We start from the raw sequence: 54,250 nt of genomic DNA, 5'->3' as shown, positions 1-54,250 counted from the left end.
CAGGCGATCAAGCTGCTGGCGCTGTCGAACCTCGAAATCGAAACCTTCATCGGCGAAGCGCTCGACGCCAACCCCCTGCTCGACGTCGGCGCGCCGGCGCCCGGCGACGCGGTCGAGGTACCCGGCGACCAGATTCCCGACGAGCGCCGCACCACCCTCGAAGGCTCGTCGGTCGACCAGCTGATCGGCGAGGGGCGCGGCGCCGACGACCGCCCGCTCGACATCGACGCCACTGCGCTCGACCGTGATCGCGACACCGGCGACGGGCAGGCGGGCGACGATTCGAGCTGGGGATCCGAACTGCGTTCGGGCATTGGCGAGGACGGCCCCGGGATCGACGAGCGCGCGGCCTCGGGCACCACGCTGGCGGAGCACCTCTCGGCGCAGGTGGGCGCCGCCGCGCGCGATCCGCTGACCGCAGGTGTCGCGCACTACATCATCGGCCAGCTCGACGAAGCGGGCTACCTGCCGTTCAGCCTGCCCGAACTGGCAGCCGACCTGGGCATCGGCATCGATGAGGCGGGGGAGGGCCTGGCGGTGGTTCAGGCGCTCGATCCCACCGGCGTCGGCGCGCGCACGCTTTCGGAATGCATCGCGCTGCAGGCCCGGGAGGCCGACCGTTACGATCCGATCATGGCCAGGCTCATCGACAACCTCGACCTGCTGGCACGCGGCGAACTGGCGCGGCTCAAGCGGATGTGTGGGGTGGACGACGAAGACTTCGCCGACATGCTCGCCGAGCTGCGCAGCTACGATCCCAAGCCCGGGCAGCGTTTCGGCGGCGAGCCCGGCGGCGCGGTGACGCCCGACGTGCTGATCACCCCACGCGCCGACGGCGGCTGGGACATCGCGCTCAACCAGGCGACGCTGCCGCGCCTGATCGTCAACCGCGGTTACTACGTGGAACTGAAGGGCGGCTGCGCCGACAAGTCCTCGCGCGCGTGGCTGTCGGACAAGCTGGCCGATGCCAACTGGCTGATCAAGGCGCTCGACCAGCGGCAGAAAACTATCCTCAAGGTCGCGGCCGAGCTGGTGAAGCAGCAGGACGGCTTCTTCCGCCACGGCGTCTCGCACCTGAAGCCGCTGACGCTGCGCACCGTCGCCGAGGCGATCGGCATGCACGAATCGACCGTCAGCCGGGTGACCTCGAACAAGTTCCTCAACTGCCCGCGCGGGACCTATGAACTGAAGTACTTCTTCAGTTCCGGCGTCGCCTCCGCGGACGGCGAGGGCGGGGCGTCCGCCGAGGCGGTCAAGGCGGCCATCCGCCAGCTGATCGAGGCGGAGGACCCCAAAGCGATCCTCTCGGACGATGCGCTGGTGGACCTGCTCAAGGGCAAGGGTTTCGAACTGGCCCGACGCACCGTGGCCAAGTACCGCGAGGCGATCGGGCTGGGCAGTTCGGTGCAGCGCCGCCGCCAGAAGACGCTCGCCGGAGTGCGGTAATTCGATGCGCGTGTTGCGATGCAATAAGCGCTAAGCTTGTTTATAGTGTCCAAGCATAATTAAACGCTTGGCATCCTTAGTAAAAAACAGTTCCCAAGTAAATTGGCCGTGATACTCTTCTGCCCATGAACGGTGCCGGGCCTGCGGTGAACTGTAGGAACATGGGCCGCATAGGAGAGAGGATGCCCATGTCTTATACCGACGGGAATTCCGGCAATCGCAACAAGAAAGCCCTGACCGGCGGCGTGGTCGCGCTGATCCAGGGTGGGCTCGCGATTGCCCTGGTCAACGGCTTCGCGGTCTCCATGTTCGCGCCCGATCCGCCCCGGCACCTGCCCACCCAGATCTATCCGACCACGCCGATCACGCCCATCCCGGCCGACCCGCCCAAGATCGACGACAAGCCGATGCTGGACCCAACCCGGATCACGACGGTCACGCCGAGGATCGCCCTGGTGCCGGACGACCACTTCACCGAGGTCGTCATCGACCCGGTGCTGCCGACCGGCGGCGCCACGGGCGATCCCACGCCCTTCGTCACGCCGAAAGCCACCGAACCGCCGGCCCGCTTCGCCCCGAAGACCGCCCGCCCGCGCGGCGACCAGGCCGGCTGGGTCACCACCGACGACTATCCCACCGCCGACATCCGTGCCGGTCACACGGGAACCGTGCGCTTCCGTGTCGCCATCGACGCTTCGGGCCGGGTCACGGACTGCACGGTCACGCAGTCGAGCGGTTACGCCGGGCTCGATGCGGCGACCTGCAGGAACGTCGCCCGGCGCGCCCGCTTCGATGCGGCGAGCGACGCCATGGGCGACAAGGTCACGGGAACGTACGATGGCACCATTCGCTGGGTGATACCCCAGGACTGAGCCCCCCGGCAGCCTTCGGGCTGCCCGGCCGGAGCGCGGCGGTTCCGCAAGCCAGGCCCGCTCCGGCCGAAAGCATCGCCGTCCGTGCCACCCTGGCGCGGCTGACACCTGTCCTTCCCGGCCCCCGGCCCCCCGCTCCAGGCCGGGAAGGACCCTTCGGCTTTCCCTTAGGCGCGCTTCGGCGGCGATTTACCATGTCGTCCTAGCATCCGGCCCGACGCCCAGCCGGAGGCCCCGCGAGCATGATACCCAAGACCTTCCATTTCATCTGGGTGGGCGACGAGAGCCGGCGCCCCGACAACTGCATCCAGACCTGGCGCGCCGCGCACCCGGACTGGACCTTCCACCTCTGGGGCAATGCCGAGTTCGAAGCGCGGGGCTGGATCAACGCCGCTCACATGGCCGAGATGGCCAAGCGCGAGTGGAACGGCGTCGCCGACATGATGCGCTGGGAAATCCTCCACGAACACGGCGGCATTGTCTTCGACGCCGATTCCATCTGCGCGGCGCCGCTCGACGAGTGGCTGCTCAATTGCGAGGCCTTCGCCTGCTGGGAAAGTGAGATCGCACGGCCCGGCCTGATCGCGGCGGGCTATTTCGGCTGCACGCCGGGCAATGCCTTCGTCAAGCAGATCATCGACGACATCGCCGCCGCGCCGACCGTGACGGACGCGATGGCATGGCAGACGGTCGGCCCGCAGCGCCTTACCGACGCTTACCGCGCGCACCGCTACACCCCCTTGCGCATCTACCCGAGCCACTACTTCATCCCGCGCCACTTCACCGGAGTGACTTACGAAGGCGCGGACAAGGTTTACGCGCATCAGCTCTGGGGCTCCACTCTCAGGAGCTACGAGCGGATGCACGAGGCGGACGTTTCCACGATGGCCGCGCAGCCGCAGGAACCGGTGCCCCAGCCGGAGGAACCCGCCGAATCCCCGCTTGAGCAGATGCACGCACCCTACTTCCTCCAGCGTGTGCCGGTCAGCGCGGAGCTGGCCGACCTCGGACGACTCGACGTGCTGCGCGGGCTCTGCGCCGGGCAGCGGGTGCTCCATGTCGGCTGCGCGGACTGGCCGATCACCGACCCGGCCACCTCGCTCCACATCGCGCTGGAGCCGCACTGTGCGAGGCTCGACGGCCTCGATCCCCATGCCGAGGCGCTGGAGGGGCTGCGCCCCCATGTCTTCGGCGAGCTGTTCACCGACTTTGCGCAGGTGTCGGACAGCTACGACCTCGTGCTGGTGCCCGAAGTGATGGAGCACGTCCCCGACGTCGCCGGCTTCCTCGCGCAGGTCGAGGCGGTGGACGCGCCGCTGTTCCTGATCTCGGTGCCCGATGCCTTCCAGTGCCGGAACCGCCACTTCGACTACGTGGCACAGACCGGCACGTTCCTGGAAGCCGTCCACCCCGACCACAACCACTGGTACACGCCCTATACGTTCGCCAACACGCTGGCGAAGTACAGCGGGCTGGAACTCCAGCGGCTGTGGTTCTTCAACCGGATCTCGCTGCTCGCCCTGCTGAGCAAGCCGGAACCAAATGCGGGCGGTTAGGTTATAGTCGTGTGTCCCGGTCAAAGGGCGGTCCAGAACGGGCCGCCCTTTCGCCATTCCGGCCCCTTGCGTCGTGAGGCTGACGACGCCAGATGTCGCTTATGCTGGATCCGACCTACTCCCTGTTTCAACGGACGATGCCCTCTCCGGTGGGCGAACTCACGCTGGTGGGCGGCGATGCGGGCCTCGCGGCGGTGCTGTGGGAGGACGACCGGCCGGGCCGCGTCGTGCTCGGCCCGGCGGACCCGGGCAGCCATCCGGTGCTGGACGCTGCCGTTGACCAGCTCGAGGCGTATTTCCGGGGCCAGCGGCAGGTGTTCGACCTCCCGCTCGATTTCCGCGGCACCGACTTCCAGCGCAGCGTCTGGCAGGCGCTCCTCGAGATCCCCTTCGGTGAGACGCGCTGCTACGGCGCAATCGCCCGCGCCCTCGGACGCCCCGGCGCCAGCCGGGCGGTCGGCGCTGCGAACGGCCGCAACCCGGTCTCGATCATCGCGCCGTGCCACCGGGTGATCGGCGGCAGCGGCGGCTTGACCGGGTTTGCTGGCGGGCTCGAGGCGAAGGCCTGGCTGCTCCGGCTGGAAGGCCACCCGCTGCTTCTGTGACGGGCTACACCACCTCGAAATGCTCCGGCGCCAGGCCCGACTGCGCCCGGCGGTGCATTTCGGCCAGCGCGTGCTCGACCCGGCGCGTATAACCCGACGTATCGAACAGCGGACAATGCGCGCGGTTTTGCGCCAGCCGCGCGCGCAGGGCCGCCATCCGCTCCGGATCACGCGCCAGCGCCAGGGCCAGAGCCGCATAGTCAGCGACGTTCTCCACCGCCAGCTCGGGAAGCCCCGCCGCATGGACGAGGCTCGCGGCGACGCGCGCGGCGAGCTGGCGTCCGGCAAGCGTCAGCACCGGCAGGCCCGCCCACAGCGCGTCGCTCGCGGTGGTGTGGGCGTTGACCGCAAAGGTATCGAGGAACAGGTCGGCATGGACCAGCCTGCCGAGATGCTGCGAATGCGCGATCGGCTTGGCAAACACCAGCCGCTCCGGATCGACGCCGCGCGCCCCCGCCTCGCGGTGCAGGTTGGCCTGCACCGGCGCTCCGGTGTCCAGCAGCCACAGCACGCTCCCCGGCACGGCGCTCAGCAGGTCCATCCAGATGTCCCATTCGGCGGGCGAAATCTTGTAACTCTGGTTGAAGCTGGCGAAGACGAACCCGGTTTCCGGCAGTCCCCACCCGGCGCGCCCGCGCGCGTCCGGCACGATGGCGCGCCGGTCGTCGTTCGCCTGGTAGCAGTGGGCGAGGCGCACGATCTTCTCGGTGAAGAACACTTCCGCGCCCGGCGGCATGGTCACATGGTCGGCGATGAAATAGTCGATGGCGGCGTGGCCGAGCGTGCCGGGATAGCCCATCCAGCTCACCTGCACGGGCGCGAGGCGCTGGCCGAACACGCGGGTGCGGGTGCCCAGCGTATAGCCCTTGAGGTCCACCGCCATGTCCAGCCCGTCCGCGCGGGCGAGCGCCACCACGTCCTCGTCGCGCATCCCCCCGATCTCGGTGAAGGCGTCGACCTGCCTGCGCAAAGCCACGCGCGCGGCGTCGCCCTCGCGCTGCGGGCCGTAGCTGTAAAGGCGCACCTCGAAGCGGCGGCGGTCGGCCATGCGGAAGAAGCCGGCCATCAGGTGCATTGTCGCATGGTCATGGAAGTCGGCCGAGAAGTAGCCCACGCGGATGCGGCCATCCGCCGAGGGCGCGGGGCCCGGCAGGCTGGCGGGTGCATCGGGGAACAGCTTCGCCGCGCAGGCCAGCGAGCGGCGGTACTGGTGCGCTGGGTTGTCCACGAAGGGTAGTGAGGCGAAGGGCTGCACCGCCGCCGCCTCCGGCCCGTCGGTCAGCGCATAGTCGCCGCGCGCGTGCCAGTCGCACAAGTGCGCTTCCTCGAACAATGTCTGCAGCAACGCGGACTTGTCGGCCGGGTTCAGCGCCAGCGCGGCGCGGAAGGCGGCGACGGCGGCCACGCGGTCCCCCTTGAGCACCAGCGCCTTGCCGCGGTTGACCATGGCCTGCGTATTGGCGGGATCGGCGACAAGCGCGCGGTCGAACGCGGCGAGCGCCTCGTCCCCTCGCTGGGCAGTCAGCAGCTGCGCGCCCATGTTGTTGTGCGCGTCGCTGTGGTCGGCCCTGAGCGTGGCGGCGGCCGCGAAGCAGGCAATCGCCTCGTCGCGCCAGCCCTGCCGCGCGCGCAGGTTGCCGAGGTTGTAGTGCGCATCGACATGGCCGGGGTCGATCGTGATCGCCGTTTCCAGCCACTGCGCCGCCTCGTCCAGCCGCTCGGCCTGTTCGAGCAGGCCGGCGAGGTTGTAGGGGGCATCGGCATAGCGGGGCGCGCGGGCGATCACGTCGCGGTAGGTCGCCTCGGCGTCTTCCACGCGGCCCTGACGGCGCAGCGCTATGGCTAGATTGTTGTAGGCGGCGGGCGCGTCCGGATCGGCGGCGATGGCGCGGCGGAAGGCCATCTCGGCGCCGCCGTCGTTGCCGAGGTCGAGCAGCGCGGCGCCCAGCAGGTTGTGGACGCCGTGGGCGTGGGGATTGGCTCGCGAGAGCGACTGGCCCAGCCGCGCCGCCTCGTCCATGCGCCCGTCCCGGAAAGCGGCGACCATGGCGTCGAACTCGATCTGGGCGGGGGTGTCGCCGTTCGCTTCCAGTGCATCAAGCGCCGCGAGGGCGCGGGCATTGCGCGGATGGCGATCGAGGACGGTGCGGTAGATCGCGCGCGCCGCATCGGTCTCGCCGCGCCGGGCCGCGCCCTTGGCCTTGATCAGGAGGCTTTCCAGTCCGCTCATCGGCACTCCTCCGGCTCGGGGATCGAGCGGGGACGATAGGCGGACATGGTGCAGGGGACGTGACCGGGGGGCTGGGGGAATTTGCGTAGGGCCGTCCCTCAAAACCGTCATCCCCGCGAAGGGGCGACGAGGCCTGTTTGCTCAGTTGATCAGACAGGCCTCGCGGTAATGCGTTCAGGCGCGACCCTTCCCGAAGGCGACGATCTGCAGCAGGCCGCCGGCCATCGCCACGTTCTTGAAGAAGTGGATGAACTGGTTCTGGTCACCCAGCGCGCTATGGAAGAACACGGCGGTGGCGAGGCTGAACGCGGCGAGCACGGCAGCGACGGTGCGCACGCGGTACCCCGAGATCAGCAGCAGGCCGCCGGCGATCTCGACCGCGATCGCCCCGACCAGCGCCAGCGATGGCAGGGGCAGGCCGACCGAGGCGATGTAGGCGATCGAACCGGCGGGGTCGGCGATCTTGGAGGCGCCGCTCAGCAGGAAGATCGCGGCGATCAGCACGCGCCCGATGACGGGCAGCAAGCGTTCTAGGGCGGAGGTGGCGGTACTACGGGTCGCGGGCGAAAGGGTATCGACGATGGTGGTCATGTCCGGTTTCCTTGGTGACGGGCGGGCGGTTCGCATTCGGAACCGGAGGCCTGTGTATCTTGCGGTGCGTTCTGCATCGCTTGAGGCCTTTATGGGCGCGCCAGTTGGTCCGGATAATTGCGATAAATCACGTCGACATGTTCGTGTATTTCGAAAAGCGCGTCAGATGCCATAGCGACGCTTGATCGAGCGGTAGCGTTCGGCGAGCATGGCCTGCCGTTCCTCGGGCGTGACCATGGCGGTGTCGACCGGCAGATGCTCCATCAGGTCCGCGCGGTCGACCAGCCGGGTGCGGAAGCTGGCGGGGTCCTGCGTCAGGAGGTTGCGGTAGGTCAGATTGCCGCCCGTGAAGCCCTGCGTGTCGAGCCAGTTGTGAACGCCCGGATCGTCGTGCGAGAGCACCAGCCGCACGGCGCCGTCGCCGTCCACGCGGGTGCGCGCCGGGGTGTAGCTGACCGGGCGGTGGAGGAAGTCCATCGAGCCCGCGAAGGCCCCGCCCATGCCGAAGATCCAGAAGCCGGGGTGCATGTCCATCTCGACGATCAGCGCCTGGTGCGGCTCGAGTCGCCAGACCATATGCGCGGCCATGCGCCCGCGCTTGGCGTCGGAGTTGTCGTTGGCGGTCCGGTCGGCGGGGAACTGGTTGCGCAGGCCGGGATCGCAGACCCCGCGCGAGGTCATCCACGAGTGCTCGGGCCAGTCGCGCATCAGGCCGGTGACGAAAGCGCCCGCCCAGTCCATCGCCTCGATCATGCGGGCGGGGCTGGGGAGCGGGCGGGGCGCATTCATGCCGATGCGCTCGATGGTGAGCGTGGTCGGCGTCTCGTCCCAGCCGTCGAAGGCCTCGCGGATGAACAGCTTGCGGCTGCCGGGCGTCGTGGGGAGCCAGTTGCGTTCGCGCGGCTCGCCGCCGATGAACAGTTCGAAGTTGCCGCCCGCGTCGGCCTCGATCTGGCTGCCGAGCAGGTTACATTCGGGAATGTCGCCGAAGGGTTCGTGGAGCGAGGGCCAGTCGGTGCCGGGGATCGTCGCGGGGCGCGGGCCCTGCACGGTGACGTTGAGCCAGCGCGCGGTGCCCTTGCGGCCGGTGATGCGATAGGCGTGGGCGCCGTCGATCCAGGCCTGGCGGTAGGTGAAGTCCGCGACGTCGCCGCCCAGCTTCATCGTCGGCGTGGTGAAGGCGTGGATCTGCGGGAAGGCGGGGTCCTTCGTCTCCAACGCGAGATCGAAGGCCTGGCCGAGGTTCTGCGTCAGGAACCGGAAGGCGTCGGCGCGCTGGAGCGGGTTGGCGGGATTCGCGTCCTTGAACGCGTTAGCCCCGGCGGTCTTGAGGTGCTCGCAGAACTGCTCCCACGCGGAAGCGAGCGGGGCATCGTCGGGTGCGTCGCCAAAGGCCATCGTCAGGCTCCCAGTCGGTCGAGAACGTCGGAAAGGTACCGTGCGGCGCGGGTGCAGGCCAGTACCGCGCCCTCGGCTTCGATGCGCGGGCCGACCAGTTCGAGGTCGAACAGCCCTGTGTACCCCAGGTCGAGAACGTCGCGAAGGATCGCCTCCAGCGGGATCACGCCGTCGCCGGGCACCGCGCGGCAGGGGCTGGTGCGGTCGCCGAGCACGTAGTCGCTCACCTGCACGAGCCCGGTGATCGGCATGGCGGCGGTGAGGTTTTCGCGCAAGGCGGCCTCGGGCCAGCAGGCGTGGAGTTCGATGCACACGCCGATGCCCGCCAGCTTTGCGAGGCGCGTGGCATCGGGCAAGGTATGGGCGATATGGATGTCGGCGTTGAAAGCCGAGGCGTTCTCGACCAGCAGCGCCACGCCCGCCGCTTGCGCAGCATCGCGGGCCGGGGCGATCAGGTCGGCGAAGCGCTCTGCGGCCTGTTCCCACGACAGTGCGCCCCGTCCGCCGGTGAGGAGGTAGATGTATGGCGCGCGGAGTTCGGCGGCGATGGCGATCGCGTCGAGCAGGTGCTCGGTCGCCGCGCCGTTGTCGCGCTGGAGGTCGGGGTGGACCGCGAAGGGATGGTTGACGCAGCCGACCCTGATGGCGCTCCGACGCGCCGCCTCTCGCTCGCTTTCGGTCCGGAGCAGCGGCGTGGTGAGGGTGCAATGCTGCACCCCGATGTCGCAGCAGAAGTCGACGAATCCCGCGGTCGGCTCGGCCACGAAGGCAACCTGGTGGAGGCTGACACGCGGGTGCATCAATTCCTCCCCCGCCGGGGGAGGGGGACCATGCGCAGCATGGCGGAGGGGCGCTCTCGGTTTCCGTGAGGTCCGGACATGGGGCGCGTGCCCCTCCACCCCGCTTCGCGCGGTCCCCCTCCCCGTGCCGGGAAGGACTTCACCTGCGCACCTCGATCGGTACGCCAAAGCGTTCGCGGAAGGGAGCGAACTCGGCGTTGAGTGCGTCGATGCCGTAACCGGCGTCGACGAGGACCTGCGTCGAATAATGGAACTTGCCGTGCCGGTCGCCCCGGTTCTCGGCGAGGTACCGGCGCATCGCACGCTCCTGCCGCTCGCCGAAATCGCGTCCTGCGAAGGCGTAGTAGCCGCGCACGGTGGCGACCGGGTCGGCGACGAAATCGCTGTAGAGGACGTGGTGGATGCGCCGGTCGTCCGTCAGCGGGCTTGCCATGGTGTTGCCGATCGACCAGCGCACCCGCTCGAGGTGCATTTTCGCCTCCTTCACGAGGTCGATCTGGCCGACGATGCCCTCCATGATGTCGGACATCATCATCGTCGAACTGGCCGCGACCATCACCGGATCGCGATGCAGCCAGACCAGCGTGGCGTCGGGATAGGTGTCGAAGAAGGCCTCCAGCCGCGTGGTGTGAAAGCCCTTGAGCACCCAGTACTTCGCCTCGCGCCCGTACTGGAACGCCTGCAGCATGGCCTTGTGGATGCGATACTGCGCGACAGGGTCGGTGGGCAGGCCCATCGACAGGTTCTGCATCGGCACGCGCCACCAGGCGGTGGGGGTCATGACGCGGAAATCGAAGGCCCAGGTGCGCTCGTCCTCGGGCAGGCCGTCGCCCAGCATGTCGTTGTAGGGGTGGCAGTGCAGCCATTTTGACATCTTCGTGTTGATCTCGCGCCATTCTGCGTCGGCCTGCGCATAGCGCGGATCCTCGCCCGAAACCGCGCCGGGCGGGGGCGAGGGGTGCATGACTTCGGCGAAGCGCAGCGCCCGCGCATCGGGATCGACGGCCATCAACGCATGCATCAGCGTGGTGCCCGAACGCGGCTCGCCGCTGGCGAACATCGGGCGTTCGATCACCTCCTCGGCGAGGGGATAGTCCTTGCGGTCCTGGAAGAAGCGCAGCCGGTCGGTGAGCAGCCAGTGGATGTTGTCCGCCGCGGCCTGCCGTCCGCATGCTTCCATCGGGATCGTATTGACGTGCGCCACGGCGAGCGCGAAACGATCGGCGAAGCCCTCGTCCGCCCAGTCCGACAGCCCGGTCTCGGCCATGGCACGCTGCAGCAATTGCTGCGCGTCCAGTTCGACGAGAGCAAGGCTCATGCCGCCACCAGCTGCTGGATCGCGTCCTCGGTCGCGCGCACTTTGGCGGCGGAGGTGGCGGAGAACTTCATGCCGCCCATCGCACCGTATTCCATGATCTTGTAGACGCGCATCCCGGCGTCGGCGAAGCCTTTGATCTTGCGCGCGACTTCGGCCGGGGTGCCCACGGGGAGGATGTCGCGGATCGCCTGCGGGTCCATCTCGTCGCAGAAGCGCAGCATCGCCTCGCGGCTGAGCTTGACCGGGTCGAAGTCCATGATGCCGCGCCAGTCGGGGCCCATCGGGTGCGCGTAGCCGAACTGCGCGAGGTCCTTGGCGGTAATCATCAGGATGATCGACTTGACCATCGGCGCGCGCAGCATTTCGTCGACTTCGTCGGGTTCGCCGATCAGGCAGATCTGGGTGAGCGCGGGGGTGAAGTGGCTCATGTCGCGCCCCGCCGCGTCGCCCGCATCGAGGATGACCTTGAGCTTGGCGGCGTAGTCCTCGGGCGTCCACGAACCGGCGGGCCACCATCCGTCCGCCTCGCGCCCGGTGATGCCGAGCATCCTCGGTCCCGCCGCGCCGAGCCAGATCGGCGGCGCCTTGCCGTCATAGAACTCGGTATCGAGGCGCGCGTGTTCGAGGTGGAAGAACTCGCCCGCGAAATCGACCGGGCCGTCGGCGTGCCACAGCAGCTTGATGACCTTGATCGCCTCCTCCAGTCGGCCGACGGGTTTGGCGAAATCGAAGCCGTAGGGCACCGTGTTCTCCAGTTCGCCCGAGCCGAGGCCGAGGATGAAGCGGCCTTTCGAGAGGTGGCTGATCGTGAGCGCGCTCTGCGCGAGCAGCGAGGGGTGGCGGCGCACGGTGTCGACCACGGTGGTGGCGAGCGGGGTGTTCTTCGTCAGCACCGCCGCCGCCGCGCTCACCGCCATGCCGTCGAGGTGGCGGTGCGGGCTGGGCGAGGCTTTCGCGAGGTCGGTGAACTCGGGCGTCCAGATCGAATCCGGCCAGAAGCTGACCATGTGGTCGGGCAGCCAGATCGAATGGTAGCGCCCCGAATCGTACTCGCCCACCATGTCGATGCCGAGCGGCAGGGTCGTGCGCAGGAAGGCGGCGGGCTGCACTTGCATGGATCATCCTCTCGCGGGCGCATCGCTACTCCATCGCCGGAGCGGTGCGCGCCTCGTTGTTCGTGCCCTTCTGGTGGTCTACCGATCGGCCAAAGCAAATTCCCATTTGGGGATGAGAGAGATGTTGGGAGACAACTTCGGCGCACTCGTCGCGTCGCTGATCGAAGGCCTGGTGGAGGACCCGCCGTGGCGGCGCTTCCTCGATGCCTTGCGCGTGGCCGTGGACGGCGATTACGCCAGCCTCGTGTTCCGCCCGCTGCCGCTCGGTACGCCCGAGGCGCGAGTGATCCACCTCTATTCCGGCAGCGCCTCGCCCCCGCCGGTGACGCGCCATTACCGCGAGAACCTCTACCTGCGCGATCCCATGCCCTATCACGAGATGGTCGAGGGCCGGGCCTATCGCCTTGACGAACTGCTGCAGTTCGGCGAGCCCGCGCATGACGCCTACCTGTCGCAGCTCCTCGTACCATCGGGCATGAACCACCTGCGCATGATCCGCTTCGCCGAGCCCGGCGGGCACAGCGGCTGGATCACCGTGACCCGGCGCGACAGCGAGTTCGCAGCAGAAGTGGACGCGCTGCTGGAAAGCCTCGCGCCGTTCATGCGGCCCGCGCTCGGCAGCTTCGTGGCGCTGGAGCGTGAGCGCATGACCGCCGCCGTCGCGCGCGAGGCGGTGCGGCGGCTGAACTTCGGCTGGCTCACGCTCGACGGTGAGGGGAAGGTGCTCGACGCCGACCATCTCGGCGGGCAGATGCTCGCCGACGGGGCGCGGATCGCGCGGGCCAAGGACGGGCGGCTGACCGCGAAGGACCCGGCGCTGCGGCGGCAATTGCTCGCCGCGATCCGCGAACTGGCGATCGATCCGCAGGCCCGCCCGCGCGCCATCGTGCTCAGCCGCGAGCCGTGGCTCGACCTGCTGCTGGTGCCCTCGGGCCAGCGCATGGGGACCACCCAGGCCGCGCCCGCGATCGTCTGCTACCTCCACGCCGACAACTGGTCCTCCGCTGACCGCTGCGAGCAACTGGCGCAATTGTTCGACCTCGCGCCGAGCGAGGCGCGGCTGGCGCTGGCACTCAGCCGGGGCATGTCGATCAGCGAGGCAGCGCCGGAACTCGGCCTGACGGTGGAGTCGGCGCGGACCTACTCCAAGCGCATCTACGCCAAGACCGGTGCGCGCGGGCAGTCGGACCTGGTGCGCTTCATCCACCGCAGCGTGCTGGTGATCGCGTGAAGGGGGCGCACACTCGCCCGCCCCGAGGCTCTCGACCTCCACTCCGTTATCCCCGCGAAGGCGGGACCCCGCGCCTTGGGTTTGCGCGGCGGAGAACGAAAAAGCAGGCCCCCCGCCTTCGCGAGGGCGACGGAAGGATTGGGGCATATGGCCATTCGGCCGCATCCGTGTTCGGCGAAATCGGATACATCCCGCTGTCTCGCCGGAGCGATTAGAACAGATGTTCAGCATTTTGGGTTGACTACGCACGGCCGGATCGCCAGCCAATGCATACGATCGGGCCCTATAGCCCAACACGAACAACCGGGAGAATGCCACCGATGACCCAGCCCCTCGCAGGAAAAGTCGCGCTCGTCACCGGGGCCTCCTCGGGCATCGGCGAAGCGGCGGCGCTGTGCCTCGCCGAAGCGGGAGCGACCGTCGCCATATCCGCCCGCCGCGCCGATCGGCTCGCCGGGCTGGTCGCGCAGATCGAGGCGGCCGGCGGCAACGCGCTGGCGATCCCCGGCGACATGATGATCGAGGCCGACGCCAAGCGTGCGGTGGAGGACACCGTCGCGGCGTTCGGGTCGATCGACATCCTGATCAACTCCGCGGGCGTCATGCAGGCCGGCGGCATCGAGAACTGCGACACCGACCTTTACCGCCGCGTCATCGACATCAACCTGATGGGCACGGTCTACACCTGCGCCGCCACGGTGCCGCACATGCTGGCCAAGGGCGAGGGCGACATCATCACCATCTCCTCGCTCGCGGGGCGCAAGGGCGGTCCGATGACCAGCGCCTACTCGGCCAGCAAGCATGCGGCGAACTCGTTTACCGATGGTATCCGTCAGGAACTGGGCGGCAAGAACATCCGCGTCACCACGCTGATGCCCGGCGCCACCGAAACCGAGGTAGGCGACAACATCGTCGATCCCAACTGGCGCACCGCGATCCAGGCGCACGTCGGCAAGGAAGGCGCGGTCAAGCCGCGCGACATCGGCGAGGCCATCGTCTTCATCCTGTCGATGCCGCGCCGGACCAACATCTCGGAAATCACGGTGCGGCCGACGAGCGATACCTCGGCGTAGCTCAGCCCTCGTCATACCCGCGCGGGCGGGAAGCCATCTCCGGTGCCTTCGTGTTGGCCGGTCATCAGATGGGTCCCCGCCTGCGCGGGGATGACGGAAATCAGGACATGGACCTCGCGGGGGTCCGGCAAGGGAGAAGAACAATGGTCGGAAGGCTTCAGGACAAGGTCTGCATCATCACCGGCGCAGGCTCGGGCATGGGCAAGGCGATGGCGCAACTGTTCCACGCGCAAGGGGCGAAGCTCGTCCTCGCCGACATCTCGGGCAAACAGGACGAAGTGGCCGCCAGCCTCGGCGACGACGTCGTCGCGGTGCATTGCGACGTCTCGGACGAGGAGCAGGTCAAGGCGCTGGTCGCCACCGCCGAGGACACTTTCGGCCGGCTCGATGTGCAGTGCAACAACGCGGGCTTCGGCGGCGGCATGGCGGCGCTCCACGAGCAGTCGCTCGAACTGTGGGACAAGGTCCACGCCACCAACATCCGCGGCGTGTTTCTCTGCATGAAGTACGGTATCGAATCGATGCTCAAGACCGGTGGCGGCGCAATCGTCAACACCAGCTCGGCCTCGGCGGTGATCGGCTGGAAGCACCACGGCGTCTACTCCTCGGCCAAGGCGGGCGTGCACCAGCTGACCAAGGTCGCCGCGCTCGACTATTCGGACCAGAACATCCGCGTCAACGCGGTGGCGCCGGGGACGATGTGGACCGGGCTCGTCGAAGCCTCGAAGACCCACGACACCCCGCCCGAGGGCTTCCCGACGCTGGCAGGCATCCCGATGGGCCGCTGGGGCTATGCGCGCGACATCGCCAACGCCGCGCTGTTCCTGGCAAGCGAGGAAGCCGCCTACATCACCGGCGTGATCCTGCCGGTCGACGGCGGCTACTCGATCGGCTTCTCGGGGATGGGCGCCGAGCGTCCGGGCATCGTCAGCGTCAACAGCGACGGAACCTGACGCGCGCATAATTCGTTCGGTATCGCTGCGTCTTTCGTGTCATGTTCCACGCGGGGCATGACCGGGGGACGCGGCGATGCAGACGCAGGGAAACACGCTGGCGGCGGACGGGGCATCGGCCGCACCGGCTGCGAGCAAGGAGCGGTTCGAGGCGATCGACGCGCTTCGTGGGCTCGCGCTTTTCGGCATCCTCTTCGCCAACCTGCCGTACTGGGCGGGGCTGCCCTTTGCCCGGCCACAGGAACTGGTGGTGCTGGCGGGGCACCTCGATCTCAAGGCCTTCACCGCCTTCTTCAACTTCGTCCTCGACGGCAAGTTTTACACGCTGTTCTCGCTGCTCTTCGGCCTCGGCTTCGCACTCCAGCTGGAGCGGCTGGAGAAGTGCGGCAGCGATGGGCTGCGGCTGTTCCGGCGGCGCATGGCGGCGCTGCTGCTCATCGGGTGCATCCACATCCTGTTCGTCTGGGACGGCGACATCCTGACGCTCTACGCCGCGCTCGGCTTCGTGCTGCCGCTGTTCCGCAAGGCGTCGGACCGCGCGGTGCTGGTGTGGGTGCTGGTCTTCCTGTTCGCGGTGCCGATGCTGGGTGTCCTGGTGGAGCAGCAGGCCGGCTGGCATCCCGGTGCGCCGCTGTTCGCGCTGGGCGGGGGCATCGCGGCGGCGCTCGGCGTTCCGGGTGAGCCCGCAGTGATCCCCTTCCTCGGCGGGGGAGGCTGGCGCGAATTCGGGATCTGGCAGGCGACGGGTTGGGCCTTCAACTATGCAGAGCGGCTGGAGAACTGGCGCATCGCCAAAGTGCTCGGCACGATGCTTCTGGGCCTGCTCGCCGGGCGCTACCTGCTGCGCGGCCAGCTTATCGGCAATCGGCGACTACTGTGGAGCGTGGTGCTGGGTGGCTTCGCCATCGGCATTCCCGCCAACCTGTTCTACGCGCAGCTGCCGCCGCATTCGCAGGCCGCGTGGTCCTCGCTGATCGGCACCGCGCCGATGGGGCTGGCCTATGGCGCGGGCTTCCTGCTGCTCTGGCCCCATGCCCGCGTGCTACGGGTGATTGCGCCGGTCGGGCGCATGGCGCTGACCAGCTACCTCACGCACTCGGTGGTCGGCGCGCTGGTGTTCTTCGGCATTGGCCTTGGCATGATGGGGCGGATGGAGATCCTCCACGTCTATGCGCTGGGGCTGGTGATCTATGCGGCGCAGGTCGTGTTCTCGAACCTGTGGCTGCGCTCGCACGCGCAGGGGCCGATGGAGGCGCTGTGGCGGCGGATGACCTATGGGGGATCGTCCCGCTTCGGCTGAATCCATGTCGCCGTCGTCCCCGCGTAGGCGGGGCGACGGGTCATTTCGTGATAGGATTGGCCTAGAGCCAGGGTGCCGCGGCGATCCCGGCCAGCTTGGGGTCGACCCAGAGGTATTCGGTGTAGTGCCCGAGCCGCCTCCGGGTATCGACGTAGCAGAAGCACAGCCCCGCATCCGGCGAGGGCTCGGCGGGGAAAAGGAACGCGAATTCATCGCCGCTCGCCCGCACCTCCGCCAGTAGCGCCTCCCACTCCGAGTACGGCCCCGGCACGGCCACGCCGACATGGTGGAAATTGAGGATATGCCCCGAGAGATCCGCCGCCTCGGTATAGACCCCGGTCGCCCCGGCCATCGGCTCGATGATTTCGAACTGGCGCACCTTGCCCGGTTCGCCCACGTTGGCGATGGCGGACTTGACCGAAAGCGGCCGTCGCTCGCCGTAGGACAGCACCTCGATCTCAGCCTGGCTGCGCACCAGTCCGGTGAGGCCCAGCTCGGCCTCCGCATGGGCCATGGCGGCGTCCATGTCGCGCGTCACGTAGCTCATCTGCACGAGCTGGCCGTAACGCGCGCCGAGGTGGGTCATGCGCCCTGCTTCACCGGTATGCGGTAACGCGCGATATAGTCCGCGAACGCCTCGTGCACGCCTTCGCGGGTGAGGCCGTAGCGTTCGAGCGAGTAGTCGTGCTTGCCGTGCTTGCCCTTGGGGTTGGCGGCCATGTAGGCGTCCATCGCCGCCTGCGCTTCATCGGTGAACGGCTCTCCGAAGTGCTCGTAGATGCGGCGGCATTCGCCGATCGGGTCCTTCATGATGTCGACGTACTGCACGTCGAGGATAGCTCCCGCGCCATGCTTCGCGCGGAAGGCGTCCTGCCGTTCGATCATCAGCGCGAAGGTTTCCATGAAGGTCTCGCCGATGCGGTGGAGGTCGACCTCGTCCGAATAGATCATCCGCACGTTCTCGATCAGGCTGCCGATCGAGCCCAGCACGTCGGCAGGATCGCGGTGCGTCATCACCAGTTGCGCGTCGGGATAGACCTCGGCCAGCGCATCGAGGAACAGCGGGTGCCACGGGTTCTTCAGCACCCAGCGCCCGCCCGTCTCGGCCTGAAGCAGCTGGAGCAGCCGCTTGTGGAAGCGGAAGGCGGGCCGGTAGTCGGCCTGGTGGAACAGCCAGTCGCGGTAGCTCGGGATATCGGCCTGCGATTCGAACACCTGCGCGCAGAACGAGTAGTTCATCGAGAACTGGCACTCGGTCGGGCTGTGGGCGTCCTCGTAGTGGATCGCGGCGATCTTGGGCATATACTGGAGGGCCATCTGCGTCGCGTCCTGCATCTTCTGCCAGCGCGGCCCGGCGGCCAGTTCCTCGGGGCGCGGCGGTGGCACCGGGTCATGCGATTCCCAGCGTAGAAAGGCGCGGCGGGTGGGGTCGGCGGCGAGTAGGTTGATCAGCAGCGTGGTGCCGGTGCGCGGCAGGCCGAAGACGAACAGCGGCTTTTCGACCGGGCGCTCGAGCAGCTCGGGATGCTGCGCGAGCCAGTCCTCGATGCGCAGGCGACCTGCCATGTATTTGACGAGGTCGCGGTGGGCGAGCTGGCTGCCGCGCTCGCTGAACTTCGCCTCGTCGGCATAGGCGGCGAGCAACACCTCCAGCCCTTCGAGCGCGGCGAGATCACCCACTTCCGTCAGTCCGGTTTCGGCCTGTGCGGCCGCGATAACGTCGTCGACGGTCATGTCGATCTCCCTTTATCCTGTCCCTTATCGTCCCTGCGGTGTGCGGAAGGGTGGGGGCGATTGCAAGATAGCGGACACTCCTCCAGATTGGCCGCCAAGGACGCGCCGGGGATGCGCGCAGGCAGTGGAGAGGCGCACAAAACCATGGATCTGAGCGAGGCAGGACACGCATTCGTGACCGGCGGGGCGAGCGGCATCGGGCTAGGTATCGTTGATGCGATGCGCCGGCGCGGGCTGCGGGTGACGGCGGCGGACATCGACGCGCAGGCGCTGGAAACCGTCGTCGCGTCGTGGGGCGAGTCGGTCCGCGCGGCCGTGCTCGACACGCGCGACCGCGAGGGCTGGGCGCGGGCCAAGGTGGAGGCGGAAGCCGCCTTCGGGCCGGTCGATGTGCTGGTCAACAACGCCGGCATCGCTCCCAATGGCCGCGAGTTCGCGGACATGGACCCGGAGAGCTTCGACCGCATCCTCGCCATCAACCTCGTCGGGGTAGCGAACGGCGTGTTCACTTTCGCCGCCGACATGCGCGGGCGGGGCCGGGGGCACATCGTCAACACCTCGTCGCAGGCCGGGCTCACCGCGAGCGTGCCGGGGGTGGGCGCCTACGCCGTCGCCAAGTTCGGCGTGACCGCGTTGACCGAAGGACTGCGGCAGGAAATGGCGCCGCACGGCGTCGGCGTCTCGCTGCTGTGCCCGGGGTATGTCGCGACGAACCTTGCGGACAATACGGTGAAGGTCGGCGGGGAGATTCGCGCATACGCAGGCGCCATGCCGCCCTCGAAAGTCACGCCGGACGACGTGGGCGAGATGGTCGCCGCCGGGATCGAGGCGGATGCGGCGGTGATCGTCACCCACACCAAGGTCTGGCGCAGCATGGAGCCGCGCCTTGCCGCCATCCGCGCCGCCTGCGAGTTGCGGGACGCGGCGGCATGAGCGGTTCGCTCGATGACCGCATCGCCCGGATCGAGGCGCAGGGCGCCGTCGCCGACCTCGTCCACGCCTACGCCCGCGCGGTGCGGCGCGAGGGTTACGAGGATATCCTTGGTCTGTTCGCACAAGGTGGGACGTTCGAAGTCCGCTCGGGCCACCCCGACCGTACAGAGTTCACGGTTCGGCAGCGGTTCGAGAGCCCGCAGGCGCTCGTCGCGTTTCTGATGGAGGGGAAGGGGCGCCCGCATCCGGTGCCGCTGATCCACAACCTGATCGTCGAAGTCGAGGGCGAGGCGGCGAGGGCCAACGCGATGATGGTCGCCAGCATCACCGGCACCGACAAGGTGGTGAGGGGGGAATACCACGACAGCTTCGTGCGGGTCGGCGGCGAATGGCGGTTCAGCGCGCGGATCTACACGGTGTTCGGGTGAAGGCGGTGGAGGTGTCCGGGCCGCGCTCGCGCCGAGGCCGTCATCCCAGCGAAGGCTGGGATCGCTGTCGATAGTACGATTCTTTTGAGGCCGGGAATGCCTTCGACCGGTCTGCGATGCCGATGGCGATCCCAGCCTACGCTGGGATGACGGCATGTGCCGGCATGACGGTATGTGCCGGCATGACGGTATTTATCGCTTCTCCACCGTCACCCCGCCGAACATCATCCCTTCCGCCGGGCCGGTCAGCACGTCCATCGGGAACACCGTGTGCACACAACTCGCCGCGTCCAGCCGGGCGAGCTGCCCCGCGTCCAGTGTCAGCGCCAGCGCGCCGAGGTTGTCGGCCAGCTGCTCGGGCGTGCGGGCGCCCAGCACCGGCGAGGCGACTGCCGGGTTCGCCAGCGTCCAGGCGAGCGCGACCTGCGCGCTGGAGGCGCCGATCTCCTGCGCCACCGCCGCCACCTCGTCGGCGATGGCGAGGTTGCGCTCGCTGAGCCGCCCGGTCGCCGCGTTCATCGTCCTGCGGTCGTAGGCGCCGCCCGGCTCAGGCGGGGAGAGGTCTGCGCGGGTGTATTTGCCCGCCAGCACGCCGCCGGCCAGCGGCGACCAAGGGCACACGCCCATGCCCATCTCGGCCGCCATCGGGATCATCTCTCGCTCTACCGTGCGCTCGATCAGCGAGTAGCTGATCTGCAGCGCGCAGAACGGCGTCCAGCCGCGCAGCTGCGCGATCGCCTGCATCCGGCTCGCCTGCCAGGCGGGGGTGTCCGAGAGGCCGGTGTAGAGCACCTTGCCGCCACGCACGAGGTCGTCGAAGGCGCGCAGGATCTCTTCCACCGGCGTGCGGAAGTCCCACATGTGGAGGTAGAGCAGGTCGATCCAGTCGGTGCCCATCCGCCGCAGCGAATCCTCGACCGAGCGCACCATGTTGCGCCGGTGGTTGCCCGAGGCGTTGGGATCGCCGGGCCGGGTGGTGAGCGAATACTTGGTCGAGATCACCACCCGCTCACGCCGTGTGCCGAGAATGCGGCCGAGCACTTCCTCCGAGCCGCCCATGCCGCCGTAGAAGTCGGCGGTGTCGATGAAGTTGCCGCCCATGTCCATGTAGGTGTCGACCATCTGAGCCGCCTGTTCGTCGCTGGAGCCCCAGCCGCCGGGCTCGACGCCGAAGGTCATCGTCCCCAGCGCCAGCGGCGAAACCCGCAGGCCGGAACCGCCCAGCAGGCGGTAGTGATCGAGCCTCGTGGCCATTCGTTTCTCCTCTTCGCGCCCTTGTGCCGCGCAGTATCGCCACTGGCCATGGGTGCGGGGCGCTCTGCCCGCTGGGTCAAATCGACCTTCCGCGCGCATTGCATCGCGCCCACCCGCATCGTAGCACGCGGGCATGATCGCCCATGTCGAACCCTTCCACGCGACCACGATCGGCCGCATCGCCTACGAACTTGCCGCGCAGGGCCGCGACGTCATCCACATGGAGTACGGCCAGCCCTCGACCGGGGCGCCCGCCGCCGCCATCGCCGCCGCGCACGCGGTGCTCGACAGCGAGCCCGGCGGATACTGGGAAAGCCCTGCGTTGCGCGAACGCATCGCCCTGCACTATGCCGAGGCTTACAGCGTCACCGTGTCGCCCGAGCAGGTGTTCCTGACCTGCGGCGCCTCGCCCGCCTTCGTGCTGGCGCTGTCGTGCTGCTTCCGCCCCGGCGCGCGCGTGGCGCTGGCCCGGCCCGGCTACGTCGCCTACCGAAATGCGCTGCGCACCCTGTACCTTGAGCCGGTGGAGATGCCCTGCGGCCCGGAGGAGCGCTATCAGGTCACCGCCGCGGCGCTCGACGCGCTCGACCCCGCGCCCGAGGGGCTCATCATCGCCAGCCCCGCCAATCCCACGGGCACCGTCATCGCGCCGGACGAACTGGCCGCGATCGCCGAAGTCTGCGCGCGCAAGAACATCATGGTGATCTCGGACGAGATCTACCACGGCCTCACCTATGGCCCGGTGGCGGATTCGCTGCTCCAGCACGTGCCTGACGCGCTGGTGGTGAACAGTTTCTCCAAGTGGTTCAGCATGGCGGGCTGGCGGCTCGGCTGGCTGGTGGTGCCAACCGCGCTGATCGATGCCGCGCGCGCGCGGATCGCCAACCTGTTCCTCACCCCGCCCGTGCTGGCCCAGCACGCCGGGCTCGTCGCCTTCGACTGCCATGAGGAGTTGGAAGGCCACCACGCGAACTATGCGCGCAACCGTGAACTGCTGCTCGCCGCGCTGCCGCGTCTCGGCCTCGCGCATATCGCCCCGCCCGACGGCGCCTTCTATATCTGGGCGGACATCGGCCACATGACGAGCGACAGCCTGGCCTTCTGCCGCCAGTTGCTGGAGGACACCGGCGTCGCCACCGCGCCCGGCATCGACTTCGACCCGGTCGAAGGCCACCGCTTCATTCGCCTCAGCTTCGCCGTGTCCACACCCGAGATCGAGGACGCCATCGAGCGTATGGTCACGTGGTTCGCGGCGCAGTGCCAGCAGGCGAGCCCGGCCTGACGACCGCCGAACCATGCATACAATGCCCCAGCTCCGCTGGAACAGGTCAGGCAACCGGAGCAATCTGGTGAAGAACACCGGCGCGTGTGGGAAACGACGCCGTGCGGGATATCACGCTGGCCCAAGCCGATCGGGCGACCTGACGACTTGTCGCCATCGGCAAGTCGTGATTCCTGCGGGATGAGCCGCTACAGCATCCGGAGGGGGATATACACCGGGCTTTCACATCCCTTCGGCAGACTGTAGCAAGGCGGGACGGTGCTTTACTGCCCGTGTCATATGCGTATTGACGCAAGGCAGGACTTTGGGACTTTTGCGCACCCCTTCGGACGCGAGAAAAACATAGAGATGGCGAGTACCCTGGACAAATTCACCGATGACCGTGCCCGCGCGAAGCGTTTGCGTGAATTCCTGCACGATTGTGCGGGAAGCGGTCCGGGTGAGGAGATCGACCGTGTGCGAGAGGCTGTGCTCGAACTTGCGGGCACCGGCGTTTGCGGTGTCGGCACCCGCGGCGGCAGAAACGGGTTCGACATCGCGGCGGTCCACGCCATGCTGGACTGCGGCGCGGGCATGAGCGCGGTGCTGGAGATCATGGGCCGCGACACGCGTTTCATGCTGTCGCGCGGGGCCTACGATTCCTGCCTTGCGAGCGTCGTGAACGGCGACGGTTCGGAAGAGTCGCTCGCCGAAGGGCCAACCTTGACGCTGGCTCTTCTCGGCGCGCACGTTTCCGCCGTCCTGTCCCGGCTCGAAAAGGGTGCGCAGACCGGCGAGCCCGTGACGGCGCCCGCGTCGATGCGCCTCCACTGACGCAAGCCTGGGCCGCGATTTCCCAGCAGTAGCGGCCCGGCGGTCACGCCTTCGCCTGTGGAACAGGAGGAGCAACGTGCTGGGCTGGACGTCGTACCTCAGCCGCACCCCCGGCGGCGAAGGTGTCCCGGCTTACGCTGCTCCGGCCCGGCGCGAGCGGCTGCAGGGACTAGCCCCGGCCTGGATCGGTGTGGGTACGTGCGACTTGTTCCACGACGAGGACGTGGCTTACGCGCAGCGGCTGCACGAAGGGGGGGTGTCCTGCACGTTGAAAGTGGTCGATGGCGCGTTCCACGGGTTCGACCTCGTGGGACAGAAGGTGCCGGTCGCCCGCGATTTCCGCGACAGCTACGTCGCGTTCTTGCGCGGGCTACTCGGCGTGGCCACCTAGGCGCACTCCACCGTCAGGTGTGCGAGTTCGTGGACGGGCGCCAGGCGGTCCCGGATGATCGCCGCCGTCACGCCGGGTGCGGCGACGACGCCGACGATCGCCGCGTGCGCCTCGGGGCCGACGCGCCAGACGTGGAGGTCCGCGATGCGGGCGTCGCCGGGCATCTCCACCAGTTCCCGCACTTCCTCGGCGACATGGTGGTCGGAGCGGTCGAGAAGTACCGCTGCCGTGTCGCGCATCAGCCCCCAGGACCAGCGCGCGATGACGATACCGCCGAGGATACCGACCACCGGGTCCATCCACACCCAGCCGAGATAGCGACCCGCCAGCAGCGCCGCGATGGCCAGGACCGAGGTCAGCGCGTCGGCCAGGACATGGATGTAGGCCGAGCGCAGGTTGTTGTCGTGCGCATGGACCTGGCCGTGATCGTGATGATGGTGCCCATGGTGTTGATCGTGGCCATGGCCGCCAGAGAGCAGGGCGGCACTGGCGATATTCACCAGCAGGCCGACGCCCGCGATCACCGTCGCCTCGCCGAATGCAACGGCCGTCGGATCGAGCAGGCGGAGTATCGACTCGGCACCGATCCACAGCGCGACCAGCCCCAGTACTATCGCCGAGGCGAACCCGGCGAGGTCGCCCACCTTGCCGGTTCCGAAGCTGTAGGCCGGGCTGCGCGCATGTCGCTTGGCGTAGGCATAGGCCGCTGCGGCGATCGAAAGCGCGCCGGCATGGGTCGCCATGTGAAAACCGTCGGCCAGCAGTGCCATCGATCCCGTCGCGTAGCCTGCGGCGATCTCCCCCACCATCATCACGGCGGTGAGCAGCACAACCCATCGCGTCCGGCGGGCATTGTCGTCGTGGGCCGAGCCCAGGAACACATGGCTGTGCGTATGGGCGTCGAGGTTTGGAAAAGTCGCCATGCCGGGTCCTATTTCACGTAACGGCGGATGACCGCCAGCAGCGCTTGGGCCCCTTCGGCGCGCTCGGCGTCGGTGAGGCCGGGCGTAGCCACGTGCGCTTCCAGATGGTCGGCGATGATTTCGTCCATGAGGCCGTTAACAGCGCCGCGCACGGCGGCAACAAGGTGCAGGACCTCGCCGCACTCCGCGTCCGACTGGAGCGCGCGCTCGACGGCACCGACCTGTCCGGCAATGCGGCGAACCCGCGCAATGAGTTGAGGGGTGGTATGGGAGACGTGCGCCATAGGTATACCCCCTATGCCTATAATGGCCGGCGGTAAAGCGGCGTTCTCTGGTTGTCCGATCTAAAGCTGGCGCCCGCAGCCGGTTTGACCAAAGCGACGAAGCGGCGCTTCGATCATGTCCTCCCGGATGACGATCTGCGCTGCCGGCATCCGGGGTTGCTTGCTCACTACGAGGGTAGATGATGCGCTTTCCGGCGGATGCGCAGATTCAGGCCGCACTTGTCCTCTCTTCGCGGCTTTCCCGTTCCCAGAATCCCGCTCGTCATTGCGGATCGTGATCCACCGGCGTCAAAAAATGTCATCAGAACGCTGTCGCAGCGCCTGCTGCCTGCGCGGGACGACGGCTGCTGGCATGGCAAAAAAGGGCGACAGGCCCGGTCGGGAGGGGAGTACGGCCGGGCCTGCGCTCAGGAGACTGCGGGTATGGATGCCGGCGCTTTCGGTGCCGACCGGTCACTTCTATCGGGGCATGGCTAATGTAGGGTTCACGGCGGATTAGGTGCAGTTACCGATCCCCGGTCAGTTCACCAGCGAGGCCTCGATGGCGATGCGGATGGCGTCGGAGGTGTGGTTGGCGCCCAGCTTGTTGAGCATGTTGGCGCGGTGGATTTCCACGGTGCGCGGGCTGATCGAGAGTTTCTCGCCGATCAGGCGATTGGAGAGACCGCTGGCGACCCCGCCCAGTACTTCCCGCTCGCGGCGGGTCAGGCGGTCCACCCGGGCGCGGGCCATGACTTCGCGCAGCTTGGCGTTGCCCAGACCTTCGGCGCGGGTGATGGCCTTGGCCAGGTTCTCGACCAACTCCTCGGGGCTGATGGGCCAGGCGATGTAGTCGATCGCGCCGTCGAGCACGGCCTGGACGATGCGCTGCGCGCCCGGCTGCTCGCTGAAGGCGATGATCGGGAACCACTCTCCGTGGCGGGCCATGCTGTCGATCAGATCGTCGATCGCGCCGGGTTCGTCGTGAATCAGCACCACGCCCGAACGCGGCCATGACGCGGTCAGTTCGGCGACATGCTCGAACGGCTCGACATGGATGTTGCCGGCCGAAAGCACATGGCTGATCGCCGCGCGGCGGCGCATGTCGCTGTCGATCAGGATCAGGTTCGAGATGAGGTCCACGGCCAGTCTCCCACTTTGGATTTGTGCTTAGGGAGATATTCGCATCGATCGCTCGCCGCGCGCGGGACCTGCTCCGAAACCGAGCCAACACGGGCTTGCGCAAGGCTAACTCCGCATGTTCCGCGATTACGCAATCACCGAAACGGCGCGGCTTGCGGGCGATGGTGCTTCAACGCGCCCAGCAAAAGCGCAGTTCAGCGGAATTCTTCGACCCTGGCCACTCGCCCCGCCGGTGGAATGACGTTCGCCGGCTAGCCGCCCTTCAGCGCGCGTCCGATTTCGACGAAGTCCTCCCGCAGGACCGTGATCCGACCGGAATCGAACTGCAGCGCGCTGTCCAGGACGGTGCGACGCGCGGCCTCGTAGAGCTGGCTGAGCGCGCCCGCTACGCCTTCGCCGCCGGCCAGCCCCATCTGGAGCGCGGTGATCGCGGTCAGGGCGCGGGTTATCGAGCGGCTCTTGAGGCAGTTGTCGCCGCGCCGGTCGGCGTGCACCGCGGTGCCCAGCGCGCTGACGAGGTGTTCGTAGCACAGGTGCACGAGTTCGGCCGGACCGGCGCCCTTGACGCGGGCATCGAAATCCACGCGGCGATAGGCTTCCTGGGGGGAGGTGAGGAGCATCATGTCAGCTGCTCTTGTTCCACTGGGCGATCTGGTTCGTCAGCATCGAGAGCGTCGACTTCGACGCGCCGATGCGCGCTTCCGACGCCGTGAACTGCGAGACGAGGCGCGCGCGCAGCTTTTCCTGCTGCTCGGCCAGGGTCGTCTTCTCCGAGGAAATGCTGGTCCTGCTTTTGGTGTAGCCCGCGAGCGAGCTGCCGAGCGAATAGGCGTCGCTGGAGGAGACGGCCGCGCGGTAAATGCGGTCGACGGTGCCGTAGACGCCGTTGACGCCGTTGGTGAACATTGCGGTGACGCCTTGCGGGTCGGCGGTCATCGTCGCCGAGAGCCGGTCGGTGTCGAGCGCGAAGGTGCCGTCGCGCTGGGTCTTGAGACCGAGGTCGGCGAGCGTCTTCGCGGCACCCGTCGCGCCCGGCATGATCGTGGCCGAGCCCAGCGCGGACAGCGAGCGCTTGAGCGCCCGTGCGCCCGCGTCGTTGGCGAGGTCGCCTCCGATCGTGGTCGCGCCGTTCAGCGCACCGACCACTTCGTTGAGCGCATCGACGAAATCCTGCATCGAACTGGCGATAGCGCTGGCCGGGTCGGAGAAGGCGACGGTTGTCGGGGCGCCGGTGTTCGTGCCCGAAAGCTGCAGCTTCACGCCGGGAATCGCGTCGATGACGGTGTTCGACTTCGCGGTCATGGCAAGGCCATCGACCTTGAACGCCGCGTCGCTGGCGGCGGCGAGCAGCTTGCCGCTGGTCGAGGCGGGATTCCAAGCGAGGGCGGAAAGGTTCGGGTCGCCGGCTTCCAGCACGAAGCCGTTGGCCGCGCCTTCCGCGCCCTTGAGTACCAGCTGCGCGCCGTCCACGGTGTTGGTGACGTAGGCGCTCACCCCGGCGTTGGCACCGTTGATGGCGGTCGCGACGTCGGCCAGCGTGGCGCCCTGGGGGATGGAGATATCGACGGCGGCGTGGCCGGAATCCTGCGCGAAGCTGCTGCCGGAAACGGTGCCGAACTTCAGCGTCAGCGTGCCCGAGCCGACCGGGCTGGTGGTCGCCGCGAAGGGCGCGCTGGCCAGTTGCTGGCCGCCTGCCAGCCTGGTCACTTCGAGCGAATAGCTGCCGGTGGGCTGGCTGCTGCCCGACAGCGCGGCGCTGGCGACGCCGCCGTTACCGATCGTAGGCGTGCGGGCGAGGTTGCCCGAGCGGACCAGCGAGCCGAGCGAGGTGTCGAGCCCCAGCAGCAGCGACTTGATGTTGGAAGCGGCGGAAATCTGCGCATCGAGCTTGTCGGACTTCGCCGCGAGCCGGTCGTTGCGCGAGGAAAACTGCGCCGTCGCCAGGTTGTTGGCGAGCGCGGTCATGTCGACCCCGCTCCCTCCGCCGAGCGCGGTTGCGAGCGAGGACGTGGTGGTCACGGAGGAGGTGCTGCTTACCATGGTTCCCAGAACGGTGTCTTTAGCGTGGGGTTAAGGGCGGGTTAGCGACCACTTTGGGCACGCGCGGAGATGTTGCCGGGCGAGAGCCCTCACGACACCGAACCTGGATCGAGCCGCCCCTCCGCGTCGAAGCGCAGTGTCACCGGCACCGAGACCTGCGGCGCGCTCCGTTTCTCGCCGCGTTTCAGGGCGAGCACGAAGGCGAGCAGCGCGGCCACCGCGACGTAATGCTCCTCGCGGATCACCTGCTGTTCGCGCGTGGTGTAGAACACCGAGCGGGCCAAAGCGGGGTATTCGAGCACCGGAAGCGCGTTCTCGGCCGCGAGCTGGCGCATGGCGAGCGCCTTGTCCCCGCGCCCCTTGGCGACCACGATCGGGGCGCCGGCCTTGCTGGGGTCGTAGGCGAGCGCGACGGCGAAATGGACCGGGTTGGTCACCACGAACTGCGCCTGCTTCATCGCCGGCACCAGCCCGCCCATGGCGATCTTGCGCTGGCGGTCCTTGATCATCGCTTTCTTCTCGGGCGCGCCTTCGCTTTCCTTGGACTCGTCTCGCACGTCCTGCAGCGTCATGCGCAGGCGCATCATGCGGCGCACGATCTGGATCGGCAGGTCGAACAGCGCGATCAGCAGCAGCCCGCCCGAAAGCCAGAACATGAGCAGGACGATGGTGCTCCAGGCCCAGGAGAGCTGGCCCATCACGTCGCCGCGCCCCAGCCGCGCGAAGGCGTCGATGCGCCCGTCCGCCCAGGTCCAGGCGATGACGCCCAGCAGGCCGACCTTGGCGAGGCCCTTGACCATCTCGATCCAGCCGGAGGGGCCGAACACGCGCTTGAGCCCCGACATCGGGTTGATGCGCGAGCCCTTGGGCGCGAGGTTGCCGCCCACCCAGCGCCCGTCGCCAAAGCCGAGCTGCGATATCAGCGACACCGCGATCACCGCGCAGCCCAGCACCGCGATCGGCGGCAGTCCGGCGACGAGCGCGTCGATCAGCATGTCGCCGGGGCTGAAGTCGTCGAGCGCGGCGCGGTCGAACGAGAGGCCCTTGCGCAGCGTCCGCTCCGACAGGTCGAGCACCCACGGCCCCGCCAGCAGCAGCCACGCCGCGCCGATCGCCATCGAGGCCGCGATCGCCAGTTCGCGCGGGCGGATAACGTCGCCGCGCTGCGCCGCGTCGCGCTTGCGCTTCTCGCTGGGCGCGAAACTCTTCTCGCCTTCCTGTTCGCTCATGAGGTTCGGGCCGCAACCGACTCCGATTGACGAGAGAATTTGGGAACCAGCACGTCCTCGACCTGCTCCAGCGCTTCCTCGGACAGGCGCGAGACCATGTCGGTCAGCACCGGCGCCGCGATCATCAGCGCCGCGATGCCGCCCAGCACGCCCGCCGGCATGCCCAGCGAGAACAGGTTGAGGGCAGGCGCCGAGCGGCTCAGCACGCCGGTCACCAGCTGCACCACCAGCAGCACCAGCGTTACCGGGAGGGCGATGGCGACGGCGGTCAGCAGCATCTGCGAGGCGAAGCCGGTGACGAGGGCGAAGCGCTCCGGCCCCAGCCAGGTCTGGCCGGGCGGGAACACCTCGTAGCTGCGCACCACCAGCGCGAACCACTGGAGGTGCGCGCCCAGCGCCAGGAACACCACGGTGAGCACGACCATGAAGTACTGGCCGATGGCGGGCGACTGCGCGCCGCCGACCGGGTCGATCGCGACGGCCATGTTCATGCCCATGCCGCCGCCGATGATCTCGGCCGCGATCACCGGTGCGGCGAACGACAGTTGCAGCACGAAGCCCAGCGTCAGGCCGACCAGCACTTCGCCCAGCACCATCAGGATGCCGGGCGCCGAGAGCAGTGCGGCGGGCGCCGCCACCGGCGTCCACGCGCAGACGAGCACCGCCACCGCGCCCGCGACCATCACGCGTGCCTGCGCCGGCACGGTCACCGCGCCGAACAGCGGGGCGGCCACCAGCGCCGCGCCGATCCGCGTCATCACGAAGACCAGCCGCCAGAACTCGGCCTCGATCGCGCCGAAGCCGAAGTCGATCCCGATCACCGGGCCACTTCCTCGGCCTGGCCGGTCCGGGCGATCTGGGCGAAGATATCCTGGGTGTAGTCGGCGATCAGCGTCATCATCGAGCCGCCCAGCAGCACCAGCACCAGCGCGATCACCGCCAGCTTGGGCACGAAGGTCAGCGTCTGCTCGTTCACCGAGGTCGCCGCCTGGATCACGCCGATGACGAGGCCCACCGCCAGCGAGGCCAGCAGCACCGGCGCTGCCACCAGCGCGGTCACCCACAGCATCCGGTCGGCAAGGGCGAGTAGGGCGCTTATGTCTTCCATGGACGCGGTCCTTCGGGTTGGCCGTAACCGCCCTTACCCGTCGTCCCCGCGCAGGCGGGGACCCCGCTTGTTCTTGTTGGGCCGCAAGGAAGCGGGGCCCCCGCCTTCGCGGGGGCGACGGGGTTTTGGGTATCTCGGGTGGCGCTCGACATTCCGCTACCCGAAACTCGCCGCGAGCGAGCCCATTAGCAGCGACCAGCCGTCCACCATGACGAACAGCAGCAGCTTGAACGGCAGCGAGACCACCATCGGGCTCATCATCATCATGCCCAGACTCATCAGCACCGAGGACACCACGAGGTCGATCACCAGGAACGGCAGGAACAGCATGAAGCCGATCTGGAACGCGGTCTTCAACTCGCTGGTGACGAAGGCGGGCATCAGGATCGAGAACGGCACCTCGGCGGCGCTGGCGAAGCGCGGGGCCTTGGCCATCTGGGCGAACATCATCAGGTCGCGCTCGCGCGTCTGGCGGATCATGAAGGCGTGGAACTCGCGCCCGCCGTTCTGGATCGCGGCCTCGGCATTGATGGTGCCGGCCGAGTAAGGCGCGATCGCGGCGGCGTTCACCCGCTCCAGCGTCGGCGCCATCACGAACAGCGAGAGGAACATCGACAGCCCGATCAGCACCTGGTTGGGCGGCGACTGCTGCAAGCCGATCGCCTGCCGCAGGATCGAGAGCACCACCAGGATGCGGGTGAAGCTGGTCATCATCAGGATGAGGCTGGGCAGGATCGTCAGCAGCCCCATGATGAGCAGCAGCTGGAGCGACATGTTCATGCCCGGCCCGCCGGTCCCGCCGAGCGATCCGAACGCCCGGTCGAGCGCGCCGGGGATGGCGGTGGGGGCGGGCGCGGCCTGGGCGTGGGCGGTGGTCGACAGCAGAAGGGCCATGACGAGCGCTGGGAGAAGCGAAAGAATTCTCCCCCCCTTTCCGTCATCCCCGCGAAGGCGGGGACCCATCTGACGACGGCGCAACTGGAAGCGACAGGGGATGGGTTCCCGCCTTCGCGGGAATGACGAGTGTGGGTTGCAAATGGAGCGCGCCGACCCGCTCATTCCACCTCTCCGCGCGCAGGCGCTTCGGCCAGCCGCGCCAGCCCCTGCCGCGACACCGAAACCAGGATTTCCCGCCCATGAAACTCGATCACCGCCAGCTTCAGCGTCGGCGAGAGCATGGTGGTCTCGACGATGCGGATCGACTTCGAGCCCGTGCCGACCCCCACCCGTGCCTGCACCGTGCGCGCCAGCTTCAGGCAGCCCCAGACCAGCGCCGCGATCAGCGGCAGCAGCACCAGGAGCTTGAGTACGTACCACAGCATCGCGGCTACTCCTGCCCGCCGAGACCGCCCTCGGGCAGCCCCAGCGCGTCGCCCGGCGCGGCGGTCTCCTCGATGCCGAGCATCTCGACGATGCGCAGCCCGAAGCGCCCGTTGTGCGAGACGACCTCGCCCTTGGCGATCGGCTTGCCGTTGACCAGCACGTCGAGCAGCTCGTCGGTCATGCGGTCGAGCATGACGAGGCTGTCGGGCCCGAGCGCCAGGACGTCCTTGAGCTTCATCTGCGTGCGGCCCAGCTCGACCGAAAGGCGCACGTCGACATCGCGCAGGAAATCGAGGCCGCGGGAGTGGATGCTCATCTTTTCCATCTTTCCAAATCAGAACGCATGCTGGAGCTGGACCGCGACCCGGTCCTCGACTTCACCGACGGTGCCGGCGGCGATCGTCCGCCCGTCGACCCGCAGCGGCACCGAGCGCGCCACCGTCACCGGAAGCACGTCGCCCGGACGCAGCGCCGAGAGGCGCGAGAACGGCAGGCTCATGTCGACGAGCACGGCGGTCACCTCCAGCGGCATCGAGGCGAAGGGTTCATCGCCGGGGCCGGGGCGGGGGACACGCGCCGCTGCCCGGCGCTGGCGGCGCGGCACCACGAGCGCGGCGGCGAGCGTAGAAAGCGGAAAGGCGAGCGCCAGCGACCACGGCTGCGCGCCGGTTTCCTCGACCTCCAGCACGATCCGCAGCAGCGGCTCGGCGGGCGCGAAGGGGGCGAGCTGGGACAGGTCGGTGTCGCGGCGCAGCGGGCTGACCCTGTGCGTCTCGTCGCCGCCCAGCCCGGCGCTGAGCGCGGCGGCGATGGCGTCCTCTATGCGCGCGAGCAGCAGTTCGGCGGAGAGCGGGAAGGCGGTGGGCAGCGGATCGGGCACCATGCCCCGCCCGCCGAACGCGCGGTCGAGCAGGCGCAGCACCGGCGCCGCCTCGAACGTGGCGAGCAGCGGCAGGCGCCGGGGGCCGAGGCCCATGAGGCTGTGCGCGGCCAGCGCGGCATCCTCGCCCGCGATGCCGCCGAGCGTGCCCTCCGCGGGGATGCCGATGCGCACCACCGGCGCATCGCCGCCGGTCAGGCGGCCGAGCCCGCCCGGCAGCGTGCGCGCCAGCTTCTCGCCCAGCTTGGCGAGCGGGCGCACCATCTCTCCGATCGAGGGACCGGCACCCAGCAGTTCGGCGCAGTGCCGGGCCTTGGGGGTCGTGTCCTGCGCCATCACTGGATGACGAAGTTGCGGAAGTAGACGGCATCGACGCCGCCGAAGCCTTCCTTCTGGATCAGGACCTGATTGATCGCGGCTGTCATCCGCTTGTTCAGACGCTCCTTGCCGTCGAGGCTGGTGACGTCGTCCTCCGGCGTGTCGGCGAGGATTTCGAGCAGCCGCGAGCGGATCGCCAGCTCGTGCTTGGCAAGCCATTGCAGCACCCGCCCGTCGCGCCGGGTGGAGCAGGCGATGCTGGCCTGGACCATCGCGTCGGTGTCCTTGAGGTTGGAGGTGAAGTCCTCGGTGAAGGTGAAGTACGCGGTGCGGTATTCGTCGCCGCCTTCGCTCTCGGCCTCCTCGCCGCCGCCTTCGCCCTCGCCTTCCTTGGCGGGCGGGGCATAGGGATCCTCCTCGCCCTTGCGGACGAGCTGGGGGCCTTCCTCCTTCTTCTTTTCCTCGGCATGGCCGCCGCCGATCACGCCGGTCACCATGAGCCCGAAGGCGGCGCCCCCGCCGACCACGAGCATGCCCACGGCGACGAGGATCAGCCCCATCTTGCCCTTCTTCTTCGGCGTGTCGGCACCATCGCCGGCAGGTTTGTCACTCATTCACGCATGTCCCTGTTGATCGCCCCGGATTTGCCGCGGTCAGGCGTAGACGCCGCCGCCGCCGGAGCGCTGTTCGCCCCGGGCACGCGGCGGGGTGCCCGGCTGTTCCTGCTCCTGACGGCGCTGGAAGCTGTCGCCCTCGCGGCGCGGCGGCTGCCCGCCGGTGTCGGCGCGTGCCTGCTGGCCCTGACCGCTGCCGGCAGCGGCCTGGGGTCCGTTCTGGGGCTGCGCCTGTGCGGAGTTCTGGGCAGTGTTCTGCTGGGCCGCCGAACCCTCCTGCCGAGGCTGGTCGCTGCCCGGCGAGGCGTTGCCGGCCATCGCGGCGGCGGCGGCCTGCACGGCGCCGGTGAACTCGGGGTCCCGGCTCGCCATCGTCACCGAAAAGCCGCCGCCCGATTGGTCGAGCTGCATCGAGACGCGGCCGAACTCGCCATGCGCCATCGCGGTGCGCACGACATGGGGCGCCGCCGCCTCGCGCGCTTCGGCGAGGCGGGAGACCAGCGTGGCGAAGTCCTGCGGCGTCTCGGACGGGACGGGCGCCGGAGCGCTGGACCCGTCAGGCGCGCCGACCGGCGGCATGGGCAGGCCATCGGCGAGGACCGGCGGCGCCGCGAGGTGCGAGGGCGTATCCCGGGCGAGGAGCGGTGCGACTTGCGCCTCGGCCGTCTTCGGCGCGCGGCTCTCGCCCTCTGTCGGGGGAGTGCCGGCCGGTGTCACGGCAGGCTCCCGATGTGGCTCGGCGGGAAGGACCGGGGTCTCGGCGGCGCCCGCGATCTGGACGGGAGCGGCCGGGGCCACGGGTTTCTGCGGCGGAGCGGGGTTGTCCTGCCGGGGAGAGGCCACCTGCCGGGCCACCTGTCCGGCGGCCGGTTCGGCGGCAGGCTCGGACGGCGTCGGCCGGGCCGCGCCTGTCGGTGCGGGCTTCGAATCGGCGGCGGCGAGGGCCGGGGCGACGGCGGCCGGATCGACGGCCGGGGCGGCGTCGTCCGCACGCGGCGGCGTCAGCGGTGCGGGAGCGGCCGGCGCCGGCGCTGTCGCCGCGGGCGCGTGAACATCGACGAGGCGCATCTCGGGCGCGGGCTGTGCGGCGCGGTCGGCGGCGGCGGGAGCCGGCGCGGTGTGGGCCGGGGCGGCAGGGGATGCCGGGATGCTCTCCGGCGCGTCGGCGGCCACGATCGCGATGGGCTCAAGCCTGACCGCGCGCACCTGCGAGAGTGCCGCAGGCTGCGCCGGGACGCCGCCTGTGGCCGCAGCATCGCGGGCAACCGCTGGGGCGGCGCGCTCGGTTCGTGGCAATTCCGGCGTCGGAGCGGCGGGTGCGGGGCGCTGCGACGCGACGACGGGCGCCGCCGGGGAAGCGATGGCCAGAGCCAGCGGCACCACCGGAAGCGCATCCGCAGGGGCGGGCACCGGGGCGGCAGGCGCGGAGGTCTGGTCCGCCGCTCGAGGATCGACCGCGTCGGTGGAAAGCGGCGTTTCGGGCTCCCCATCGGCGATGACGGGTTCGGGCTTTCCGTGCGGCGTCAGGCTGGCGGACGGCAAGATCTTGCCGCTCGCCTTGCCGCTGTTGCCGCCCGGCGGCGGGGCAAGGGCGACGACGGCGACAGGCGGCGCCTCCGCGCCGAGCGGCGGCCGCGTGGATGCGGGAAGCTCCGGCACGGTGTCCGGCGCGGCCTTCGTGGGCGGAACCTGCGCAGGCGCGACTTCTCCCGGCGGCGGCGCCGGCTTCACGGCCGCGACCGGGGCGGCCTGCGGGGCGAACGCGATGGCCAATGCCAGGGAGGAACTGGCGGGAACCCCCGGATTTTCGAGATTCACGGCGAAGGAAGGCGCGGGGGAGGGGGCGGGCTCGGCGGAACGCTCCACGCCTGCCGCGGCGAACCGCAAGGCGTTCGTCACGCCGCCTCCTGCGGGCAGAGAGGCCGCAACCCCGGCCTGAAGCGCCAGGGCGGCAAGGCCCTCGCGGGTTTCCCTGACGCTGTCGGGAAGCGCGGTGCCGGGCAAGGCGCCGAGCGCGGCCTCACCCGTTTGAAAAGGGGGTGTCGCCGTCACGGCAACCGCCGCCTGAGGAAGCCCCAGAAGCGCCGCGAAATCCGCCCCCGGCATGCCTGGCAAGGCATGGGACGCCGCGCCCGCTGCGGTCGGCAGGGCGCTGGCGGTGAGCGTCGGGGCAGTGGTCTGGATCATGCGGGGCCGGTCCTCGTTGGCGTCGGCGGTGTCTATTCAAGTTCCGTGCCATTCGTTCGGCGACTGGTCAGGACGGGAGGCTGGGCCTTTCCGGCGATGTGCCGGGCCTGCCGGTCGGCGCGGTCCTCGATGGCGGCGCGGCGGCGTTCGGCCTCGGCCAGCGCCTGCTGCTTGGCGTCGGCGATGGACTGCGCGCGCAGCGCATCGCCATCGGTGGTTCGGGTGAGCGCCTGGAGGCCGCCGACGAAGCGGCCGACATGGTGCAGCGCCGCCCCGTCGGCCGCATCGCGCCGGGCGGCATAGCCGCTGGCGAGGCCGCGCGTGCGGTCGGAAAGCATCTTCAGCTGCGCCAGCGTGCTCTCGGCCTGCGCCGCCTCGGTCGCGGCGGTCTGCTTGGCGATGGCGCGCAGCCTTTCGAGGCGGTTGAGGCGTGCGAGCTTCTTATGGTCGGCGGTCATTCCAGCAGTCCCGCCAGCTGCGCCGCGCTCGCATCGAGGCTGACCACTTCGCCCTGCGGCTGGCTCAGGAAGCCGGTCAGCGCGCCGTGCATGGCGATGGCCCGGTCGAGCTGCGGGTCGGCGCCGGTGCGGTAGGCGCCCATCAGCACGAGGTCGCGGTTGGCCTCGTAGCTGGCGGTGAGCGCGCGGAAGGTGCGGGCGAGCTGCTGGTGCGCCGGCGGCACGATGTCGTTCATCACGCGGCTGAGCGAGGCGGCGATGTCGATCGCCGGGTACTGCCCGCGCTGGGCGAGTTCGCGCGAGAGGACGATGTGGCCGTCGAGGATCGAGCGGGCGGTGTCGACCACCGGGTCGTCCTGGTTGTCGCCGTCGGCGAGCACGGTGTAGAGCCCGGTGATCGAGCCGCCGCTGGCCGCCGAATTGCCCGCACGCTCGACCAGCTTGGTGATCGTGGCGAGGGCGGAAGGGGGATAGCCGCGCGCCGCGCCGGGCTCCCCCAGCAGCAGCCCGATCTCGCGCCCGGCGTGGGCGACGCGGGTGAGGCTGTCGAGGATCAGCAGCACGCGCTTGCCCTGCGCGCGGAAGTGCTCGGCCATCGAGGTGGCGAGCATCGCGCCGCGCAGGCGCAGGTTCGGGGCGTGGTCGGCGGGTACCGCGACGATGACCGTCTTGTGCCGCTTGGCGTCGTGCATGTGGCGCTCGACGAAGTCCGAGACCTCGCGGGCGCGCTCGCCGATCAGGCCGACCACGATGATCTCCGCGCTGGCGCCGTGGGCGATCATGTCGATCAGCACCGACTTGCCGACGCCCGAACCCGCCATCACGCCGATGCGCTGGCCGACGCCGAAGGTGGTCATGGCATTGAGCGCGCGCACCCCGGTGTCGAAGGGCAGGCGCACTGGGCTGCGGTCGAGCGCGGAGGTGCGCACGCCGCCCGCCGGCCATTCGAGGCGGGTGTGGATGGGCAGCCCGCCGTCGATCGGCAGCCCCTCGCCGTCGACCGCGCGGCCGAGGAACGCCTCGCCCACGGGCAGCATGCCGGGGTGGCCTTCGGGCACCACGCGCGCGCCGGGGCGCAGCAGGATCGTGTCGCCCAGGAGCATCATCATCGTGCGCCCGCTTCGAAAGCCGATGACTTCGGCGGGGAAGGTCCTGTCCTGCCCGCCCGCGACCCGGCACATCGCGCCGACCGGGACGGAGAGGCCGCTGACCTCCAGCAATCCGCCGTCGCAGGCAGTGACGGTGCCGAACCGGCGCGGCGCGAGGTCGAGCGGGGCGGCAGCGAAGTCGGCGAGAATCGAGGCGGCGGAGTCTCGGGAATGGGTCATCGTTCCAGCCTCTGCAAATCCGTTTCAGGTCGTCTCCGTGCGATCACTCACCCCTGGTGAAGCGCTTCGGCGATGGCCATGCGCCAGCTTCCGGGGCCGTCTTCGACCCCACCCATCGTGCCTTCGACGCGCACGGTGCCGCGTTCGAGCTTGGGATCGGGCACCACCTGCCATTCGGCGGACAGGCGCTCCGAGACGAGTTCGATATCGGCCGGATGCAGGCGGACCACGCGCTCGTCGTCGGCGCGCGCCAGCATGGCGACGGCGCGCTCGATGCGGCGGGCGAGCGCGGCTTCGTCGAGCACGAGCGGCGCCAGCGCCGCCTCGCACAGCGCCGCGACGGTGTCGCGCAGGCGCAGGCGCAAATCCTCCTCCAGCACCGCGTCGAGGCTTGAAAACGAGAGCGACAGCGTCTCGCGCGCCGCGTCGATGGCGGCGGCGCGGGCTTCTGCTTCCTCACTCGCCTGCGCATGGCCCTCGGCGTAGCCACGCGCGTAGGCGTCGGCGAGGGGGTCGTGCAGGTCGGGCTCGGCGATGGCGCGTTCGCGGTGCGATGGCGCGAGGCCCGAGGCACCGCCGAAGCGCGCGCTGGGGCGGAAGCCCGCCGGCTGCCCCAGCGCCTCGACCAGCGAGACGCGAGGGCGCACGGTGCTCGTATGCAGCGCGGTGGTCTGCGCGAGCGTGAAGCCGAGGTCAGACATAGTCGTCGTCCCCGCCCGCACCGAACGCGATGGTGCCTTCGGCGGCGAGCTTGCGCGCGACGGCCACCACTTCCTTCTGGGCCACGACCACGTCGGCGAGCTTCACGCGGCCGCGCGCGGCGATCTCGTCGCGCACGCCGTCGGCGGCGCGGCTCGACATGGCGCGGAAGAACACCTCGCGCTCCTCCTCGGAAATGCCCTTGAGGGCGTCGATGAGTGTCTCGTTGGCGACATCGCGCAGCAGCGCGCCCATGCTCTGGGGGTCCAGCACGAAGAGGTGCTCGAACTTGAACATCTCCTCCTCGATCTGGCGCGCCAGCACTTTGTCGCGCTTCGTGAGCGCGCCCATGACGTGCTTCTCGACGACCTTGCCGACGCCGTTGATGATCTCCGCCGCCTCGCGCGCGCCGCCCATCTGGAGCGGGCGCTGGCCATGGCTTTCGGTGATCCGGCGCGAGAGCAGTTCCTCCAGCATCTCGATCGCGTGGGGGGCGACCGGGCCGAGCGTGGCGATGCGGTGGACGATCTCGGGCTGGACCTGCGGCGGCAGCGCATGGAGCACGGCGGCGGCGACTTCGGGGTCGAGCTGGATCAGCAGCACCGCGATGGCCTGCGGATGCTCGCCCTTGACCAGCGGCGCGAGCGCGTCGGGCGTCAGCCAGCGCGCCAGTTCCAGCGGCGAGGTCTGCGGGGCGGCGGGCGCGATGCGGCGCATGACGTTCTCCGCCTTCACCTCGCCCACCGCGCGGCTCATCATCGCGTGGACCTGTCCCACCCGGTCGTGCGCGACGAGGCCCATGCGCTCGGTCTTGGCGACGAAGCCGGCGATGGCCTCGGCGATCACGTCCGGCCCGATCTCGCCCAGCGCGACCATCTTCTCGCCCAGCAGGCGCAGTTCCTGCGGGTCGAGCGCGGCGAGGATCTCGGCGGTCTGGTCCTCGGCCAGAAGCATCATCATGACCGCGGCGCTGTCCGCTGGCTGCATCGGCATAAGCTGCGTCATTTCTCAGGCGGCCTTGGTCTGGGCCTCGGGGACCGGTTCGGCGAGCATCTGGCGCAGGACGTGGACCGCGCTCTCGGGCTTTTCGGCGACGATGCGCTGGGCCAGGCCAAGCTGGCGGGCGAGCAGGTCGGCGCGGCTCACTTCCACCGCGACGCCATCGGTGCCGGGGATGGCGGTGAGGGTATTGTGCGCGGGCAGGGCGATCTGGCCGGGCGCCTCGTCGGCGTCATCGGCCGCGCCCTTCTTGCCCTTCTTCGCCTTGGCCGGCTTGTCGCCGCGCATGGCCTTGATGACCGGGCGCACGCCCAGCAGCAGGACCAGCAGCACCGCGAGCACCGCCGCGCCGTTGCGTACGACCATGGCGAACCACGGCGTCTCGTAGAACGGCGTGGCCTCGACCGTGACAGGCTCGAAGCTGCGGGTGACGATCTTGACGACGTCGCCGCGCTGCGGGTTGGCGCCGACGGCGGCGCTGACCAGCGCTTCGAGGTCGGCGAGGTCCTTGGCCTTGGCGCCCTTCATGGCGTCCTTGCTGATGGCGACGGCGACGGTCAGGCGCTTGATCCCGCCCGGCCCGGTTTCGGAAACCGAGACCTGGCGGCCCAGCTCGTAAGTCTTGCTGGTCGAGCTTTCGCCGTTGGTCGGCGCGGCACCGGGAGCCGCCGGAGTGGTGCCCTGCGGCGGGCCGGCGGTGGCCTGCGTCGCGGGCGGCGGGGTGTTCGAGAGCACTCCGGGTACGCCGCCGGCCTGCGGTGGGCCCGAGGTCTGCGACTGCTGCAGCTGTTCGGAACGCACGACGCCGTCCTTGTCGTAGCTTTCGCGTGCGGCGGTCACCTGATCCATGTCGAGTTCGACCTGCGTCTCGGTGGTGAACTTGCCGTCGCCCAGCATCGGGGTGAGCAGCTGCGCCACCTGCTCGCGCAGCTTGGCCTCGAGGCGCGCCTGCATGTCGAGGCGGTCGTTATCGGCGCCCTGGCCCTCGGACAGCAGGCGGCCGTGCTGGTCGACCACGCGCACGGCGTCGGGCGAAAGCCCCGGCACCGAGGCGGCGACGAGGTTGAGGATGGCCGAGACCTGCCCGTCGCTCAGTTGGCGCCCGGACTTGAGGCGCACCATGACCGAGGCGGTCGGCGCGAGGTTGTCGCGCACGAAGACCGACTTCTCGCCCTCGGCAAGGTGGACGCGCACCGAATCGACGCCGTCGATCTGGCCGATGGTCAGCTGCAGGTCGTGCTCGCGGGCTGAGCGCATGCGCTCGCCTTCCAGCGTGCGGCTGGCGCCCATCGGCAGCTTGTCGAGCATCTGGTCGCCGGTCTCAGGCGTCGCGAGCGCGCCGTCCGAGGCGACGAGCATGCGGGCCTTGTAGAAGTCACCCTCGGAGACGGTCAGCGCGCCGGTCTGGTTGTCGATCGCGTACTGGATCTGCGCGGCGTCGAGCGCTTCGGCCACGCCCGCGCGCTCGCTGTCGTCGAGCTGGGCGTAGAGCACGCGCTGGGGCGAGGGCGCCATCATGCTCCAGGTGAGCGCCGCGCCGCCGATGGCGGAGAGGCCGATGAAGATCGGCAGCATCTTCTTCACCGCCGGCTGCGCGGTGAACGAGGAGAGGCGCGTCAGGACGCTGCCGCCGCTGCCGTCGGAGAGACCGGAAAACAGGGAGGCGGGTGCGGGAAGGCCCGAGGCTGGAGCAAGGTCGGCCATCTAGTCAGACTCCCATCCGCATGATGTCCTGGTAGGCGGACAGCAGCTTGTTGCGCACCTGCAGGGTGGCTTCGAAGGCGACGCCGGCCTCCTGACGGGCGAGCATGACCTTGGCGACGTCGGTGACTTCGCCCTTCTCGTAGGCGACCGAGAGGTCCTCGGAGCGCTGCTGGACCGCGTTGACGCTGCCCAGCGCGTCCTGCAGCGCCGAGGTGAAACCGTTCGCCGGGCCCGGGTTCTGCGCGACGCCGGTGCTCTGGCTGGCCGCCTGCGCGGTGTGGATCTCGCGCAGGAGGTCGTTGCGCGAGATGATCTGCTGGCGCAGCTGCAGGATCTGCTGGATGCCGCCGCCGCCGCCCATGCCACTGATGCCGCCGATACCGGGAAGGCTGCTCATCGGCCGCCTCCGATCGCGGTACGGCCGACTTCGATGCCGGCCTCGCGCATCGAGGCGAGGCGGTAGCGCAGGGTGCGCTCGGAGATGCCGAGTTCGCGGGCGGCGCGCAGGCGGTTGCCGCCGCAGGCATCGAGCGTTTCGACGATGGCGCGGGCTTCCGAATGCTGGACGATGCTCGAAAGCTTGCGGTCGCTGTCCATCGCCTCGACCGGTGCGGGGTGGACGAGGCTCATCTCGAGCCCGCCGATCGGCGCGCTGACGAGGCGGGCGGGGCTGTCGAACACGATATGCTCGGGCGTGATCTGCCTGGCGCCGTGGGCGAGCAGCAGCGCGCGGCGCACCACGTTCTCCAGTTCGCGCACGTTGCCCGGCCACGAATGGAGCCGCAGCATGGCGAGCGCGCCTTCGGTGAAGCTGGGCACCGAGGCGGTGCTGCCCGCGATGCCGGCGGCATGGCGCAGGGCCATCGCGAAGGCGAGCGGGGCGATGTCGTCCGCGCGCTCGCGCAAGGGACGCAGTTCGAGCGGGAAGACGTTGAGGCGGTAGAACAAGTCGGCGCGGAAGCGGCCCTGGGCGACTTCGGTGGGCAGGTCGCGGTTGGCGCAGGCGATCACGCGCACGTCCACCTTGATCGCGCGGGTCGAGCCGATCGGCACGACTTCCTGCTCCTGCAGCGCGCGCAGCAGCTTGGCCTGGAGCGGGAGCGGCAGTTCGGCGATCTCGTCGAGCAGCAGGGTGCCGCCGTCCGCCGCGCGCATGAAGCCCTCGCTCGCCGCCGTCGCGCCGGTGAAGGCGCCCTTCTGGTGGCCGAACAGCATGGCCTCCAGCATCGTCTCGGGCATCGCCGCGCAGTTGACCGCGATGAAGGGCTGCTCGCGGCGGGCCGAGCGGGTGTGGATGAAGCGGCTGAGCACTTCCTTGCCGGTCCCGGTGGGGCCATTGATGAGCACCGGGATGTCGCTGGCGGCAAGACGCTCGGCCAGCGCGAAGACCGAAAGGCTCTCGGGATCGGCGGCGATCGGGTCCTCGGGTCCGGCCATCGCGGCGAGCAGCATGGCGAGGGAGGTTTCGCTGACGGGGTCGGTGTAGGTCACCGAGGTCAGCGACGCACCATCGCGCGACAGGGCCGGGACGGCCCCGCGCGACAGGCGCACGCAGCGGGTACGGGGGCGCAGCGGGCTGCGGTCCGACGTGTCGCGAAAATCGATTGCAGAGACATCGAAAAGAGAAGCCGCGATCGCGCCGGCGCGCTGGAGCAGCGGGCCATGGAGGCGAGCTGTGTCGTCGTTGATTTCCAGTGCGGCCATAACGCTCAATTCCCTTGGAATTAACCAGTTCCTTGAAGCCGCTTATGCGTGGTTAACGGCAAAAAGAGCGGTAATTTAAGGCCGCGTAGATGCCCTTAATCGGCAAGTTTCTGCAGGTTCTCTTCGCGCGCGCGAGGGCGGGGCGGGCGAGGCGATCAGGGCCTGAAAAGCGCGCGCGGCTTGGCCAGCCATCTCGGTCGAGGCGGGGAATATGGCGGTTTTCGGGGCTTTTGGCGCTAGTTGCACAGCGGGGCTTAAAGTTCCCGCGCGCCTGCCGCTCTAGGGACTGGCAGCGGGCCGGATGGCACTTCCACCGGGCCGCACCTTCGGGACACTCTTTCGGGACTACACGGGAACCACATCATGTCTGTCATCAACACCAACATCAGCGCGATTCGCGCCTCGAACGCTTCGAACGCCGCCAACAAGATGCTCGGCACCGCGATGGAGCGCCTGTCGACCGGCAAGCGCATCAACTCGGCCAAGGACGACGCCGCCGGCCTCGCCATCTCGACCTCGATGACCTCGCAGATCCGCGGCATGGGCCAGGGCATCCGCAACGCCAACGACGGCATCTCGCTGGCCCAGACCGCCGAGGGTTCGCTCTCGGAAGTCAGCAATATGCTGCAGCGGGTGCGTGAGCTGGCGATCCAGTCGGCCTCGGGCACCTACCAGACCTCCGACCGCGCCGCGATGCAGCAGGAAGTGACCGCGCTGACCTCGCAGATCAGCTCGTCGCTGACGCAGACCAAGTTCAACGGCAACACGCTGCTTTCGACCACCTCGGGCTCGGACCTCAGCTTCGACATCCAGACCGGCGCCAACTCGGGCGAGAAGGTCACCCTGACCTCGAAGGCGATCGACGGCACCAACCTCACCGCCTCGGCGCTCGACGTGACCTCCTCGACCCTGGCTTCGACCACGCTGACCAAGGTCGATGCCGCGCTCAAGGACGTGAACGCCACCCGCGCCTCGCTCGGCGCCGGCCAGAACCGTCTCGAATCGGCGATCAACAACCTGACCAACAACGTCACCAACCTGTCCGACGCGCGCAGCCGCATCGAGGACGCCGACTACTCGACCGAGACCACCCAGATGGCGAAGGCCCAGATCCTCAGCCAGGCCTCCACCGCGATGCTGGCGCAGGCCAACCAGAGCCAGCAGAACGTCCTGTCGCTCCTGCGCTAAGTTTACCGGATACCCTCACGGCCTCCCGTCCCCCCGGAGGGCCCAGCCCGGCGGTCAGTCCCCTGACCGCCGGGCGTTTCGGTATTTGCGAGGGGCACGCTGCTTGTCGGCGGCTGGGACAGGCGGAGCGCTCGTACGAGCCCGATCGACAAACGCCCGCTCCCCGCGGGCGAGCCTACTCCTCGATGTTCATGACATAGGCCCGGCGCGCGAATTTCCAGCGGCCATCATGGTGCACCAGTTGGTCGTCGTAACGCGCCGACAGCCTGGTCACTTCGCCGCCCCTGCGGACGATCTCGCGGACGTGGCAGCGGGCGCTGGCAGTGTCGCCGGTGACGGCGATGGCGCCGGGCATGGCGAAGAAGGCCAGCGCGTCGACGCTGGCGAAGATCATGTCCCAGGTCCGGGACAGCGCTTCGAGCCCGACCACGTCGCCCTGCCGCATTCCCCACACCGCGTCCGGCGCCCAGCAGCCGAGCCACTGCGCCTTGTCGATGCGCGAGGCGGCGTCGGCGTAGCATTCCATCAGCTCGCGGATTGCCATGCGGTCGGCCGCGTCGCCAGTGAAGGTCGGGCCGGAGAACGTCACTCCGGAAACTCGCCGATGGTCAGGGTGTAGTCGCGCCGGGCGAACTTCCACGCGCCGTCCTTCCGGACCAGCGCGTCCTCGTAGCGGCCGCAAAGCTTGAAAATCGCGCCTTCGTGGGTTTGCACGACCTCGCGGGCGTAGCTGCGTACGGTGGCGCTGTGGCCGGCGATCTCGATCGAGCCGATCTCGGTGAGGAAGGCGACCGAGGCCCAGTCCTTCCACAGTCCGTCCCACGTTTCGGCGAGCGCGGCGTGGCCGCTCGCGTCGAACAGGTGGCTGGTCCAGCGGCCGTCTTCAGTGAATGTGGAGAGCCACAGTTCCCGGTCGCGGCGCCAGCTGGCGTCCACATACGTGCCGTAAAGCTCGCGGATGGCGAGGCGGTCCTCGACCGGCCCGGTGAATGGCATTGGCGCTCTCCCATTGTTTTGCGAGGGATGGTGCTGCGCGCGGGGGCGGGGTGCAAGGGGCGGCGGATCGCAGACGCGATGGGGCTGTGGTGGCACGTAAGCCCAATACCCTCGTCATCCCGCGCAGGCGGGGATCCCGCTTGTTCTGCTTTGGCGCAAGTGAAGCGGGGCCGCCGCTTTCGCGGGGGCGACGGTGTTCTCAATCCCGACCTGGCAATGACGAAGTTCCTTGGGAGACGTCGCCTAGTCCAGCACCGTGATCGAAATCCGCCGGTTGCGCGGGTCGTGCGGGTCGGCCGGAATCAGCAGTTCCTTGTCGGCAACGCCTTCGATGCGGCGGAAGCGGTCTTCGCCGATGCCGTCGCGCATCAGCGCCTGGCGCGTGGCCTCGGCGCGGCCGGCGGAGAGCGACCAGTTGTTGCCGGCGGTGCCCGGCTTGTAGGGCAGCGCGTCGGTATGGCCGCGCAGGGTGAGCCCGCCCTTGTCGTCCGTCAGCGCCTGCCCCAGCGCGTCGATCAGTTCCGAGGCCTCTGGCGTCAGGATCGTGGTGCCCATGCGGAACATCGAGAAATTGGCGTCGTCGACAAGGTCGATGCGCACGCCCTCGGTGGTGTCGACGAGGCGCACCTGCTTGGCCAGCCGGCGCAGGCGCTCGGTGGACCGGAGCTTGGCCTCGACCTCCTGCTTGGCGCGCTGGCTGCGCTTGGCGCCTTCCTTCGGGCCGCCGGTGGTGTCCTTGGGGACGGTGATCGCCTTGTTGCCGCTGCCGCCGGGGTGGGGCAGCTTGTCCTTGGCGGTCAGCGAGGTGCCGCCGAGCAGCCCGGTGCCCGAGCCCGAGCCGGACTTGCGGTTCTTCACCAGGGTGGGCGAGAAGTAGTCGGCGATGCCCTTGCGCTGCTTTTCGGTAGTGGCGCCCAGGATCCACAGCAGCAGGAAAAAGGCCATCATCGCGGTCACGAAGTCCGCATAGGCGACCTTCCACGCGCCGCCGTGGTGACCACCGGCGACGACGGTGATCTTCTTGACGATGATCGGGCGGACGGGTTCGTCGGGCTTTTTCGCCACGTCACTTGCCCCGCATGGCGTCGAGCAGGTCGGACAGGCTGGGGCGGAACGCATGGCCGAGGCCCGAGCGCGCCGATTCCACCACCAGCGGTTGCGGCCAGCCGTGGAGGCTTGCGATGATGACCTGCTTGACCGCGTGGAAGATCTGCTCGTCGGCCTCCAGCACCTGCTTGAGCCGGCCCGCCATCGGCGCGACCATGCCGTAGGCGAGCATGACGCCCATGAACGTGCCGACCAGCGCCGAGCCGATCATCCCGCCCAGGATCGAGGGCGGCTTGTCGATCGAGCCCATGGTCTTCACCACGCCGAGCACGGCGGCGACGATGCCGAGCGCGGGCAGCGCGTCGGCAAGGCCCTGCAGCGCGTGCTGGGATTCGTGGGCTTCGTGGAAATGCGTCTTCATCGCGTTGTCCATCACGTCCTCGACCGCATGGACCTCCAGCGTGCCCGAGGAGACGACGATCAGCGTCAGGGTGTCGGCGATGAGGTGGACGAGCGCGGCGTTGCCGAGGATGCGCGGGAATTCGGCGAAGATGGCGGAGGACTTCGGGTCGGCGACATGGCTTTCCAGCGCGACCGGCCCGTCCGAGCGCAGGATCTTCATCAGGCGCGTCGTCAGGATGATGACGTCGATGTGGTCCTGCTTGTTGTGCTTGGGGCCCTTGAACACCTTCATCATCCCGCCGCCAAGGCCCTTCAGCTCGTGCATCGAGTTGCCCGTCACGATCGCCCCGATCGCGGCGCCGCCGATGATGAGCATCTCGTGCGGGATCGCTTCCAGCACCGGACCCAGCGCGCCGCCGGTGATCGCGAAGCCGCCGAAGACCATCACCAGCAGGATGACGACGCCGATGATTGCGAACATGAGTTAGGGTCCTTCGTGTGGGAAACCGGTTTCGGGCGCGGGGCCGGGCGGCCGGAATCACGCTTCCGTGTGCGAAGTGGTGTAGCTCACAGTTGGTTAGTTTCGCTTTTTCCAGCGGTTAGGCACAATTGCGTGGGCGGAGGTTCTGCGTCTCCCGGTTCGACCGGGGACGGCGGATTATCAGCGCAGCTGGTCGAACAGGCTGAGCCCGGCGAGCTTTGAGAAGCTGGCCTGGCTGGCCTCCAGCACGGTCAGCGTTTCCTGCAGCCGCGCCATGGTGGAGGCGATGTCGGTGCCGCCGATGTCCGCCTGCTCGGTGGAGCGAAGCTGGGAGAGGTCCGTGCGCCGCTCGCCGGTGAGCTCGATCCAGGCGAGGCGGGTGCCGACCACGGTCTGCCCGGTGGAGAGCGTGTCGAGCCCGGTCTGGAGGTTGGCGAGGGCGTCGCTGGCGGCGGCGCCGGTGGCGGAGCCGGTCTTCAGCGCGTCGGACAGCGCCTTCACCGTCGCCATGACGTCGGTGGGATTGCCGTCCTTGCCGGTGAAGCTGAGGAATTGCGGGCCGGTCATCGAGCGGGTGACGCTCTGGCCTTCGCCCAGCGGCAGTTCCTCCACGCTGGCGGTGCCGACGTAAGCGGCCTTGCCCGAGGCGTCGAGCTTGTAGGCGTCGCCGGAAGTCTCGCCGCCGAACAGGGCGTGGCCGCTGGAATCGCGGGCGTTCGAAAGGGCCAGCAGGTTTTGGTTGATCTGCTCCAGCTCGGTGCCGATCGAGGCCCGCTGCTCGCCGGTGAGGGTGGAGGAGGCGGCCTGCGTCGCCAGTTCCTGCGCGCGGATGATCGCGTCGGCCATGTCGGACATCGACGAGTCGGCGAGCGTCAGGTCGGCATTGGCGCGCGTGGCGTTGGCGGTGTCGATCTGCGAGAGCGTCTCCTGCCGCGACAGCGCGCGCAGGCGCGAGGCGGCGACCGGGTTGTCCGACGAGCGGTCCAGCCGGCTGCTGCTGGACAGCTGCGACTGCAGCGATTCGGCCTGCGAGCGCAGCGCCTTCATGTCGATGCGCGACTTGTCGAAGAAGGCGCCGGTGCTGGTGGAGATCGTGGTCATGGCTGGCTCACCTGATCGCGAGGATGGAATCGAAGATGTCGGAGGCCACCTGCATCACCCGCGCCGAGGCCTGGTAGGCCTGCTGGAAGCGCACGAGGTTCACGGCCTCGTCGTCGAGGTTGACGCCGGCCTGGGCCGCGAGCGCGGTCCGGGCGCTCGTCGATATGGATTCGAGCGCGTCGCGCGTGGTGGTGCGGCCCGCGACGGCGCTGGATACGCCGAACAGCAGCGTGTCCATCGCCCCCGCCGGGTCGGCCGAAGTGAGCGCGCTGCGCATGGCGGTGAGGTTGGTCACGTCCCGGCTGCCCGCCGCCGCGCCCGCGGGGGCCGTGGCGATGGCACTGCCGCTCGCCGCGACCATGGCGATATTCGCCGCGCTCGTGCCGGAGAACAGCGGCTGCCCGGCATTGCCCGCGAGGTCGACGCCGGAGCTTTGCGCGGTGTTCATGGTCGTCACGATGCCGGCGGCGATGGTGTCCAGCTGCGTGCGCGCGCCGCCCAGTTCGACCAGTGCCTGCGCCTTGCCCGCGATCGCGCCCGAGCTGAGCGTGGTCGCCTGGCTGTTCACGGTGAACGACAGCGTGCCTTTGGCGGCAGTGGTCATCGCCAGCGTGTTCGCTGTCGCACCCGAGACAAGCGCGGCGCCGGTCGGGCCGCCCAGCATCACCGAAACCGACTTGTCGGCATTGATGGTGGTGGTGATATCGGCATGGTCGCTCAGCTGCTGGAGCAGGGCGTCGCGCTGGTCGAGCAGGCCCGACTGGTCGCTGGAAGTGTCGGCGGAGCGCATCAGGCGTAGGTTCACGCGGCCCAGTTCGCCGGCGATGCGATTGACCTGGTTGACGCCGTCCTGCGCCTCGAACTGCAGGCCCCGCGCGGCGGCGTCGAGGCTTTGCGAGGCGGTGTTGAAAGTCTGCGCCAGGGTGCGCCCGTTCTCGACCGCCTGCGCGCGCAAGCTGCCGTCGGTGGGGTCGGACAGCAGCTGCTTGATGCTCCCTTCGAAGGCGACGATCGATGGGTAGACGCCGGTCTGTTCCAGCGCGGACTCGACGTTCTCGAGCCCCTGCACTTCGGCCGAGGCGCGCGCCGCGTCGGAGCCGGTGCGGCGCACTTCGGACTGGCGGAAGGCGTCGGCATTGCGCACGATCCCGGTGATCCGCGCGCCCGCGAGGTTGATCGCGGTCGGCGCGGCTGGGTTGGTGCCGCCCGAAACCTCGCTCACCGCGACGCTGCGGCGCACGTAGCCCTCGGACGAGGCATTGGCGATGTTGTTCGCCGTCACGTCCAGCGCGCTGCGGGCGACGCGCGCGCCGGAACTGCCGATGGAGAGGAGGTCTGCGCCCATGGTTTAGCGGGGTCCGTTGCGTGTGTGCGGGGTTCGTGTTGTTAGAACGGCAGGGCGGCGGATGGTTAAAGGGCCGGGCGCCGCGCGGGCGGTCACGAACCGGGCTTCTTCGGATCGGCCGATGGAGCCTGCCCCGAGCCGCCCGGCGCCGCATCCACGAAGCGCGCCATCTGCGCCTCGATGATCTTGGCGAGGCCCAGCGTGCCGCTCTGCGCGGTCACGTCGGCAAAGCGTTCGTCCTGGAGCTGGCGGAAGGTGTCGAGGCCCTGGCCGCCGTCGATGTCGCCTGCACCGCCTTCGCTGCCGAAGCTCGTCTTGCGCGCGGCGGCGAGCATTTCGCGTACGAACACGGCCTCGAACTGCTTGGAGACGACTTTCAGCTTCTCGCGGTCGGTGGCGTCGGCCTTGGTCGCCATGCCGGCGACGGGGGGGAGGATCGTGCTCATATCACCACCATTTCCGCTTTCAGCGCGCCCGCCTGCTTGAGCGCCTCGAGGATCGCCACGAGATCGGAGGGGGTGACGCCGAGCATGTTGAGCGCGTCGACCACCTTGGACAGCGAGGCGCCGCCCTTGAACAGCGCGACCGAGCGCTGCTCCTCCTCGACCGAGACGTTGGAGCGGTTCTCGGTCGTCGTCCTGCCGCCACTGAACGGGCCGGGCTGCGAGACGCGCTCGTTCTCCTCGACGCGCACGGTCAGCTTGCCGTGGCTGATCGCCGCGGGGGACAGGCGCACGGCGGAGTTGATGACGACGGTGCCGGTGCGGCTGTTGACGATGACGCGCGCGGCGGTTTCGGCCGGGGAAACGTCGATCATCTCGATCGCGGCCATCATGCTGGCGCGGCTGTCGGCGTCGCCGGGCAGGCGCAGCGCGAGCGTCACGCCGTCCTCGACGGTGGCGATGCCGGGCACGCGCTTGTTGATCGCATCGCGCACGCGGCTGGCGGTGAGGAAGTCGGCCTCGAACAGGTTCCAGCGCAGGGTTTCGCCCGCGTCGAAGCCGGTGGCGACCGCGCGTTCGACGCTGGCGCCCTCGGCAATGCGGCCCACGGTCGGGATGTTGACGGTGACCTTGGAGCCGTCCTTGCCCGAGGCGTCGAGCCCGCCGACCGCGAGGTTGCCCTGCGCCATCGCGTAGACCTGCCCGTCCGCGCCGTAGAGCGGGGTCAGGATCAGGGCGCCGCCGCGCAGGGACTTGGCCTTGCCGATGGTCGAAACGGTGACGTCGATGCGCTGGCCCGGCTTGGCGAAGGCGGGCAGGTCGGCGGTGATGACGACGGCGGCGGCGTTCTTGAGGCCGGGGGCGACGCCCGCCGGCAGGTTCAGGCCCATGCGGCCCGACACGCCCTTCATCGCCTGCGTCAGGTATTCGAGGTTGTCGTCGCCCGTGCCTGGCAGGCCGACGACGACGCCGTAGCCGGTCAGCTGGTTGGTGCGCACGCCCTGGAACTGTCCGAGGTCGCGCACGCGCTCGGCGTGGGCCGGGGCGGCGAGGAGGGTGAGGGCGCCCAGCACGCCCGCACACAACCTGAAGAGGGCGATTTTCATCGTCGGCACCATCAAAACGGCGAGATCACGTTGAAGAACCGCCCCAGCCAGCCCTGCTTGCTGGCCTGCTGGAGCGCGCCCTTGCCGGTGTATTCCATGCGGGCGTCGGCCACGCGGTCGGAGGCGATCTGGTTTTCCTGGTCGATGTCGGCGAGGCGCACGATGCCGGAGAAGCGGACCCATTCGTCGCCCTGGCTGATGAGCATCTTCTTCTCGCCCCGGACCAGCGCGGTGCCGTTGGAACGGACCTCGGCGATGGTGACCGACAGCGTGGTATTGAGCGAAGATGTCTGCGCGGCGTTGCCCTGGCCGTTGAACGACGAGTTCGAACCGGCCTTGAGTGCGTCGGCATTCAGCAGCTTCGATATGATGCCCTTGGTCGGCGGCTGGACGCCGAGCGAGCCGCTCTTGCCGCTCTTGGAACTGACCGCCTTGGATGCGGTGGTGCTCTCGACCAGCAGGATCGTCAGCGGATCGCCGACCCGCGCCGCGCGAGTGCCCTGGTAGAGCGGCGCGTAGCCGGCGGAGACGTTGAAGATGCCGCCCGTCGCGGCCGCGGGCATGGCGGGCAGCGGCGCGGGCAGCGTGGCCTCGAAGCCCGAGGGCTGCGGCGCCTTCTTCGCCAGCGCGGGGCCGGCGGTGAGGGCAAGCACGGCGAGCGAAGCGCCGAGAAGGGGAAAGCGGCTGGCGGTCATCACAGCGTCTGGTTGGCGTTGCGCAGCATCTCGTCGACGGCGGAGATCATCTTCGAGTTGATCTCGTAGGCGCGCTGGGTCTCGATCATGTCGACCAGCTCCTCGACGATGTTGACGTTGGAGGCTTCGAGCATGCCCTGGCGGACGTGGCCGCGGCCTTCCTGGCCGGCGATGCCGATCTGCGCCGGACCGCTGCCCGCGGTCTCGAGCATGAAGTTGTCGCTCGCTGACTGCAGCGCCACCGGGTTGGTGAAGCTGGCCACGGTGATCTGGCCCAGCTGGCTCGGCTCCGACTGCCCGGCAAGCTGCGCCGAGACGGTGCCGTCGTCCGAGATGGTGATCGTGGTCGCGCCTTCGGGCACGGTGATCGCGGGCTGCACGGGGTAGCCCTGCGAAGTCACCAGCTGGCCCTCGGCCGAGCGGCTGAAGTTGCCCGCGCGGGTATAGGCGAGCTGGCCGCCGGGCATCGACACCTGGAAATAGCCGTCGCCGTCGAGCGCCACGTCGAGCGAGTTGCCGGTGGTCTGCAGCGAGCCCTGCGTTTCCATGCGCGTGGTCGACTGGACCGCGACGCCGGTGCCCAGGTTCAGGCCGGTGGCATAGGCGGTCTCGGTCGAGGACTGCGCGCCCGCGACCCGCGCGTCCTGGTAGGCGAGCGTGGCGAAGTTGGCGCGGTCGCGCTTGAACGCGGTGGTCGAGACGTTGGCGAGGTTGTTCGCGATCACGCGCATCCGCGTGTCCTGCGCCTCGAGCCCGGTGCGGGCGACCTGCAGTGCTGAACTGGGCATCTAAAGTTCCTCTCAGGGGCTCTGGATCAATCCAGGCGCATCAGCCGCGCGCCGGCTTCGTCGAGCGTGCCGGCGGTCTGGACAAGCTTGGTCCGCATGTCGAAAAGCCGCTGCGCCGCGACCATCTCCACCAGTACCTCGGAAGGGTTGACGTTGGACTGTTCGAGGGCTCCGGGAATCACCTGAGCGTTCTCGTCCACCGGCAGGATTCCGCCGTTCGGCACGCGGAACTGGCCGGCCACGTCCTTGGCGATCTGCGTCCCCGTGGTGCTGACGAGCTTGAGCTTGTCGAGCACTTGCGGGGCCGCGTCCGGCGTCTCGGGGTCCGATGCGAGGACGCCGCCGTCGGGGCCGATCGTGAGCTTGGCGCCGGGGGGCACGGTGATCGGGCCGGACTGGCCGATCACCGGCAGCCCGTCGCCGTTCTGCAGCACGCCGGTCACGGTGACCGAAAGGTCGCCGCGCCGGGTGTAGCTTTCCTGGCCGTCCATTGCCTGCACCGCCAGCATGGCATCGCCCTGCATGGCGACGTCGAGCGGGTAGTTGGTGCGGTTGAGCCCGCCCGCCTTCATCGAGGCGCCGGTGACTTCGGTGCTCGACAGACTGCGCGTCTGCAACTGCGGGCCTTCCAGCGTCATCGGCGTCGCCTGCAGGATCTCGGCCTTGAAGCCGATCGTCTGCGCATTGGCCATGTTGCTGGCGATGACGCGCTCGCGGTTGAGCGAGGCGTTCATGCCGGAGACGGCGGTGTAGATCAGGCGGTCCATGATTTGCTTCCTGTCCGTGGATGGTAGGCTTTCGGGCTCGAACCCTGGATCGCATCAACCAACCTCGTCGCCCCCGCGCAGGCGGGGGCCCCGCTTCCTCGCGTCCAAAAAGAACAAGCGGGGTCCCCGCCTGCGCGGGGACGACGGGGTGTTTTACGATAGGGTGGGCATCATCCCGCCCCCATCATCAGGTGCGCAGGTTGATCACGGTCTGCGAGATCTGCGTGGCGGTATCGATGGCCTTGGCGTTGGCCTGGAAGTACCGCTGCGCGCTGATCATGTTGACCAGTTCCTCGGCGATATCGACGTTCGAGCGCTCCAGCGAGCCCGAGTTCAGCTTGCCGAACAGGTTCGAACCCGGCTCGCCGTACAGCGGCGTGCCCGACTTGCCGGTCGCCTGCCAGCTCGAGCTGCCCAGCTGCTTGAGCCCGGTGGGTGCGACGAAGTTGGCGAGCGCCACCTTGCCGGCGACCTCGCTGGTGCCGTCGGCGTACGTCGCGATGACCTGGCCGGTGCCGTCCACGGTCACGCCCGCGAAGAACGAGCCGGCGGCGTTGGTCTGGGGCACGTGCACGTCCTGCATGGTGGTGGTGTCGGCGACGCCATTGGTCACCGGGAAGGCCTGCAGGCGCGCGCCCTGCGCGCTCTTGATGTAGCCCTGGCCGTCGAGCGTGAAGGCGCCGTTGCGGGTGTACTCGGTCTGGCCCGAGGTCTGCGACTTCACGGTGAAGAAGCCTTCGCCGTCGATCGCGAGGTCGAGGCCCGAGCCGGTCTGCGCGATCGGGCCGAGCGAGAACTCCTGGTTGATCTTGCTGACGCGCGAACCGATGCCGACGGTCAGCGCCGGGTCGGTGATGACTGAGGCGGAGACGATGTCGGCGAAGGCGGCGGTGCTCTTCTTGAAGCCGTTGGTCTCGGCGTTGGCGATGTTGTGCGCGACGACGTTGAGTTCGGTCTGCGCGTTCTTGAGGCCGGTGAGCGAGGTGTAATAGGACATTTGAAGCGTACTCCGAAGGAAGGGGTCAGGCGGTCTTGTTGGTCTGGGCGGCGGCGAGCGCGGAGACCGCGTCGGCGGTGGACTTCTGCGCGGAGGCCAGGGAATCCAGCTGGCTCGAGATGGTCTTGAGCGTGTCGCTCATCTCGGTGGTGCCCGCGAGCGAGGAGAACTGGGCCATCTGCGCCAGCATCTCCTTCTGATCGACCGGGTTGGTCGGGTCCTGCTGCTTCATCTGCTCCATCATGAGCTTGAGGAAGTCGTTCTGGTCGAGGTCGGACAGCGAGGACCTTGCCTTCGCGCCGGTGCCCGACGTGGCATTGGTCGAGGTTACGGAAGTGACGGTCATTTCATCCTCATCGTTTCGAGCATCAGTTGCTTGGCGGTGGAGAGCGCCTCGACCATGTTCTGGTACTGGCGGGAGGCTTCGAGCATCTCGACCATCTCCGCGTTCTCATCGACGGGAGCGGACCACACGTCGCCGTTGGCATCGGCGAGGGGGTGGTCGGGATTGTGCTGGCGCACCGCGGCGGCCTTCTCGCGCACCACGCCGGACACGGCGACGGTGGAGAGGCCGCTGGCGCGGTCGAGGTCTTCCGAAAAGACGGCGCGGATCGGCTTGTAGGCGCCGTCCTCGGTGCCCGAGACCGACCC

58 protein-coding genes (2 of these 58 only partly in view) are annotated in these 54,250 nt (G+C 69.0%); 14 read left to right on the top strand and 44 right to left on the bottom strand.

Going from position 1 to position 54,250, the window contains the following annotated elements; all coding sequences use genetic code 11:
* The 4 genes from rpoN to AC07M9_RS12225 all read left to right on the top strand — a co-directional run.
* On the top strand, positions 1–1,446 hold the 3' portion of the coding sequence (rpoN, locus tag AC07M9_RS12240) for an RNA polymerase factor sigma-54 (RefSeq protein ID WP_494884030.1). 66 nt of this gene lie to the left of the window's left edge; 1,446 of the gene's 1,512 nt are visible here — the last part of the coding sequence; the start codon falls outside the window, past its left edge; it ends in the stop codon at positions 1,444–1,446.
* Positions 1,447–1,634: 188 nt separating this feature from the next.
* On the top strand, positions 1,635–2,318 hold the full coding sequence (locus AC07M9_RS12235) for an energy transducer TonB (protein ID WP_494884029.1): 684 nt from the start codon (positions 1,635–1,637) through the stop codon (positions 2,316–2,318).
* 242 nt (positions 2,319–2,560) lie between these two features.
* Positions 2,561–3,874, top strand: coding sequence for a glycosyltransferase (locus AC07M9_RS12230; RefSeq protein WP_494884028.1), 1,314 nt, complete (start codon positions 2,561–2,563; stop codon positions 3,872–3,874).
* Positions 3,875–3,966: 92 nt separating this feature from the next.
* Complete coding sequence (locus tag AC07M9_RS12225; protein ID WP_494884027.1) at positions 3,967–4,479, top strand: methylated-DNA--[protein]-cysteine S-methyltransferase; 513 nt, start codon at positions 3,967–3,969, stop codon at positions 4,477–4,479.
* Between the two features lie 4 nt (positions 4,480–4,483).
* On the opposite strand, the gene AC07M9_RS12220 is transcribed toward AC07M9_RS12225, so the two are convergent.
* The 6 genes from AC07M9_RS12220 to AC07M9_RS12195 form a co-directional block, all read right to left on the bottom strand.
* Positions 4,484–6,709: an O-linked N-acetylglucosamine transferase, SPINDLY family protein gene (locus AC07M9_RS12220; protein ID WP_494884026.1), complete on the bottom strand. Its 2,226-nt coding sequence runs from the start codon at positions 6,707–6,709 to the stop codon at positions 4,484–4,486.
* Positions 6,710–6,883: 174 nt separating this feature from the next.
* Positions 6,884–7,300 (bottom strand): DoxX family protein, encoded by a 417-nt coding sequence (locus AC07M9_RS12215; RefSeq protein WP_494884025.1) that lies wholly within the window; start codon positions 7,298–7,300, stop codon positions 6,884–6,886.
* Between the two features lie 162 nt (positions 7,301–7,462).
* Positions 7,463–8,698: a DUF1214 domain-containing protein gene (locus AC07M9_RS12210; RefSeq protein WP_494884024.1), complete on the bottom strand. Its 1,236-nt coding sequence runs from the start codon at positions 8,696–8,698 to the stop codon at positions 7,463–7,465.
* Positions 8,699–8,700: 2 nt separating this feature from the next.
* The gene (locus AC07M9_RS12205; protein ID WP_494884023.1) at positions 8,701–9,498 is read right to left on the bottom strand and encodes a sugar phosphate isomerase/epimerase family protein; all 798 of its coding nucleotides are present in this window, start codon (positions 9,496–9,498) and stop codon (positions 8,701–8,703) included.
* Between the two features lie 139 nt (positions 9,499–9,637).
* Positions 9,638–10,816 carry a sulfotransferase family protein gene (locus AC07M9_RS12200; RefSeq protein WP_494884022.1) on the bottom strand — a complete coding sequence of 393 codons (1,179 nt, stop codon included), beginning with the start codon at positions 10,814–10,816 and terminating at the stop codon, positions 9,638–9,640.
* A complete protein-coding gene (locus AC07M9_RS12195; RefSeq protein WP_494884021.1) occupies positions 10,813–11,931 on the bottom strand; it encodes an LLM class flavin-dependent oxidoreductase in 1,119 nt (372 codons plus the stop codon). Before AC07M9_RS12195 ends, AC07M9_RS12200 begins: the two co-directional genes overlap by 4 nt.
* A gap of 121 nt (positions 11,932–12,052) precedes the next feature.
* Here AC07M9_RS12195 and AC07M9_RS12190 point away from each other — a divergent pair, with 121 nt between their 5' ends.
* From AC07M9_RS12190 to AC07M9_RS12175, 4 genes are all read left to right on the top strand, one after another.
* Complete coding sequence (locus AC07M9_RS12190; protein ID WP_494884020.1) at positions 12,053–13,162, top strand: helix-turn-helix transcriptional regulator; 1,110 nt, start codon at positions 12,053–12,055, stop codon at positions 13,160–13,162.
* Between the two features lie 320 nt (positions 13,163–13,482).
* Positions 13,483–14,235 (top strand): SDR family oxidoreductase, encoded by a 753-nt coding sequence (locus AC07M9_RS12185; RefSeq protein ID WP_494884019.1) that lies wholly within the window; start codon positions 13,483–13,485, stop codon positions 14,233–14,235.
* 143 nt (positions 14,236–14,378) lie between these two features.
* Positions 14,379–15,188 carry an SDR family NAD(P)-dependent oxidoreductase gene (locus AC07M9_RS12180; protein WP_494884018.1) on the top strand — a complete coding sequence of 270 codons (810 nt, stop codon included), beginning with the start codon at positions 14,379–14,381 and terminating at the stop codon, positions 15,186–15,188.
* Positions 15,189–15,264: 76 nt separating this feature from the next.
* The gene (locus tag AC07M9_RS12175; protein ID WP_494884017.1) at positions 15,265–16,488 is read left to right on the top strand and encodes a DUF418 domain-containing protein; all 1,224 of its coding nucleotides are present in this window, start codon (positions 15,265–15,267) and stop codon (positions 16,486–16,488) included.
* Between the two features lie 61 nt (positions 16,489–16,549).
* On the opposite strand, the gene AC07M9_RS12170 is transcribed toward AC07M9_RS12175, so the two are convergent.
* On the bottom strand, positions 16,550–17,074 hold the full coding sequence (locus tag AC07M9_RS12170; RefSeq protein WP_494884016.1) for a VOC family protein: 525 nt from the start codon (positions 17,072–17,074) through the stop codon (positions 16,550–16,552).
* Positions 17,071–18,222: a sulfotransferase family protein gene (locus AC07M9_RS12165; protein WP_494884015.1), complete on the bottom strand. Its 1,152-nt coding sequence runs from the start codon at positions 18,220–18,222 to the stop codon at positions 17,071–17,073. Before AC07M9_RS12165 ends, AC07M9_RS12170 begins: the two co-directional genes overlap by 4 nt.
* A gap of 144 nt (positions 18,223–18,366) precedes the next feature.
* Between AC07M9_RS12165 and AC07M9_RS12160 the strand changes: the two genes are divergently transcribed.
* Together AC07M9_RS12160 and AC07M9_RS12155 are read left to right on the top strand one after the other, a co-directional pair.
* A complete protein-coding gene (locus AC07M9_RS12160) occupies positions 18,367–19,155 on the top strand; it encodes an SDR family oxidoreductase (protein ID WP_494884014.1) in 789 nt (262 codons plus the stop codon).
* A complete protein-coding gene (locus AC07M9_RS12155) occupies positions 19,152–19,583 on the top strand; it encodes a nuclear transport factor 2 family protein (protein ID WP_494884013.1) in 432 nt (143 codons plus the stop codon). The genes AC07M9_RS12160 and AC07M9_RS12155 overlap by 4 nt, the downstream gene beginning before the upstream one ends.
* Before the next feature lie 192 nt (positions 19,584–19,775).
* Here AC07M9_RS12155 and AC07M9_RS12150 read toward each other — a convergent pair whose 3' ends face one another.
* Positions 19,776–20,837 (bottom strand): aldo/keto reductase, encoded by a 1,062-nt coding sequence (locus AC07M9_RS12150; RefSeq protein WP_494884012.1) that lies wholly within the window; start codon positions 20,835–20,837, stop codon positions 19,776–19,778.
* Positions 20,838–20,970: 133 nt separating this feature from the next.
* Between AC07M9_RS12150 and AC07M9_RS12145 the strand changes: the two genes are divergently transcribed.
* The 3 genes from AC07M9_RS12145 (at position 20,971) to AC07M9_RS12135 (ending at position 23,323) form a co-directional block, all read left to right on the top strand.
* Positions 20,971–22,119 (top strand): pyridoxal phosphate-dependent aminotransferase, encoded by a 1,149-nt coding sequence (locus tag AC07M9_RS12145; RefSeq protein WP_494884011.1) that lies wholly within the window; start codon positions 20,971–20,973, stop codon positions 22,117–22,119.
* A 348-nt stretch (positions 22,120–22,467) separates the two neighbouring features.
* A complete protein-coding gene (locus AC07M9_RS12140; protein WP_494884010.1) occupies positions 22,468–22,932 on the top strand; it encodes a hypothetical protein in 465 nt (154 codons plus the stop codon).
* Between the two features lie 7 nt (positions 22,933–22,939).
* Positions 22,940–23,323 carry an alpha/beta hydrolase fold domain-containing protein gene (locus AC07M9_RS12135; RefSeq protein WP_494884516.1) on the top strand — a complete coding sequence of 128 codons (384 nt, stop codon included), beginning with the start codon at positions 22,940–22,942 and terminating at the stop codon, positions 23,321–23,323.
* Here AC07M9_RS12135 and dmeF read toward each other — a convergent pair.
* The 21 genes from dmeF to AC07M9_RS12030 form a co-directional block, all read right to left on the bottom strand.
* The gene (gene dmeF / locus AC07M9_RS12130) at positions 23,320–24,246 is read right to left on the bottom strand and encodes a CDF family Co(II)/Ni(II) efflux transporter DmeF (RefSeq protein ID WP_494884009.1); all 927 of its coding nucleotides are present in this window, start codon (positions 24,244–24,246) and stop codon (positions 23,320–23,322) included. The two genes, AC07M9_RS12135 and dmeF, sit on opposite strands and share 4 nt — an antisense overlap.
* Before the next feature lie 8 nt (positions 24,247–24,254).
* Positions 24,255–24,530 (bottom strand): metal/formaldehyde-sensitive transcriptional repressor, encoded by a 276-nt coding sequence (locus AC07M9_RS12125; RefSeq protein ID WP_494884008.1) that lies wholly within the window; start codon positions 24,528–24,530, stop codon positions 24,255–24,257.
* A 519-nt stretch (positions 24,531–25,049) separates the two neighbouring features.
* Positions 25,050–25,652 carry a response regulator transcription factor gene (locus AC07M9_RS12120; RefSeq protein ID WP_494884007.1) on the bottom strand — a complete coding sequence of 201 codons (603 nt, stop codon included), beginning with the start codon at positions 25,650–25,652 and terminating at the stop codon, positions 25,050–25,052.
* 251 nt (positions 25,653–25,903) lie between these two features.
* Positions 25,904–26,275, bottom strand: a complete 372-nt coding sequence (locus AC07M9_RS12115; protein ID WP_494884006.1) for a flagellar export chaperone FliS — start codon at positions 26,273–26,275, stop codon at positions 25,904–25,906.
* 1 nt (position 26,276) lies between these two features.
* Positions 26,277–27,692 carry a flagellar filament capping protein FliD gene (gene fliD / locus AC07M9_RS12110; RefSeq protein ID WP_494884005.1) on the bottom strand — a complete coding sequence of 472 codons (1,416 nt, stop codon included), beginning with the start codon at positions 27,690–27,692 and terminating at the stop codon, positions 26,277–26,279.
* A gap of 89 nt (positions 27,693–27,781) precedes the next feature.
* The gene (locus tag AC07M9_RS12105; protein WP_494884004.1) at positions 27,782–28,921 is read right to left on the bottom strand and encodes an EscU/YscU/HrcU family type III secretion system export apparatus switch protein; all 1,140 of its coding nucleotides are present in this window, start codon (positions 28,919–28,921) and stop codon (positions 27,782–27,784) included.
* Positions 28,918–29,742: a flagellar biosynthetic protein FliR gene (fliR, locus tag AC07M9_RS12100; protein ID WP_494884003.1), complete on the bottom strand. Its 825-nt coding sequence runs from the start codon at positions 29,740–29,742 to the stop codon at positions 28,918–28,920. The genes AC07M9_RS12105 and fliR overlap by 4 nt, the downstream gene beginning before the upstream one ends.
* Entirely contained in the window at positions 29,739–30,029 is a 291-nt protein-coding gene (fliQ, locus tag AC07M9_RS12095) for a flagellar biosynthesis protein FliQ (protein WP_494884002.1), read from the bottom strand. Before fliQ ends, fliR begins: the two co-directional genes overlap by 4 nt.
* Positions 30,030–30,185: 156 nt before the next feature.
* Entirely contained in the window at positions 30,186–30,923 is a 738-nt protein-coding gene (gene fliP / locus AC07M9_RS12090; protein ID WP_494884001.1) for a flagellar type III secretion system pore protein FliP, read from the bottom strand.
* Between the two features lie 161 nt (positions 30,924–31,084).
* Positions 31,085–31,351 carry a flagellar biosynthetic protein FliO gene (locus AC07M9_RS12085; RefSeq protein ID WP_494884000.1) on the bottom strand — a complete coding sequence of 89 codons (267 nt, stop codon included), beginning with the start codon at positions 31,349–31,351 and terminating at the stop codon, positions 31,085–31,087.
* Positions 31,352–31,356: 5 nt separating this feature from the next.
* Positions 31,357–31,668, bottom strand: a complete 312-nt coding sequence (fliN, locus tag AC07M9_RS12080) for a flagellar motor switch protein FliN (RefSeq protein ID WP_494883999.1) — start codon at positions 31,666–31,668, stop codon at positions 31,357–31,359.
* Between the two features lie 18 nt (positions 31,669–31,686).
* A complete protein-coding gene (locus AC07M9_RS12075; RefSeq protein WP_494883998.1) occupies positions 31,687–32,568 on the bottom strand; it encodes a FliM/FliN family flagellar motor switch protein in 882 nt (293 codons plus the stop codon).
* On the bottom strand, positions 32,568–33,164 hold the full coding sequence (locus AC07M9_RS12070; RefSeq protein WP_494883997.1) for a flagellar basal body-associated FliL family protein: 597 nt from the start codon (positions 33,162–33,164) through the stop codon (positions 32,568–32,570). Before AC07M9_RS12070 ends, AC07M9_RS12075 begins: the two co-directional genes overlap by 1 nt.
* 39 nt (positions 33,165–33,203) lie before the next feature.
* Positions 33,204–35,351 carry a hypothetical protein gene (locus tag AC07M9_RS12065; protein WP_494883996.1) on the bottom strand — a complete coding sequence of 716 codons (2,148 nt, stop codon included), beginning with the start codon at positions 35,349–35,351 and terminating at the stop codon, positions 33,204–33,206.
* Positions 35,352–35,383: 32 nt separating this feature from the next.
* Positions 35,384–35,809 carry a hypothetical protein gene (locus AC07M9_RS12060; RefSeq protein ID WP_494883995.1) on the bottom strand — a complete coding sequence of 142 codons (426 nt, stop codon included), beginning with the start codon at positions 35,807–35,809 and terminating at the stop codon, positions 35,384–35,386.
* Entirely contained in the window at positions 35,806–37,137 is a 1,332-nt protein-coding gene (locus tag AC07M9_RS12055) for a FliI/YscN family ATPase (RefSeq protein ID WP_494883994.1), read from the bottom strand. Before AC07M9_RS12055 ends, AC07M9_RS12060 begins: the two co-directional genes overlap by 4 nt.
* 47 nt (positions 37,138–37,184) lie before the next feature.
* The gene (locus AC07M9_RS12050; RefSeq protein WP_494883993.1) at positions 37,185–37,838 is read right to left on the bottom strand and encodes a FliH/SctL family protein; all 654 of its coding nucleotides are present in this window, start codon (positions 37,836–37,838) and stop codon (positions 37,185–37,187) included.
* Complete coding sequence (gene fliG / locus AC07M9_RS12045) at positions 37,831–38,829, bottom strand: flagellar motor switch protein FliG (protein ID WP_494883992.1); 999 nt, start codon at positions 38,827–38,829, stop codon at positions 37,831–37,833. Before fliG ends, AC07M9_RS12050 begins: the two co-directional genes overlap by 8 nt.
* A gap of 15 nt (positions 38,830–38,844) precedes the next feature.
* Positions 38,845–40,539 carry a flagellar basal-body MS-ring/collar protein FliF gene (fliF, locus tag AC07M9_RS12040; protein ID WP_494883991.1) on the bottom strand — a complete coding sequence of 565 codons (1,695 nt, stop codon included), beginning with the start codon at positions 40,537–40,539 and terminating at the stop codon, positions 38,845–38,847.
* Between the two features lie 4 nt (positions 40,540–40,543).
* Positions 40,544–40,936, bottom strand: a complete 393-nt coding sequence (gene fliE, locus AC07M9_RS12035) for a flagellar hook-basal body complex protein FliE (RefSeq protein WP_494883990.1) — start codon at positions 40,934–40,936, stop codon at positions 40,544–40,546.
* Entirely contained in the window at positions 40,933–42,243 is a 1,311-nt protein-coding gene (locus tag AC07M9_RS12030) for a sigma-54 interaction domain-containing protein (protein WP_494883989.1), read from the bottom strand. The genes fliE and AC07M9_RS12030 overlap by 4 nt, the downstream gene beginning before the upstream one ends.
* A gap of 363 nt (positions 42,244–42,606) precedes the next feature.
* Between AC07M9_RS12030 and AC07M9_RS12025 the strand changes: the two genes are divergently transcribed.
* Positions 42,607–43,431, top strand: coding sequence for a flagellin N-terminal helical domain-containing protein (locus AC07M9_RS12025; RefSeq protein WP_494883988.1), 825 nt, complete (start codon positions 42,607–42,609; stop codon positions 43,429–43,431).
* Between the two features lie 175 nt (positions 43,432–43,606).
* Here the strand turns inward: AC07M9_RS12025 and AC07M9_RS12020 are convergent, their stop codons facing one another.
* The 14 genes from AC07M9_RS12020 to flgC all read right to left on the bottom strand — a co-directional run.
* Positions 43,607–44,020: a nuclear transport factor 2 family protein gene (locus AC07M9_RS12020; RefSeq protein WP_494883987.1), complete on the bottom strand. Its 414-nt coding sequence runs from the start codon at positions 44,018–44,020 to the stop codon at positions 43,607–43,609.
* Complete coding sequence (locus AC07M9_RS12015) at positions 44,017–44,427, bottom strand: nuclear transport factor 2 family protein (protein WP_494883986.1); 411 nt, start codon at positions 44,425–44,427, stop codon at positions 44,017–44,019. Before AC07M9_RS12015 ends, AC07M9_RS12020 begins: the two co-directional genes overlap by 4 nt.
* 243 nt (positions 44,428–44,670) lie before the next feature.
* A complete protein-coding gene (locus AC07M9_RS12010) occupies positions 44,671–45,492 on the bottom strand; it encodes a flagellar motor protein MotB (RefSeq protein ID WP_494883985.1) in 822 nt (273 codons plus the stop codon).
* A gap of 1 nt (position 45,493) precedes the next feature.
* Positions 45,494–46,357, bottom strand: coding sequence for a flagellar motor stator protein MotA (motA, locus tag AC07M9_RS12005; RefSeq protein WP_494883984.1), 864 nt, complete (start codon positions 46,355–46,357; stop codon positions 45,494–45,496).
* Positions 46,358–46,537: 180 nt separating this feature from the next.
* Positions 46,538–47,458, bottom strand: coding sequence for a flagellin N-terminal helical domain-containing protein (locus tag AC07M9_RS12000; RefSeq protein WP_494883983.1), 921 nt, complete (start codon positions 47,456–47,458; stop codon positions 46,538–46,540).
* A gap of 7 nt (positions 47,459–47,465) precedes the next feature.
* The gene (gene flgK / locus AC07M9_RS11995) at positions 47,466–48,803 is read right to left on the bottom strand and encodes a flagellar hook-associated protein FlgK (protein WP_494883982.1); all 1,338 of its coding nucleotides are present in this window, start codon (positions 48,801–48,803) and stop codon (positions 47,466–47,468) included.
* 92 nt (positions 48,804–48,895) lie between these two features.
* Entirely contained in the window at positions 48,896–49,249 is a 354-nt protein-coding gene (locus AC07M9_RS11990) for a rod-binding protein (RefSeq protein ID WP_494883981.1), read from the bottom strand.
* On the bottom strand, positions 49,246–50,352 hold the full coding sequence (locus AC07M9_RS11985; protein WP_494883980.1) for a flagellar basal body P-ring protein FlgI: 1,107 nt from the start codon (positions 50,350–50,352) through the stop codon (positions 49,246–49,248). Before AC07M9_RS11985 ends, AC07M9_RS11990 begins: the two co-directional genes overlap by 4 nt.
* An 11-nt stretch (positions 50,353–50,363) precedes the next feature.
* Entirely contained in the window at positions 50,364–51,047 is a 684-nt protein-coding gene (locus tag AC07M9_RS11980; protein ID WP_494883979.1) for a flagellar basal body L-ring protein FlgH, read from the bottom strand.
* On the bottom strand, positions 51,047–51,835 hold the full coding sequence (gene flgG, locus AC07M9_RS11975) for a flagellar basal-body rod protein FlgG (RefSeq protein WP_494883978.1): 789 nt from the start codon (positions 51,833–51,835) through the stop codon (positions 51,047–51,049). Before flgG ends, AC07M9_RS11980 begins: the two co-directional genes overlap by 1 nt.
* 26 nt (positions 51,836–51,861) lie before the next feature.
* A complete protein-coding gene (locus AC07M9_RS11970) occupies positions 51,862–52,602 on the bottom strand; it encodes a flagellar basal body rod protein FlgF (RefSeq protein ID WP_494883977.1) in 741 nt (246 codons plus the stop codon).
* Between the two features lie 187 nt (positions 52,603–52,789).
* A complete protein-coding gene (locus AC07M9_RS11965; protein ID WP_494883976.1) occupies positions 52,790–53,599 on the bottom strand; it encodes a flagellar hook-basal body protein in 810 nt (269 codons plus the stop codon).
* Positions 53,600–53,624: 25 nt separating this feature from the next.
* Complete coding sequence (locus AC07M9_RS11960; protein ID WP_494883975.1) at positions 53,625–53,945, bottom strand: flagellar hook assembly protein FlgD; 321 nt, start codon at positions 53,943–53,945, stop codon at positions 53,625–53,627.
* A protein-coding gene (flgC, locus tag AC07M9_RS11955) for a flagellar basal body rod protein FlgC (RefSeq protein WP_494883974.1) crosses the window boundary here: on the bottom strand, positions 53,942–54,250 show its 3' portion. It continues 108 nt past the right edge of the window; 309 of the gene's 417 nt are visible here — the last part of the coding sequence; its start codon lies beyond the right edge, outside the window — the gene reads right to left on this strand; the stop codon is at positions 53,942–53,944. The genes AC07M9_RS11960 and flgC overlap by 4 nt, the downstream gene beginning before the upstream one ends.

The organism is Novosphingobium sp. GW821-FHT09E05 (genome assembly GCF_059416165.1).
The sequence above is the reverse complement of the archived record's forward strand: the minus strand, read 5'-3'. Positions and strand labels throughout refer to the sequence as shown.

Coding starts and splice junctions, on each gene's coding strand:
- AC07M9_RS12235 (WP_494884029.1), top strand. CDS start 1,635: ATGTCTTATACCGACGGGAATTCCGGCAATCGCAACAAGAAAGCCCTG.
- AC07M9_RS12230 (WP_494884028.1), top strand. CDS start 2,561: ATGATACCCAAGACCTTCCATTTCATCTGGGTGGGCGACGAGAGCCGG.
- AC07M9_RS12225 (WP_494884027.1), top strand. CDS start 3,967: ATGTCGCTTATGCTGGATCCGACCTACTCCCTGTTTCAACGGACGATG.
- AC07M9_RS12220 (WP_494884026.1), bottom strand. CDS start 6,709: ATGAGCGGACTGGAAAGCCTCCTGATCAAGGCCAAGGGCGCGGCCCGG.
- AC07M9_RS12215 (WP_494884025.1), bottom strand. CDS start 7,300: ATGACCACCATCGTCGATACCCTTTCGCCCGCGACCCGTAGTACCGCC.
- AC07M9_RS12210 (WP_494884024.1), bottom strand. CDS start 8,698: ATGGCCTTTGGCGACGCACCCGACGATGCCCCGCTCGCTTCCGCGTGG.
- AC07M9_RS12205 (WP_494884023.1), bottom strand. CDS start 9,498: ATGCACCCGCGTGTCAGCCTCCACCAGGTTGCCTTCGTGGCCGAGCCG.
- AC07M9_RS12200 (WP_494884022.1), bottom strand. CDS start 10,816: ATGAGCCTTGCTCTCGTCGAACTGGACGCGCAGCAATTGCTGCAGCGT.
- AC07M9_RS12195 (WP_494884021.1), bottom strand. CDS start 11,931: ATGCAAGTGCAGCCCGCCGCCTTCCTGCGCACGACCCTGCCGCTCGGC.
- AC07M9_RS12190 (WP_494884020.1), top strand. CDS start 12,053: ATGTTGGGAGACAACTTCGGCGCACTCGTCGCGTCGCTGATCGAAGGC.
- AC07M9_RS12185 (WP_494884019.1), top strand. CDS start 13,483: ATGACCCAGCCCCTCGCAGGAAAAGTCGCGCTCGTCACCGGGGCCTCC.
- AC07M9_RS12180 (WP_494884018.1), top strand. CDS start 14,379: ATGGTCGGAAGGCTTCAGGACAAGGTCTGCATCATCACCGGCGCAGGC.
- AC07M9_RS12175 (WP_494884017.1), top strand. CDS start 15,265: ATGCAGACGCAGGGAAACACGCTGGCGGCGGACGGGGCATCGGCCGCA.
- AC07M9_RS12170 (WP_494884016.1), bottom strand. CDS start 17,074: ATGACCCACCTCGGCGCGCGTTACGGCCAGCTCGTGCAGATGAGCTAC.
- AC07M9_RS12165 (WP_494884015.1), bottom strand. CDS start 18,222: ATGACCGTCGACGACGTTATCGCGGCCGCACAGGCCGAAACCGGACTG.
- AC07M9_RS12160 (WP_494884014.1), top strand. CDS start 18,367: ATGGATCTGAGCGAGGCAGGACACGCATTCGTGACCGGCGGGGCGAGC.
- AC07M9_RS12155 (WP_494884013.1), top strand. CDS start 19,152: ATGAGCGGTTCGCTCGATGACCGCATCGCCCGGATCGAGGCGCAGGGC.
- AC07M9_RS12150 (WP_494884012.1), bottom strand. CDS start 20,837: ATGGCCACGAGGCTCGATCACTACCGCCTGCTGGGCGGTTCCGGCCTG.
- AC07M9_RS12145 (WP_494884011.1), top strand. CDS start 20,971: ATGATCGCCCATGTCGAACCCTTCCACGCGACCACGATCGGCCGCATC.
- AC07M9_RS12140 (WP_494884010.1), top strand. CDS start 22,468: ATGGCGAGTACCCTGGACAAATTCACCGATGACCGTGCCCGCGCGAAG.
- dmeF (WP_494884009.1), bottom strand. CDS start 24,246: ATGGCGACTTTTCCAAACCTCGACGCCCATACGCACAGCCATGTGTTC.
- AC07M9_RS12125 (WP_494884008.1), bottom strand. CDS start 24,530: ATGGCGCACGTCTCCCATACCACCCCTCAACTCATTGCGCGGGTTCGC.
- AC07M9_RS12115 (WP_494884006.1), bottom strand. CDS start 26,275: ATGATGCTCCTCACCTCCCCCCAGGAAGCCTATCGCCGCGTGGATTTC.
- fliD (WP_494884005.1), bottom strand. CDS start 27,692: ATGGTAAGCAGCACCTCCTCCGTGACCACCACGTCCTCGCTCGCAACC.
- AC07M9_RS12105 (WP_494884004.1), bottom strand. CDS start 28,921: ATGAGCGAACAGGAAGGCGAGAAGAGTTTCGCGCCCAGCGAGAAGCGC.
- fliQ (WP_494884002.1), bottom strand. CDS start 30,029: ATGGAAGACATAAGCGCCCTACTCGCCCTTGCCGACCGGATGCTGTGG.
- fliP (WP_494884001.1), bottom strand. CDS start 30,923: ATGGCCCTTCTGCTGTCGACCACCGCCCACGCCCAGGCCGCGCCCGCC.
- AC07M9_RS12085 (WP_494884000.1), bottom strand. CDS start 31,351: ATGCTGTGGTACGTACTCAAGCTCCTGGTGCTGCTGCCGCTGATCGCG.
- fliN (WP_494883999.1), bottom strand. CDS start 31,668: ATGAGCATCCACTCCCGCGGCCTCGATTTCCTGCGCGATGTCGACGTG.
- AC07M9_RS12075 (WP_494883998.1), bottom strand. CDS start 32,568: ATGGCGCAGGACACGACCCCCAAGGCCCGGCACTGCGCCGAACTGCTG.
- AC07M9_RS12070 (WP_494883997.1), bottom strand. CDS start 33,164: ATGAGTGACAAACCTGCCGGCGATGGTGCCGACACGCCGAAGAAGAAG.
- AC07M9_RS12065 (WP_494883996.1), bottom strand. CDS start 35,351: ATGATCCAGACCACTGCCCCGACGCTCACCGCCAGCGCCCTGCCGACC.
- AC07M9_RS12060 (WP_494883995.1), bottom strand. CDS start 35,809: ATGACCGCCGACCATAAGAAGCTCGCACGCCTCAACCGCCTCGAAAGG.
- AC07M9_RS12055 (WP_494883994.1), bottom strand. CDS start 37,137: ATGACCCATTCCCGAGACTCCGCCGCCTCGATTCTCGCCGACTTCGCT.
- AC07M9_RS12050 (WP_494883993.1), bottom strand. CDS start 37,838: ATGTCTGACCTCGGCTTCACGCTCGCGCAGACCACCGCGCTGCATACG.
- fliG (WP_494883992.1), bottom strand. CDS start 38,829: ATGCCGATGCAGCCAGCGGACAGCGCCGCGGTCATGATGATGCTTCTG.
- fliF (WP_494883991.1), bottom strand. CDS start 40,539: ATGGCCGACCTTGCTCCAGCCTCGGGCCTTCCCGCACCCGCCTCCCTG.
- fliE (WP_494883990.1), bottom strand. CDS start 40,936: ATGAGCAGCCTTCCCGGTATCGGCGGCATCAGTGGCATGGGCGGCGGC.
- AC07M9_RS12030 (WP_494883989.1), bottom strand. CDS start 42,243: ATGGCCGCACTGGAAATCAACGACGACACAGCTCGCCTCCATGGCCCG.
- AC07M9_RS12025 (WP_494883988.1), top strand. CDS start 42,607: ATGTCTGTCATCAACACCAACATCAGCGCGATTCGCGCCTCGAACGCT.
- AC07M9_RS12015 (WP_494883986.1), bottom strand. CDS start 44,427: ATGCCATTCACCGGGCCGGTCGAGGACCGCCTCGCCATCCGCGAGCTT.
- motA (WP_494883984.1), bottom strand. CDS start 46,357: ATGTTCGCAATCATCGGCGTCGTCATCCTGCTGGTGATGGTCTTCGGC.
- AC07M9_RS12000 (WP_494883983.1), bottom strand. CDS start 47,458: ATGACCACGATCTCCACCAGCACCGGCGCCTTCTTCGACAAGTCGCGC.
- flgK (WP_494883982.1), bottom strand. CDS start 48,803: ATGGGCGCAGACCTCCTCTCCATCGGCAGTTCCGGCGCGCGCGTCGCC.
- AC07M9_RS11990 (WP_494883981.1), bottom strand. CDS start 49,249: ATGAGCACGATCCTCCCCCCCGTCGCCGGCATGGCGACCAAGGCCGAC.
- AC07M9_RS11985 (WP_494883980.1), bottom strand. CDS start 50,352: ATGAAAATCGCCCTCTTCAGGTTGTGTGCGGGCGTGCTGGGCGCCCTC.
- AC07M9_RS11980 (WP_494883979.1), bottom strand. CDS start 51,047: ATGACCGCCAGCCGCTTTCCCCTTCTCGGCGCTTCGCTCGCCGTGCTT.
- flgG (WP_494883978.1), bottom strand. CDS start 51,835: ATGCCCAGTTCAGCACTGCAGGTCGCCCGCACCGGGCTCGAGGCGCAG.
- AC07M9_RS11970 (WP_494883977.1), bottom strand. CDS start 52,602: ATGGACCGCCTGATCTACACCGCCGTCTCCGGCATGAACGCCTCGCTC.
- AC07M9_RS11965 (WP_494883976.1), bottom strand. CDS start 53,599: ATGTCCTATTACACCTCGCTCACCGGCCTCAAGAACGCGCAGACCGAA.
- AC07M9_RS11960 (WP_494883975.1), bottom strand. CDS start 53,945: ATGACCGTCACTTCCGTAACCTCGACCAATGCCACGTCGGGCACCGGC.